This is a genomic window from Jidongwangia harbinensis (assembly GCF_020216025.1).
Taxonomy (GTDB): domain Bacteria; phylum Actinomycetota; class Actinomycetes; order Mycobacteriales; family Micromonosporaceae; genus Actinoplanes; species Actinoplanes harbinensis.
The window spans coordinates 57,672-115,342 of record NZ_JAIWNC010000023.1 but is presented as its reverse complement, the minus strand read 5'-3'; the positions used below and the strand labels follow the sequence as shown (position 1 = coordinate 115,342).

The window sequence follows — 57,671 nt, the reverse complement described above, 5'->3', positions numbered from 1 at the left end:
GCGCCCAGGTGTGCTACGCCCGGCAAGGCACCTACCTGTGGCCGGTTGTCCGCGCCAAGCACCACGCCAACCTCACGTTTGTCCTTGACGACCTGCCTGGCTGGGAAGCCGCGATGCTCACCGAGCTCGCGGCCAAGAAGCTCACCGGCGGCTGGATCCGCATCCACGACAGCGGTGACTTCTTCAGCGACCACTACCTGCGAGCCTGGCTGCGGATCTGCCGGTCGCGACCGGACCTGCACTTCTACGCCTACACCAAAGAAGTCGACCGGTTTAGGCGCCTCGTGGAACCCGATCCGCCGCCGAACTTCCTGTGGGTCTACTCCTACGGCGGCACCCAAGACAGCCAGCTCGACCCGACCGTCGACCGGGTCGCCGACGTCTTCCCCGATGACCAGGCCATCGTGGACGCCGGATTCTCGTCGCAGGACGCCTCCGACCTGCTCGCCGTCCTCGGACCCCGTCTGGTCGGCATCCCCGCCAACCGCATCCGCGCCTTCGTGAAGGCCATGGCCGGCCGCCGGTTCAGCACCTGGCAAGCGTACGAGGACAAGCAACGGGCCGCTCGACGGCGCCGCCGACCCCGCCCCGGCGGCCCGACCCACCCGAGCGCCGCATGACCGCGGCGGCTGGGTTCGACCTGTCAGCGCGGCATGCTCGGCTCGACCTGCTGATCAGCCAGGCCCACCAGCTTCTCGACGCGGCCGTCCGCGAGCACATCACCGAGCACCGCGACGGCAAGGGCCGCGGCCGGCGGCACGCCGCGACCGTGGTGTTGTTCTCCGGGGGCCACGACTCCACCGTGCTGGCCCACCTGTTCCGCAGCCGCGCCACCCACGCCGTGCACGCGAACACCGGTATCGGCATCGAAGCCACCCGGCAATTCGTCCGCGACGTGTGCGCCGCGTGGGGGCTACCGCTGATCGAGAAACACCCCCCGCCCGGCTCGACCTACCGAGAGCTGGTCCTCGCAGACGGATTCCCCGGCCCGGCGAAGCACTGGAAGATGTATCAGCGGCTCAAGGAACGCGGGCTGCAGACGGCGAAGAACGAACTGGTACGCCAGCCGCACCAGGAACGCATCGTGTTCCTCGCCGGGCGCCGCCTCGCGGAGTCGCCACGACGGACCGCACGCGCAATACCCGAGCTCGAGCGCCGCAAGTCGATCGTGTGGGTGTCACCGCTGCGCAACTGGACAGCACTCGACCTCAACACCTATCGGATGCGGTTCCCGGAGTGCCCGCGCAACCAGGTCGCCGACATGCTGCACATGTCCGGCGAGTGCCTGTGCGGCGCGTTCGCCTCCCGGGACGAACGGGAACAGCTGGCCGCGTGGCCGATCGCCGCAGAGGCCCTCGCCGACATCCGCGTACTGGAGCAGGACGCCGCAGCGGCCGGAATCCCCGAACCCCTGTGCCGCTGGGGCTGGGGCGCCGGCCGCGTCCGAACACCAACACGATCCGGTCCACTGTGCTCGTCCTGCGCGTCACAGCGGGACGTCTGACCGCGTCCCGCAAGCATGCACCCACTCACTTTGATCAATCTAGCCGCGCGGTCGCCACCGGTAGCCCAACCATTCGCAGTTCGTCCGCAGTCGAGGCCAGCGGTCTCAGCGGTATGCATACGGGCTGCGTCGCGCGGACATCTCGTCGCCTCGTGTTCGTCGGGCGATACCTCCTCTTCCAACCCCATACCTGGCCGGAGGTGCGGCTGCGGGTCGGCCGCGACCCCGGCCTGGACTCCGCCCCGCCGGGCCGACCCCAGGCCGGCCCGCCTTGGCCAACACCGCAGCAAGGAGACCTTATGCCTGCCAGCCGGCCAACCCGACTCTTCCCTGTAGGGGAAGTCTCCCGGACGGGGATCACCCCCTCGTCGCCCTCCGTCTATCGCTCATCCACCCCCTCCTACTCCGTCAACTCCTCTTCCTCTCCCACTCTCATCGATGTCTCTCATCGCCTTCGTCCTCGCGACTACGCACTCGCCTCGCTGCTGGACGACCACACCACCCTCACCACCGGCCAGCTCACCGACGTGCTGTTCACCAGCGCCATCACCTGCCGCCACCGGCTCACCGTCCTGCGCTCCTTCGGGTTCGTCGATCGATTCATCCGCCGTAGCGAGCCGGGCACTGCGAACATCGTCTGCTGGGTACCCGGCCCGCTCTCGGCCCGGCTGACCGCGCTCGCTGCCGAGCAGGCTCCGCCCACGGCCCGGGCGCTGCGGGAACGCCAGGACCGTATCTATGCCAACCCGGCGCTGGACCACCTGCTGGAGGCCAACGACTTCTTCGTCCGGCTCCTGGTCCACAGCCGAACCAGCCAGGACACGGCGCTGTCGCGGTGGTGGTCGGAGCGCGCCACCGCCGGCGCGTTCGGCCGGAGGATTCACCCCGACGGGCACGGTGTCTGGGCCGACGGCCACCACGAGACCGGGTTCTTCCTCGAACTCGACCGCGGCACTGAACCGCTCGGCCGGCTGGCCGACAAGCTCAACTCCTACCGCAGGCTGCGCGCCGAAGGCGGCCCCCCGTACGCCGTGCTGTTCGTCCTGCCCAACCGCGCCCGGGAGCAGAACCTGCACCGGCGACTGGCCGACCGGCCCGAGCCAAACCTGGTCATCGCGACCACCTCACCGGAGGCCGGCGACGATCCGGCCGAACTGGTGTGGCGGCTCGTCGGCAACGGCCGCCACCGCATCCGCCTGATCGACCTGCCCCGCGGGCACGGTCAACCCGGCCCGCTCAACCCCGGCGCACCCCGCCCCGACGACCACCCGCTGCGGCACCTGCGGTAGCAACCGAGCCGGGCGCCTGCCTGCGTGATGCCGTTGGGTCACCCAACAGCGGCACCGGATCACCCAACAGCCGCGCCGGCCCGCGCACGGCGTGGTCCAATAGCGCAGGTCAGGCCCCATTCGAAGCGCGGCGGTGAAGGGCCCGGGCTGTTGGGTGCCGGCGCTATGGTGAAGTCTTCTCATCGAGAAACCCGTTGGTACCACCCTCGGGCCCGCCGCCCACGACCACGGTCGCAACCGCCCACCGCCACCCGGCCGGTCGGCCTGCACCGCTCGTGCGCCGCCAACCCACCCCGCACTACCCAAGCACCACCACGCACCACCCGGGCGCCCCCTCTGCGGGCGTCGCACCTTCCGCGCACACCATGCGCCTTCGCTGCTGCTGTTCATCACGGCCTGCGAAACCTCTCCGTACCACCGCCCCACCCGGGCTTCGCCTCGACGCGAGTCGTCGGGCACGGCGTTTCTTTGCGCCCACCGCGTATCCACTTTGGAGGAACAACTGTGTCTGACGTTCGCACCGTGACTGTCTGCCTGTCCAAGACGGCCGGCACCCACCAGGTCCCCGCCGCGGTCTCCGCTCTGCTGGCCGCCCACGGCATCACCGACGCCGGCCTCGCCCGGCATTTCCGGACCGCGACCCAGCCTCTGCACGCCCGGCTGCTGACGCGGTCGACCACCATCAATCTCTTGCAACCTGACAATGGCACCGCCGCCGGCGGCCCGGTCAGGCTGCTGGATCTCGACGCGATGCGCGACGACCTGGCCGAGCGGTACTGGAACCGGTACATGCTCTGGCAGCAGATTGTCGCCGGATCACCCGAGGCGAAGCCGTGGTGGCACTTTTACGACCGATACGCCGCCGACCCGGACAAGTACAGCTGGGATGCTGCCCGGCACGCGTTCGTCAGCCAGCCGCGGATCGCGCGGATGATGACCTTCAACGCGCACCCCGGACGGCCGACCGAGCTGCCCACCGATCACCTCGACGCGTTCGAGGCCGGCCCGTACGTCTACTCCACGTACGGCCTGTTGCAAGCGGTTCCCGCCGACACGATGCTGACCGCCGACGGGCGGCTCCTGCGGCCGATCGGCCTGCGCTACGCCGATCAACTGGATTACCTGCGTACGGCCAATGACCACCTCAACACCTTGTCCGGTGACGACGTGCTGGTCGCCGTCACTACTAGCTAGCCCTCCTGCACGCCCTGGCTGCGGCCGGTCGTCCTCGTGCCGGCCGGCCGATCGGCGTGCCCTCCGCGATCCCGCCCACGAGGAGGTAGATCGTCATGTGTTGTTTCTGGCCGAACGCTCCCGGATTCGTCGCCGTCCTGCTCAGCCTGATGTCCGCCGGCCTGGTCTTCTGGCTGCCACTGCTGGCCATCGCCGTGCTTCCCGACGTCCCCTCGGCGACAGCCCTGTTCGTCGAGGCCGCCGGCTGGATGCTCACCTTCGCGGTCGTTCTCGGCTTCTGGGGTGCCACCCGGATGCGCGCCCAGATCGACGACCTCCGCGCCCTGATCGACGGGCTTCAGCAGCGCCTGGCGGTGGCACTCACCGATCCGGTGACCGGCTTGCCGGTATGCCGCGTCGCCGAAGACGCCATCGCCGCCGCCGGCCCAGACATCGCCCTCACCGTCGCGCTGGCCGACGTCGACCGACTCCACACGATCAACCACGGACCCGGCGGGCACGCCGTCGGCGACCGCTACCTGGCCGAGGTCGGGCTCCGACTGCGGCACGCCGCCCAGTCGGGCGACCTCGTCGCCCGACTGGGCGGCGACGAGTTCGTCCTCATCACCCGCCGCACCCCGCAACAGCTTGCCGACAGCCTGACCGCAGCCCTCGCTGTCCCGGCCGCGGTGGCCGGCATTGTCCGGCCGGTCGAGGTCAGCGTCGGCATCTGCCAGCTGCCCGGCGGCGACCCGCACCAGCTGCTCAGCTGCTCAGCTGCTCCAGCCTGGCGATGTTCACCGCCAAGGACCAGCGCAGCCACATTGAGTTCTACGACCCCGTCCGCGACGGCCTGCCGTTGCTGCTCGGAGTCCGCCCGGCCTATCGCCGCCGCGACCGCCGACCGGGCGAGTAACCCGGCCACACCACATCTCCCCGAGCGTCCCGCGCTCGCCGCACTAGACCGGCGGCGAGCCCTTCGGCGCGCCCTCGATGCCCTACGAAAGGGCCGATCACCGGCCGAAACGCTGACCCCAGCTTCTCGGACACGCGGACGCCCTGCCCGTTGATCGACTTCGACACCTGAAAGGACAGTGACTTTTCGATGACGCAACCTGCTTCCTTCTTCCGCGTCGCGTTCTACCTGCGAGCCGATTCCATGGCGCTGGCCGTCGAGCAGACCGCGTTTCTGCAGCAGACGGCAGACGGTGTGCCGATCTGGCGCGTCGTCGCCGCGTTCTGCGACATCAACCACGGCGCTGCCCGGCCCGGCCGCGCCGGCGCCGTCGGTGCCGCCCAGTCCGACGTCTTCGACCTGCTGCTTGTCGCGTCGTTGGACCGGCTGACCCGCAGCACCGACGAGCTGCACGACGTCATCGGCCAGTTCACCACCGCGGACGTGGTCGTGTGCACCCTCGGCCTCCGGTCCACGTGCCCGCCGCAGCAGACGGGCGACGGCCCGGATCTGCTCACCGTTACCGGTGACCGCGCCGGGTCGGCCGGGCAGCAGATGCGGGCCCTCAGTGCCGCGCATCGGTCGCTGCCGGAACTCACCAGACGGCCCGCGTCGGCGGACGGGGAGCGGTGATGGGATACCGGCTTGCAAGGCCCCTGTTCCTCGGCGCTGAACGGCTGCCCTCGGTGCAGATCGGCGACTCGGTTACCGGCGGCGTCGTGTCCTGCGATCTGAGCTTCGTGGGCCGCGAGCACTCGCTGTGGCGGCTGCGCATCACCGCGCGCTACCGAGCGATTTACGACGACCGGGAAGCGATCCGCCAGCCGGTACGCGACTACGGCCGAGGCCGGCAGGCAGCTGAGGTGCTGGCCAGCGCTCTGTCGTTCCTGCGCGCCGACGCCGAGGCATACCGGGCCGCGATGGGCCAGCACCCACCGCTGGACGGGTGGGTGTTCAACGCGGCGGTGGCCGAGTGGGCGTACATGAACGACACCGACATCGACGCCATGACCGAACTGCTGGCAGGTGCACGATGACCGACAACGGGGCTGACGAGGTCGTGGACTACTTCCGGGTGTACCGGACCGAGCCGGAGACGGTCTTCGAGGTTCCGGCGATCGCCGGTGGGCAGCCGTCGCTGACGATCGGCATCGCCGCGCTCGGTGGAGGCACCGTCGGGCTGGCGTACGCCGACAACGGCTGGATCTACGCCGTGCACCTCGGCGGCGAACTGGTCGCCTCCGGTAGCGACCTGCGCTCGGGCGGGTTCGGCCGTACCCACCAGCAGATGGCCGCGGGTTTGGCGTCCTGCCTGGCCGACGGCGAGACACCCGCACCTGGTTTGCACGAGCAGGCTGACCGGCTGTCGCTGTGGACCACCGACATCGAGGACGGGGACGATGAGTGACGGCAGCATGATCGTGATCGATGACAGGTTTCCCGGCTGGCGGGCCCGGATCGTCGTCGACGAGGACGCTAGTCAGCCGTGGGGTGACGCGCTCGCACCGGCCCTGCTGATCCAACGCCGTCAGGCGGTCTGGGCCGGTGAGGTGTACCAGCCCAAGCACGCCGACCGGGTCCTGGCCGCCTGGCGCCGCTTCGGCACCGACGAGCTGTTCGAGCGGTACCTGCGCCTGGTACACGGCACCACCGCGATCCGCCATGTCACCGGCCAGGACCTCACGGTGGTCATCTTCGACACCGCCAATTTCCGCGCCCACGCCGGAATCACCGACGTGTGCGACCTGACCGGCGAGCACGACGAGTGGCGGGCCTGGCTCGACGGCGACGTCTACGGCGTCATCGTCGAACAGCACACCGCCGCCGACGGCTGGACCGGCCACGACTCGCTGTTCGGTCTGTACGGCAATGCGTACGCCGAACAGCAGGCTGCCGCCATGCTCACCACCGCGACCGCTGCGCTGACGCCGGCGACCTAACCGCGCCACGGACTGCCGGGCAGCGCTGCCCGGTCGCACCACCACAAGCTCCACCAGTTCCACCTAATCCGGCCGATGCCCGGCCAAGAACCACCCAGCTGCGGGCACGGCCGATGCGCCGTGCCCGCTCCCATCCCGAGAGGGAGCCCAGCGCATGGCAGAGACCTTCGCCGAGTACATGGCCAAGTACGGCCGCCCCGACAGCGACTACCCGGTCATCGACCTCGACACCACCGACCTGCAACGCCACACCCTGATCGTCACTTTCGCCGACGGCAGGAAGAAGGCCATCGTGCAGGTGTTCGGCCTGGCCGCCGGCGAGGACAACGAGCACCTGTGCCTCGATGTGCACGCGTTCGTCGACGACCAGGTGGCCCGCTCCAGCGTGTTCGGTCTCGAGAACGGCACCCGCTACGAAAGCTTCGATGCCACCGCGCCCGGCCGCTCGCACGGCTGGCCCGCGGTGCGCGGCGTCACCGCGCTCATCGGTGTGCAGACCGACGCCGACCCGCAGTCCTGACCCCTCCCCACCAGGGCGTGGGCAGGCTGCCGGGTCGCGGTGAGCCTACCCACGCCTCCCGATTCCAGGAGGCACACCTCATGGCCGAACCGGTCACCCTGCACAACCTCTACTACCTGATCGACACCGATGCGTGGCTGCACCAGCGCACCGGCGCCCACGATCGGCAAGCCAGCAGCCAGGTGCAGGACTTCGTCGGTTGCGACGTGTTCGACGACTACGCGCCGCGGATGGGCACCACCGCCCGGCTGCAGCTGTGGTGCGCCGCGCACGGCTGGCACGTCGCCGAAGGCGCACCGATCGAACACGACGACGCGTGCCTGAGCAAGCCCGTCACGATCGTGCTGGCCGCCACGACTGGCTTTCCTCGCGGCGCTGTGGCCCTAATCAGCGTCGACGGCGGCGCCCCGCAGGTGTACGCCGACGTCACCACGGACGAGGGCTATTGGCTGAGCAGCTCCACGATTCAGATCGGCTGCCCCGGCGATCACGTCTGGACTTGGGACGGCGACCGCGACCTGCTCGCGGCGGACGGTACCGAGCACCGCGTCACGGCCCTGTTCGGTCCCAGCCGCAGCGTCATCAGCCGGTGCCGCGAGTGCGAGGCGTTCGACGATGGCGCCGCCGAAGACATGTGCCTGTGCCCGGGCTTCGCCGTCTACTGCCCGACCTGCGGCCAACGCTGTCAGGTCGAGCTTCCCGAGATACCCACCTTCGAGGAGACCCACTGATGATCCGACTGTTGTTCCCGCTAGCCGACGTCCTGTACGTGGCCGAGCACGCCATCGCCGCGTTGGATCGTCATCTGCCGACGCACCGAGCACATGCCCGACTGGGCCGCCGGCATCGCCTGGTACGTAACCTGGCGGACCTGGTGGGCCGACGGACGGTGGCACGCCGAGAACGGCGACTACGGCCCGCACCGCGGGCTGACCTGGCCCCAGGCCCAGCAGTCGCTGCTGCGCCGGCTCAACGTGCCGGCGCCACCGCGGACGGTTAATCCCGACGTATACCTGCGCGGCGATGACGACGGCGACTGGCTCGTCTGCCTGGTCTGCCACGAGCCGATCACCATGCTCGCCGGCGACGACAAACTCGGCTCCCTGATGGCTGAGGTCACCGGCACCATCGAGGCCGACAGCGGAACCCTGACCGACGACGAATGGGAGCTCAACAGCTACCAGCTCGACCGCTACGAACAGCGGCGAACTGAACGCCGCCTTCCTCGACCACAGCTTCGCCGCCGCCGGCGTCGAGCTCTACAGCAACGACGAGAACCACGACGCCGGCGCTGACAGCGACTCCACCGGCGACACCGCCGTTCAGTAGCACCTGCGGCGTCAGCCGTAACCGCTAGAAGCCAAGACCCCTCAAGGGCATCGTCGACTTCGGTCGCCCTTGACGGGCGATAGGCCGGCGAGGCCATCCACAGTGGATGGAGAGCGAATCGCATGACCGTCACCACACCTTCCGCGGGCCAACGGTCCGCCACGTCCGATCCCGGCGCCCTGTTCGCCCTTATCGAGACGGAAACGAGCTCCGTGTTCGCCGTGATGGAATGGGCAGAAGCCGAGATCGCCGCGGCCGCCCGCCACCACCCTGGCCAGACCGATGTGCTCTACCACGCCTTCAGCGTGCTGACGCCGCGGCACGTCGGGCCGGGCACGGGTACCGAGTTCGTCTACCGAGGCCACGTCCGGGAACTGCTGGACCGGGTGGCCGCCGGGGCGGACCTGCGCCCGGCCACCGCGGCCGAGATCTGCCTGGCGCTGTCGAAGGTCAGCCAGCTGGCCCCCATGCACGGCGCGGGCGCGGGCTTGTACTTCCGCATGTGGCTGGCCGCGTTCCCCGGCCACCCGGTCACCGCCGAGATGGCCGACAACCAGAGCCACTACGAGCACTTGCACGGCCCGCAGATCGATGAGCTGGAGGAAACCATGCGGCACAAGGTTGCCGACCAGCATCGGCAGCTCGGCGACATCGAGTGCCAGGGCCGCCACCACGGCAAGGACGTCTCCTGCCGGTTCGCCAGCAGCTGAGACCGACGACCGTGACGGCCTGGCCAGACCCTGACGCGCCAGACCCCGCGTCACATGATCAACGCGGGCCACCTACCGCGACAGGACAGCATCTGACGCCGGCACGCTCCGGCTTTCGCGACCCTGACGCGGCGACGCCACGCGCGCTGCCAACGCTGGCGCGCGACGAGACCGCGTCTGACACGAGGACGACGCCATGTCCATCCACCCGCAACGCATGCCCTACGGGCAACTGACGCCGCTGATCCTGGCGCACCTGCGGACCTACCCGCATCTGGCGTTCACGCCGTGGGAACTGGCCAAGGTGCTGGGCCACTCGCACGGCACCATCCGGCGCATTCTGCTGCGTCTGGCCGAGGCCGGCGAGGTCAACCAAACCAGCGACGACCCGGCCCGTTTCCAGCACTGCAACTGATCCCGCACCACCCGCGGGACGCACAGCCGAACCCGATTCGGCCCCGCGTCCCGCATGGGGCGCTGGGCCCTGCACACCTTGCAGGAGGACCCCGTGTCCCACAACGCCAACGCCCGCCGCACCCCGACCGGAGGTGCCGCATGGGCCCAATGACCTCCGCCCGCAGCGACCAGGCTCTCGGCCGCGCCGCCGAGCACGCCGCCTGGGCGTTCTACGCCGTCGCCGCGCTGGGCTCGTCGATCGGCCAGGTCTGGGTCGGCGTCGAGACGCCGCCGTGGTCCGACACCATGCCGCTGTGGCTGCGCGCCATCCTGGCGCTGCCGTTCGCCGTCGTCATTGACCTCGGCGGCGTCGTCTGCTCAGGCTTCGCCGACACCCGCCAACGCCTCGGCGAGAACGCCTACGGCTGGCGCATCCTGTCGGCGGGCTCGGTCACCCTGGCGGTCGGCATCAACGTCGTCGGCCACGCCGGCTCGCCGTATCTCGCCACGGTGTTCGGCGGGCTGGGCATCTTCGCCTACTGCGTGTGGCTGCTGCACTCCTCGGCCCGCCGCCGCGACGCGCTGCGCGTCGCCGGCAAGTTGTCGGCCACCCCGCCGGCCTACGGACTGCTGCAGTGGTGGCGAGAGCCGGCCGTCACCCGTCGCGCCAAGAGCCTGGCCGTGCAGTTCGGCTGCAGCCTGCACGAGTCCCTCGCTGAGGCCCGCGTCCAGCTGCGCACCGAAGCCCGCCGGGCCGCGCTGGCCAGCCACATCGAAGCGAAGATCCGCTCCCGGCACGACACCGACCCGGTGCTTGCCTCGATCGCCGCGACCACCACACCGGTAGACGACATCGCGGACGCCCTCATGGCCATGATCGACACCATCGGCTGGGCGGCTGCGATCGCCGCCGAGATCCAGCCACCCGACGCCGCGCAGCCGGCGCCGACCCAGGCCGCGCATCGCATCGGCGCCGGGCTGGTCGACACCAGCCGCCCACCGAGCACGGCCGTCTTGCGCCAGATCCCCACCCAGCAGTCCGTCTATGACCGCTGGCGCGAGATCTGGCAGGCCATGACCGACGACGACGGCGCATCGAATCAGGACATCGCCGCCCGGTTCGACGTGTCCTCACGCACCGTCCAGCGCATCCGTGATGCCGGCCTCGCCGGGCTACTCGACTCGCCCGAAACGCCAGTCGCCCGCATCGCCGCTCTCGCCTCCAGCAACGGCCACACGCCACTGCCGGCACCGTCCTGAGAACCGCCGTGGCGCGGGCGATCGGCAGTACGCCGCCGCCCGTGCCACGGCCTGCCCGGGATGGTTGCCGGCTTGTGTCCGGGACCCATCCAGAAGGGCAGACCTATGCACACCAACGCCTCCCGGAGCCGATCATGACCGGCCGCGTGCTCGCCATCATCACCGCCTGCGTGCTGGGCGTCGCGTTCGTCTGCGTGGCCGCCATCGCCGGCATCGGCGGCTTCGCATCCCCGTGCATGATGCTGCCGGCGCTGCCCGGTTCGACCAGCGGCTACGACGCCGATCAGATGCACAACGCCGCCATCATCGTCGGAGTCGGCGCCCGCCGCGGCATTGCCCCGCGCGGGCAGGTCATCGCTGTGGCCACCGCGATGCAGGAATCGAACCTGCGCAACCTCGGCAATCTTGGCAAGGACAACGACCACGACAGCCTCGGACTGTTCCAGCAGCGCCCCAGTGCGGGATGGGGGAGACCGGCGCGGATCATGAACCCCGAGTACGCCGCGGGCAGGTTCTACGACAAGCTGCTCACCGTCGCCAACTGGCAGACCCTGCCGCTGACAGTGGCCGCTCAGGCCGTGCAGATCAGTGCCTACCCTGACGCGTACGCCAAGCATGAGCCGGACGCGACCGCGATCGTCACCGCTGTAGTTTCCGGGGATCCGCGAGCAATTCCAGTCGATCGTGAGCAATGCGTGAGCATTTGCGCTGAGGTCGTGGCTTCGCCGGACGGCTCTGGTGGGTCCTGTGTCGAGGCTAGCGCAGTGTTCGACCGGGCGCGGTCGTGGTTGACCGCATGGCGGGGCGGACCGGTGCCTTATCTGTCGAGTAATGTTCCCGGCGATCTTTTCCATGGGTATCGGCGGGACTGTTCGGGTTACGTGTCGATGGCGCTGGGTCTGCGAGGGCCGGGGCTGAGCACGGTTGAGCTGGCGCAGCGGTCGATGATGATCGGGAAGTCAGATCTACGGCCGGGTGATCTGATGATCAATCCGGACACCGACTTGCGTGGCCATGTAGTGTTGTTCGCGGGCTGGGTCGACGCGTCGATAGGCAGCTATTACGGCTATGAACAGTCCGGTGGCGGCGGTACGCATTTCAGGAAAATTCCGTATCCGTATTTCGGCTCGTACCGCATGTCGCCGTACCGGTTGGGGGACTGATGTTCCGGAAATCGGTTACGGGTATGGGATTGTGTCGCCGGGTTCACTCGGTGGTTTGGGCGCGTACGACGTCGTCCCAGGTCTGGTGCAGTGGCGGCCAGTTGGAGCCAGGTGCCAGGGCGTCTGGCGGCAGGCGGCGGTCGACGACGGCGAGGCGTACTCCAAGGTGGTCGGTGCCGAACTGGGCGAGCCAGCCGGCGCAGGCGAGGTCTGCGTTGCTGCTGGGTGCGCCTTTGTGGCAGCCGAAAAGGATTTCACCGATGGGCGGTTCGTGCCGGGTTTCCGGATCGCGGACGGTCACGCTCAGCTCGTCCCACCGGTCGGCCGGGAATTTGGCCTTGGGGTTGTCGCAGTTATCGGCGCGTATAGGGCATTCGTCGCACGGGAAATGGCGTCGCGAAAGTTGTTTATCTTCGCTCACTCGTGCGCCTTTCTCATTCGCTTCGACGTTTCCGTGACGGCCCGCGAAGTGCTGACGTGCCGGGCAGATGTTACCCCGGCTCGTGGCTGTTGTGGCGGCGCCTTTCTGCGCGGCCGGGCCGGGCTGGCGGGGAGGGTGGTGTCGCCCGTATGTGTGGTTCTGCTGGTTGTCGCCTGATGGTGTCGGTGTGTCGTGGCTGCCGTGGGCGGGTGGTGGGATTGCCATGGGTGGATGGCTGCCGGATTGGCCTCGCAGCGGGTGCCCGGCGTGCCGGGCGGAACGGTCGCGGCCGTGTTTCGGGCGCAGGTGCAGATTCGCTCGGATTCCGGGGTTGTGGTGGTGCCGGTCGAGCAGTTGCGGCTGGCGCGTTTCGCAGGGTCAGTGCCGTGGCGGCGGTGGCGGTCGCATCGCGGGCAGCCGTATCTGCCGGGCTGCTACTGGGCGGCGACGGTCGCTGATCATGTGGTCTACGAGAGCCGGTTGGAGCTGGAGCGGCTGTTGCTGGCTTCCTGTTCGCCTCGGCGGACGGGGCGGTGACGGTGGTCAATGTGAAACCGGCGGTTCGGCTGCTGGTGCCGATGGTGGCTGAGGTTAGGCCTGGCCGCGGGTGGTGTTCGAGGCGCACGGCGGCGCCTTCGAGCATCGCGGCCTGCCGCTTCCAGTCCATCTTCCATCATGCGCAGGTAGGAGAACGGAGTGGTCACCTGGTGCAGCACCCGGCGCACGGCGGAACCACACTCCGACCCGGGATGCCTGAGCCAGTGGTGGCCCTCGCTGTTCGTGGTCGACGGGATCCGGTACGTGCACCCTGCGGCGCGGCAGGGTGACCACGCCGGTGGTGACGCGCCGGTCCATCGCGGTGACCGCTTCGCCGGCCTGCTCTGGCACGTCATCCTCGCCCCCGTATCCGGCGGCGACGACCCTGACCTGGCCTTCGTACGCCAGGCGGGTGCCGTGTTGCTGCCCGGGCCCCGTCGACCGGGTCGTCCGCCGACCTGGACGAAACGGCAGCTCATCGACGGGATCCGGTGGCGGGTCCGGGCGGGAACGCCATGGCGGGACATCCCGGACTGCTATGGATCGTGGGCGGCGGCGTATGCGTTGTTCCGACGGTGGCAGCGTGACGGGACCTGGGCATGGATCCTGACCGCGTTGCAGGCGATAACCGATGCGGCCGGCCGGATCGTGTGGGACGTGTCGGTCGACTCAACCGTGGCGCGGGCGCATCAGCATGCAGCGGTGCGCGTAAAGGGGGATCTGCAGGCTGAACCACCGGGCGGTGTGACGGTCGAGCGTGCTGATCATGCGTTGGGTCGATCGCAGGGCGGGCAGACCACGAAACTGCATCTGAGCTGCGAGCAAAGGCAGAAGCCGCTGTCGATCGTGCTGACGGGCGGGCAGCGAGGTGACAGCCCGCAGTTCATTGCGGTGATGGAGGGCATCCGGGTGCCCCGCCCGGTCGGGCGGCCACGCACCAGGCCGGACCGGGCGTTGGCCGACAAGGCGTACACGTCGCGGGTGAACCGGCGCTACCTGCGCCGACGCGGGATCAAGGCGACCATCCCCAGCAAGGCTGACCAGGACGCCAACCGGCGCAAGCTCGGGTCGAAGGGCGGCCGGCCACCGGCCTTCCCCCGCAGATCTACCAACAACGCCACGCCGTGGAATGCGGCATCAACCGACTCAAGCGCCACCGAGCTGAGTAGCAGCCACGGCGCGGCCACCCGGTATGGCTGCAGTGCCGGGCCGTGGTACCCGCGCACGATGTCGCCGTCGAGCAGCCCGCGGCCGATGAGGCCACGCCAGATCGCCTCGGCGGGGTAGTCGGGGTACCCGGGTTCGTGGAGTTCGGACTGCTCAACGAGCACGGGCAGCGCGCTGACGCCGATTTCGGCGACCATCAACGGCACGCCGAGGATGCGCATGGCGTGGGTGCGGTGCCGCCCGGCGGACACCACCCGGTAGATCGGCCCGGCCGGCCCGGGGATGTGTTCGAGGTCGGCCCATTTGTGTGTGTCGTCGGCTTGGGCGTGGAGAACGCGGCCTGCAGGGGGTCGGCGGCGTTGAGCACGTGCTGGACGATCCACGGCAACGTGTCGGGTCGGTGATGGTCGAAGTCGTTCCACCGTGTGACGCCGCCGCCTACAACTGCGTTCGCCTCGATCCAGGCGAAGGTGCGCAGCCGGCCGAGGTCCTCGCGCGGGGGCTGGCGGCTGTCCGGGTACAGGGACATCAAGTCGGGGTTCAGCACCGGGTGAGTGGGGTCCAGCTCGTGGGCGCGGTTGCGGATCTGCTGGTGGATGTGGCGGTGCTGCCACCCGGCCAGGGCCTGCGGCGTTCGACGGCGCAGCGCGTCGCGCTGCGCCGTCGACGCGGTAACGAAGTAGTGGTCGTGCCCGGACGGGGCTTATCGGCGCACGTCGCTGTCTGCCAAAGTGTTGCGGTGCGCCGTGAGTGGGACCTCGATGATCTGATCGCGTCGTGGACGGTGGTCGACGCCGACCAGGAGCAGCTGGTGAAGTTGCATCCGCCAAGCCGGCTCACCGACCACGATCTGCGCGGGTTGACCCCGGTGTTCTGGTCCAACGTGGCGCTGCACGGCAGGTTCGAACTCGACCTGGACAAACGCCTCGACTACGACCAGGGCAGCGGACCATCAGCGATACCAGTCCCGGTCCCGCATGCGCCGGCTGGCGGCGTATGAACGCGCGGGGCCGTACCGTGCTGGCGCTCGTCGCGTTGGTGCTCACCACCACGGTCTCGTTCCTGTCGGCCTGGTTTTTCGCCGAGGCGAATCTGTTGAACGGCATGGACAAGGTATTCAGCGTCATCGGTGGCACGTCCGGGATCGCGGCGCTATACCTGGCTTGGAAGTACCGAGGCCCGCTGACCGGCCATGGTGCCGGGCATGCCCCGAGCCTGTGGCCGCGAATTTCGCTGGAGGTCCCCGGCCTCGCCGACGGCGAGCAGATCCGCGGCCGCGACACCCTGATCGCTGAGCTCATCGGGTTGTTCGACCGGCACGCCACGAACACGAAGAGAGTTCGGGTCCTGCATGGCATGGGTGGCGCGGGCAAGACCACCATCGCCCGGCACGTCGGGCAGATCCTCGAAGCCGAAGGTGTAGTTGTCTGGTTCGTCTCCGCCGCCGGCCCAACAGAGCTCAACGCCGGTATGCGGCAGGTCGCCGAAAGGCTTAACGCGACGGCTTACGAGCTGGCCGAGGGCTGGAATCGGGGACCCGACGTGCTCTGGCGTCTCATCGCGGCGTACTCAAAATCGTGGCTGCTGATCGTCGACAACGCCGACGACCCCACCATGCTGGTCCCCGAGGGACAGACCGTCAGCCAGAAGCAGGGCTGGATCCGCCCTGTCAACATCTCACACGGCGCGATCATCGTGACCAGCCGGGACAGCGACAGCGACGAGTGGGGGACGTGGTGCGAGCTACAGCACGTCGGCATGCTGTCGACCTCGGACAGCGCGCAGGTCCTGCTCGACCTCGCCGGCACCACCCCCGGGACTCACGAGGAGGCCCGCGCACTCGCAGACAGGCTCGGCGGACTCCCGCTTGCTCTTCGCCTCGCCGGCCACTATTTAGGTCAGACCAAGGACGAGGATCTGCTGCCCGGTCAGGTCAAGACCTTCGCCGGCTTCCACGCCGCGCTCGACTCCGCTGGCACCTACGCCGTGTTCCCCGACACACGACATCACCTGGCCGACAGGCAGGCGCGCGAAGTCATCGCCCAGACCTGGGAACTGTCGCTCACCTACCTCGAACGCGGCAGAAGCCTTCCTGATGCGCGGAACCTCCTACGCTTGCTGTCGGTGTTCGCCGACGCGCCCATCCCTTTTCAAAATCTCCTCGACGCTGCTGTCATGGCAGGATCCGAGCTCTTCCCCGGGCTGAACCCCAGACGTCTCGACGAGAGCCGCGATGGTCTGATCAGGCTCGGCCTACTCGACGTCAACCCTGCTGAACCCGAAACGCAGACACCGCCGACATGGCGCCTGCACCCGTTGGTCCGCGATGCGAGCCTGTACCACCTCACCAGGACCGGGCAGACCCGGGCCGCCCTAGCACTCGCAGCCCGCCTGCTCGAACGCGCGGTGAAAGAACATGAGAACCAGTTCGATACCGCGAACTGGCCCTTCTACCGTCTCATCTCACCGCATCCGATCCAGGTGCTGGCTCGCGCCGCAGAATCACCCGGTCCGGAAGACCGGGAGACGATCGCCGTTGTAGCGGAAATAGCGAGCGAGGTCAGCCGCTACGTGGCGGCCCTCGGTCAGCATCCCGCAGCGGTCGAGCAAGCCGAGATGATCCGATCCATTGCGACCCGGACTCTCAGCGATAGCCACCCGGCTGTGATCGTCACCGCCAGCGCTGACCTGGCGTCTTTTACCGGAGGAGCTGGCGATATCGTCTCCGCTCGAGATCAGTACGCTGCACTGATTCCCATCGCAGAACACGTCCTCGGCCCCGAACACCCAGAGACTCTGCTCTATCGGTCGAACTTGGCGTGGTTCACCGGCGAAGCCGGCGACGTCGTAGCGGCACGCGACTCCCTCATCGCGCTGCTCCGTACCGCCGAACGGGTGTTGAAGAAGACCGACTATGAGCTGATCGGCATAAGAAGCACCCACGCGAGATTCGTCGGCGAGGCAGGTGACGCCGCAGGAGCCCGTGACCTGCACCTTGCCCTAGTCCCGCTAAGGCGGGAGGTCTTCGGAAGGAAGAGCCACACCACTCTGGTACACGAGGCCCAAACGATCCGTTGGACCGGCAAGGCCGGCGACCCAGCGAGCGCACACAACCAGCTCAGCAGCCTAATATCGATCATGCGAGATGCGCTCGGCCCTTCGCACCGCGAGACCCTCCAGGTTCGATCCGATCTCGCCTACTGGACCGGCCGGATCGGTGACCCGGTCGCCGCCCGCGATCAGTTGACTGAGCTCGTACCGCGATTCGGCGAGGTTCTCGGTCCCGAACACCCAGAGACGGTGAAGACCCGTGTGCACCTGGCCTACTGGACTGGATGGGCGGGGAACCCGGCAGCAGCCCGTGACCAGCTCGCCGAACTGTTGCCCGTCCTGCAACGCGTCTTCGGCGTCGGTCATCGCGCCACCCTGATTGCCAGGTCCGATCTAGCCAGATGGATCGGACGCTCCGGCGACCCGGCGGGAGCCCGTGATCAGCTCGCCGATCTGCTACCCGTCCTACAACGCGTATTCGGTGCGGAAAGCTTGGAAACGCTCAAGGCCCGCGGCAACCTGGCCTACTGGGCAGAACGGGCATGAGGAGATCAAGACGCGCTCCTCCATCGCAGACGACCGTTTCCGATAGACCTGGACCGGATCCGTCGCCGCCTGTCGATTTTCGAGGGCGTCTGCACGGGATGTCCGTACTTCTCTGCGCGTCTGGATGGAGGCGGGCTCCCATGCTGTACCGGCGAGATCCCGCCCGGGACGGTCTAAGGCGTGTTTCATAAGCGCCTGGACACCCAGGTCTACTCCGATGCGTACGTGCTGGTTTGGGCCGACGGTGACCTGGACCTGGTCAAAAACTGCGCCGGCGATCAGGTGTCGCCCGTAAAATGCAGGCCCGTCCACTCCGCCGCGGCAACACGGCGCATTTGGCGAATGCCCGGTCCGCTGACGGCGCCGGAAGGCCGGTGACTACCCACCGCGACGGTGGCGCTGATCCGGTCGATCAGGTAGATCCAGTTCACGGCGAGATTGCCGGCCTCGGTGAGGCTGAATTTCAGCGGCTGGTGGCGTTCATCCGTTGGGCTGCGATCAACACCATAATCCGCCGCCTCGACCGGCGGCTGCCGTGCATGCCCCGTCGGGCAGCAACATGCACCGCGGCGACCCGCCAAAACGACAGACCCGACGCCCACCGAACCCGCCTCAATCGGTGGCGAGAAGTGCCGATGCCGCCAAAGTGATAGCGATCTTGCGCACCAGGAACCTTAACCTCTCGCTCACAAGTCGGACGTTTAAGCGAGTATGGCATGTGCGAGCAATTCTCGCCGAGTCGAGAAATCCTTTCCGCAACGTGTCGCATCGCAAATTGCTGCTGGCATGCGAGAAAGTTTTACATCATTCGAGTGAAAGGCCTTGACATTACGCCAGGCGTCGGTGCTGAATGGCGGCAAAGCAAGGCACGGCGGGTTCAGCGGGCTTGGGACCTCGGGGTGTTGGCGCACGGGCCCCGACACCCCTGGTGCACGGCGCCAACGACTCATAAGCCTTTCTCGTTTGCTGTGATGTTGACCGATTCGATTGTCCGATGAGGAGTTCTCGATGGCCACGGTCCTGCTTCGGGTGCCGATCGAAGAAGATGGTGAGGTTGAGATCGAGATCGAGGTCGAATCGCGAGATGTGGGCGCGGACGATGTCGAGCTTACGTCTAGTGATGGTCGTCGTACTTTCCGTGCTGCCCATTCGCTTTCGACGTCGATTAATCGCTTGCTGCCCGCTGTTGGAACGATCATTTCGAAGGTGCGTGAGCATGAGAATTCGCCTGACCGAGTGGCCGTGGAGATCGGCGTGAAACTGGGCGGAGAGACCGGAGTAATTCTCACCAAAGGCACCGCCGAGGCGACCTTGAAGGTGACCATGAATTGGGATCGTCCGGGCGATGACACCTGAGCATTCCGTTGCACGGGTGCTCGGGAGAGATCAGAAGCCGGTAGGCCTTGCCTTCGTGGTCGGAGAGCGGCAATTGCTGACGGCCGCGCATGTAGTCAACGCCGCGCTGGGGCGACCGCAGCGCACAACTGAGGAACCAGACCGGGACGCCTATCTCCTGATCGAGTTCCCGTTCGGCGGTGTCGGCGAGGAAATGCCGGTCTGCCGGGCGGCAGTCGCGGCATGGGGCCCGGCGGGAGGGGCCGACCTCCTCACGCACGACTGCGCCGGCCTCGTCCTGAAGCAGCCCAAGCCCGTCGGCACGCCGCCACTGGCCCTCGTTCTCGACGATCCGCCACCGCGAGCGGCCGTACAGATGTGGGGCCCGTCGCCTGACCGACATGCTCCGGGGCATGTCGGTGGCGAACTGATGGGAGACATCGACAAGGGTCGGATCCAGGTCGATCAAGTGATCAGAGGCGCGTTCGCGGTCGGTGCCGGGTTCAGCGGAGGACCGGTCTGGCTGATCGGCACGGGTGAGGTGGCAGGCATCCTGCACGCGGCCGGTGGGGACGGAACCGATGTCTATGTGGTCCGTGCCGATGTCGCCGTCGACATGTGGCCGGACCAGCTCTATCGCCCGCCAGCGTCGCCGTATCCAGGTCTGCGTTCCTTCGAGGTGGGTGATGCCGAACGCTTCTTCGGCCGGGAAACCTTCGTCGGCACTCTGCTCGCCGACGCGGAAAAACGACCGCTGCTGGCGATCATGGGTGCCTCCGGCAGCGGAAAGTCGTCGGTGCTGGCCGCCGGCCTCGTCGCCGGGCTCCGACGGACGGCCTCTCAGGTCGAGCTGTTCGTCCGCCCAGGTGACCGGGTCGTGACGGCGATCGCGGCCGCGATGGGCCGGGTATCGGGTCACGCTGACACTGACCGCTGGCGGAGGAGCCTGGCCACCTTGGGCTTAGCAGGCGCGTTGGCGGAACTCGCTGTGCTCACCGGACACGAGCGCGCTGTGCTGGTTGTGGACCAGCTCGAGCAAGCTTTGTCGCACCGCCACGATGAACGGGAGCTCGAACTTTTCATCGGCATGATCGGTGATCTTGTTGAGGCAGAGCGCGACCAGGCCGCAGTGATCGCGCTCGGGGTACGCGACGACTTCTATGGCCGTTTCGTCACCTTGGAAACCCGACTCGGCGGCTACCTGCAGCGGAACGCGCGTCCGTTGCGGCAGATGAATGAGACGGAACTGCGATCCGCGATCGTAGGCCCGGCCGAGCTTGCGAACTCCCGGAAGAAGATCCGGCTCGACGATCGGCTGGTCGCTCAGATCGTCAAGGACTTCGCCGGCCAGGCCGGCGACTTGCCACTGGTCCAGTTCACGCTGCGTCAGCTATGGGCCCAGCGAAACGAGGAGCTCACGCTCGAATCGTACGTTGACATGGGTGGTCTGCGACGCGGTCTGATTCTGCATGCTGACGAGTGCCTCGCCCGGCTCACCGAAGACGAGCGGCTACGCGCGAAGCACGTCTTCTGCAGATTCACCCGCACCGACCTGGCTGGTGTCGGCCGGCCGGTGCTGCGCACCGAGCTGTCAGAGGCGGACTGGGCCGTGGTGAACAAGCTGGCCGATGCCTCCTGCCGGCTGGTCACGTTGCTCCGGGACTCCGCCACCGGTGCGGAGGCGGCCGAGATCGCGCACGAGATCCTGCTGCGCGAGTGGCCGTGCTTGGTGGCCTGGCGTGCCGACGACGCTGGGTTCCTCACCTGGCTGGACCACACCGAGCTTCGTAAGCGCGACTGGACCGAGCATGGCGACGACTTCCTGCTTCGGGGCGCCGTCCTGCAGCAGGCGGTCGTGATGGTCGCCGAACGTCCGTCCGAGACATGGCATCTGGCGGAGCTCGTCGTGCGCAGCACCGCGGCCGAGCAGCGCCGAATCGAGGCGGAAGGAGCCTCTCTACGCAGGCGGAACCGGGTGCGGCGGCTGGTCGTCATGACGCTGGTCGGCCTGCTGGTGCTGGCCACCGGTACGGCAGGGATTGCCATCCGGGAGTCCCGCCGAGCCGCCGAGCAGCAGCAGGTTGCAACGGCGCGCGGACTCGTGTTCGAGTCGGCCTTGCTTCGTGAGCCCGAGCCGGCAACCGCGCTTCGGCTCGCCGCGGCCGCTTACGCGATCACCCCGACCCGCGAGACCCGCGTCGGTCTGCTCGACACGGTGATCGACAATCGTTTCGCGGCGGCCCTTCCCGGGATCACCTCAGAGGCAGACGCAATCGCGTTCGTGCCTGATCGCCCAGTAGTGCTGGTCGGAACCGAGGATGCGACGGCCACCTTTTGGGACCTGACCGACCCGAGCCGGCCACACCCGCTGAGCACCTTCACCTCGGCCCAGCGCATCTGGTCGGCCGAATTCAGCGCCAACCATAAGATAATGCTGCTCGGTATGAACGACCGCACCGAGGTGTGGCGGCTGGACGGGCCACGGTATCGGGCCACCAGGGTTGCCCGGCTGGCTGGTTCGGCGGGACGGGCGATTCTTGACAGCTCCGGCACGGTCGCTCTGACGGCCGGTGACTCGGTCAATGATCTCCAACTGTGGAATCTGACCGATGCTCGGCACCCCCGCCGGGCCGGTCGCCTGAGGTCACCGGGTGTGCAGTCGCCAAACTACGGCCTGAGCGACGACGGCAAGCTCGCGGTTGTACAGGCTGGCGGTTTCAACGTCTGGGAGGTCACCGATCTGCAGCGGCCTCGACGGCTCGGGCGGCTCGACGAGCCCGACCCGTTCGATATGACGCTGACGGTCGCTCGGAACGGGAAGATGGTGACCGCAGGGAGCGGCGTGGTCTATGACCTGAGCAACCCCGGTAAACCGCAGCGGTACGGCGAGCTGAAGACGACCTACGAAACTCAGGACCTGGGCGGTGCGTCCGTAGCGGTGACACCCAGCGGCGACACTGCGGTGATGGCCAGCCCGGGGCAGCCCAACAGTCTTTGGGACCTTCGCGATCCCCAACATCCGAGCCGTACCGCGACGTTCGGCCGTTCTGATTCCGGCGCGGCGGTGAGCACCGACGGCCGGCTGGCGGCGACCAGCGACGGGAGCCGCGTCACGATCTGGGATCTTCGCCCGCCCGCCGCGATACCTCAGGCGGCACGAATCCCGGGTAGTTCCGACGGCGGCATCAACGAGGTGGTGCCGATCGGACCGGACCGGAAGCTGCTCCTCGCCGGGGGCCGGAGAAAAGGCGAAGCCTTGTTGTGGAACTTGACCGATCCTCGAGCACCGCGACGGGTAGGCCGGCTAAGCGTTGCACCGCAGGACATCGACAGTTTCGCGGCGGCCGCGACACAAAGTATCGTGCTAACCGGATCGCGCGGCCAAGCGACAGTGTGGGAGGTTACTAATCCGGCCCGCCCCGTGCGTCTAGGCGCCTTCGGTACAGGCATGGACGGGCCAACTTACGTCAGCGTGAGCGACGACGCACGGATGGCGGTCATCACGGCCGTCGATGCGAGCGCTTCCGAAGAGGGTAATTTCGTTGCCAGCATCACGATCTGGGATCTGAGCAATCCGGCCCGACCCGCACGGCTATCCGAACTCCAGACAGACGGTAGCCCGCTCGCGATCGCCATGGTCAGCCCGGACGCGCGGCTTGCCGCCTCCACCATGTACAACGCAGAAGCGGAATCGGATGCGGCGGTGTTCTGGGACATCAGCGAACCGACCCGCCCGCGCCGGCTGACAGGTGCACTGTCCGACGCCGCAATGCCGTTCGTTTTCGATCGCACGGGTACGAGACTGTTCACCGGCGGAAAGGAAACGAGCTATCTCTGGGACGTGCGGGATCTCGGCGATGTGCGCCGGATCGGTGCCGTGCCAAGCACGGACCCCGGGGTTGGGTCGGCGTCGTTCAGTGCTGACGGCCGCGTGCTCCTAACCGGAGGAGAAGACCAGAACGTGACCGTCTGGGATCTGTACCACCCCGAAGATCCGAAGCGACTGGCGATCCTGCGAGGGCATACAAACGCCGTTTCTTCGGTGTTCTTCGGACCCGGCGAGAAAACCGTCGTGTCCGGTAGCCCGAGCTTCGAGGTGTTCACCTGGGACGTTGGCGAGATCATGGCCCTAGCTGCCGATCCGCGCGCGAAGGCGTGTGCGATGGCGGGCCGAGGACTCGACAGGTCCGAATGGGCACACTACATTCCTGGCCTTCCGTACCGCCAGACCTGCTAGTCCAGTCGTCACGCGCCGGCGGCCGCCCTGCGCAATGCGCGTCGGCGCTCCACCTGCCGGCGTCTCCAGTCCCGCCGGTCCACCGAATCCGGATCACACCCGGCCGCTAGATCTAGACACTTTTCGGGTTGGGGGGTCCTGTTGGGCGGCGCTCTGGACAGATGTCAGGCTGACATCAACGGTGATGGCGAGCGCCCTCGGCCTCATCGCCGTCCGCACCTCGCCGTCGGCTGCCACCGCGGACCGCGCGCCGGCGGCGACGACTACGGATCGGCCGAGCCCGACCGCGAAGCCGTCCGCCAGCGAACCCTTCGACGCACATATCCGGCCGGCTGACGCACTGGCCCACGATCCCATGGCAGCACGAACCCGGGTGCTGGAAGTCGTGATCGGCCACAGCCCTTACCGAGAACAGCTTTACCTGCAGGCCACGCGGTCGAGGCCATTGGTTTCTCCCCGGAGCGCGGAGTCAGCAAGCAGTCCTCCGGCGGTTGTGGTGGGGCCGCGAGGCGCTTCCACAACGCGGTGGGGAGGGGGTTGAGCAACAAGGCAGCAAATGGTTGACCGAAGGTCTGCGTGAGTCGCCCGACGTTCTTGGACGCGGCTTGTCGCACGAGGCGCAGTTGCGCCTGTCCGCCAGCGGAGTCGCCGGTCATCTCGAGCGCGATGGTCAGACCGAGTTGGGAACGCAGCGGTTGCGGATGTGCCGGGCCGAGGATGGCCCGCTGGCCTCGTACGAGTCCCCCGGCGGCCGTCAGACGGTGCAGGGAATGCGTGTCAGTCGGTCGAATGTCCATCACGTCGCAGTCCACCCTCGACGAACGCTGTCGGTCATTGGGACGGCGTGATGTCGTTCGCTGCCCGATCAGGCGTTGACGTCATGGGGCCTTGACGCACATCGATGCGCTTGGTAGTCACTCAGTTACGTGCGTGCCGTCGGGTGGTGCGTCGACTGACACGGGGGATCACGTTGACAAGGTCCTTGCGCGTCCGCCTGCTCTCTGTCGGAGCGGGGGCGGTCGCCGCAGTGGTTGTTGCTTCGAGCGCGCCGGCGTTTGCCGTCGCGGGTGGACAGGCGGCACCGGCCGAACGGTATTCGTTCGTCGCCAAGTTGGACGTCGGCGACGGCGTGCAGGCGTGCAGTGGTGCCCTGGTCGCGGCTGAGTGGGTGCTGACGGCGGCTGCGTGCCTGGAGACCGGTGCCGGTGCCGCTGCTGCCGGCCGCCCGGTGGTGCCGGTGACCGCGTCGCTGGGTCGGGGCGACTTGCCGAGCGCGGGCGGTCAGGTGCGGTCGGTGGTGCAGGTGGTGCCGCACGCGACGCGGGGCGTGCTGTTGGCGCGGCTGGCGGCGCCGGTGCGCGGCGTCACACCGGTGGCCCTGGCGAGTGCGCCGGCCGCGGTGGACTCGACGGTCCGTGTGGCCGGTTACGGGCGTACCCAGCAGGACTGGCTGCCCGCGGCGGCGCACAGCGCCGAGTTCACGGTCCGAGAGGTGTCCGAGGCGGAGTTGACCGTCGGTGGCGACGCCGTCGGTGTGTGCCGCGGTGACGCCGGTGGGCCGGCGTTACAGGAGGCCGCGGACGGGCCGCTGCTGACCGGCGTCATCAACACGTCGTGGCCGGGTGGGTGTCTGGATGAGACGGAGCCGGAGCGGGAAGCGACCGCGATCCGGGTGGACGACCTCGGCGACTGGGTCCGGCAGAGCGTCGTGACGGGCGAGCCGGTGGGCCGGTGGGACATGAGCGAGATGTCGGGAACCACTCTGGGCGACAGTACGGTGGCCGGGCCCGCGCACCCGGCGTCGGTGTCCGGGGCGGCGTTGGGGCAGAGCGGGCGCATTCCCGGTGGTGAGACTGCGGTGCGGTTCGACGGTGTCAACGACGGTGCGGCGACGGTAGACCCGGTGGTCGACACGGCCGGTGACTACACCGTGTCGGCCTGGGTGCGGCCGACGGTGCTGAGTGCGGTGAATTCCAATGTTGTGTCCGTCGATGGCGCCCGCACGAGCATGTTCGGGCTGGGTAAGAACACCGCCAACAAGTGGGTCTTCTGGACGCACTCGGCCGATACGGACGGCGGTGGTGCCTTGGCGCAGGCCGCGGCGGCCACGGGCCCGAAGGTCGGCGTCTGGACGCACCTCGCCGGCGTGTTCACCGTGGCGGACCGCAGCTTGGCGCTCTACGTCGACGGCGCGCTCGCCGCGACGGCCACCATGTCGGTCGCGCCGTGGACCGCGGGCGGGGCGTTTGCGATCGGCCGCGGCCGGTGGGTGGGTGCGAACGCCTACTTCTGGGCCGGTGACATTGCCGAGGTGAAGGCCTGGAACAGGGCGTTGACTCGCGGCCAGATGCCGTCGATGGCCAATGCCGCGACCGGTCGGTGGGCGATGCAGGATCGGGCACCGGACTCCTCCGGCTACGACCGGCACCTCACCTCGGTCGGCCGGGTGCTGTACACCGACGGGCGCCTGCGCCGGGCTGCCTCGTTTGGCGGCGTCGATCAGGTCCTGACCGGCCCGGCCGCGGTACGCACCGATCAGTCGTACTCGGTGTCCGCGTGGGTGCGGGCCGACCGGCTGACCGCCACCAACACTAACGCCGTGTCGCAGGACGGCACCCGGACGAGCATGTTTGGACTTGGCAAGAACACCGCCAACCGATGGACCTTCTGGCTGCATACTGCCGATTCCGACTCCGGCGGGTCGTTGGTGCAGATCGTCGCCGCGATCGGCCCGGTCGTCGGCGTCTGGGCGCACCTGACCGGGGTGTACGACGCGGCGGGCCAGCGCATCATCTTGTACGTCAACGGCGAGGCTGCCGGAGCGGCGAGCGTGGCGACGGTGTGGCCGGCTACCAGCCGGTTCGTCATCGGCGGCGGCCGGTGGAAGGGCGCGGACGATTACCGGTGGTCGGGCAGCGTTGATGAGGTACACACCGTGCAAGGCGTCCTGACCTCCGTCGAGGTACGCGACCTGTACCAGCGCCAGGTCGCCGCTGCGGCGGTGCCTGTGCGCCAGGTCGCTTCCGAACCCGCCCCCGTATTCGCGCTAGAGGACTTCTCGTATCCCGGTGAGGCGAAGTTCCTGGCCACGCTTGGGATTCGGTTGATCGCCGGCGACGGCCGCATTCGCATGGTCGACTGCGCCACACCGGTCGAGGGGGACATCGGATTGCTGCGGGTGAGCACCACCGCATTGGTGGGAGTGAACGGCAGAGGGAGGTTTTGCTTCCGGGTGTCCGCCCCGACTGGGGTTCTGGAGCTGGAAGTGCCGGCCGTTTACGAGATTCGTGGTGATGGGCTGCGTTCCGGTGCCGGGCACCGTGTGACGGCGGACCTGGAGTCCGAGGACGGCAGGAAGTTGTCAGTGGTCGTCGATCCGGACGGCAGTACGCCGGTCGGAGAGGGTGAGGAGGACTCGTCGACGACGTTGTTGCGGCTGCGGGCGACGGGATGAGGTTCGGGATGCGGGGGATGACGATGGCGCGCAGGGTGTTCCGGGTACGCGGTATGGCGCTCGCTGCCGCCGCGGCCGTGGCGATCAACTTGGTCTGGGTTCCTCCGGCGGCTCAGGCGGCGGACCCGGTCGCACCGGTCGACCGCGACGCGGTCGTGCGGATGTGGAAGAACGGGGGAACGCTGCTTGCCCCGGCCGCCGAACGGGCCTTGCTCGGCTCCGACGACGACGTGCGGGCGTTCCTGGACCGGGCGGAGACGCTGCAGGCGGTGGACGACCGGCTGACGGTGACCCGCATGCTGGCCAGGGGTGGCCCTGCGGTGCGGTCTGCCGCGCAGAGGGCGCTCGACAGCGACGATGTGCGCGGTTTCCTCACGACGGGGTGGCAGGAGGCCACTCGCACGGACGCACGTGTGCGGGTCAATCAACTCCTTGCGGCCGGTGGCCCGACTGTGCGCGTGGCGGCGCAGAAGGCGCTCGACGCGGACACCGCCATCCTGCCGGACCCCGACCCGGACGACCTTGCCGACATCGAGGGAATTAACGATGTCGATGTCGAACCCGCGGGGCCGCTGGACACCTTCCTGGCGTCGGGATGGCGCACGCCGTTCGAAACCGATCAGCGGCTCAAGGTCGTGCAGATCCTGGCCAAGGCTCCTGAAAACTCCAACGTCCGGCGCTTGGCGCAGCGGGCACTCGACGCGGACGACACCGATGCCCTGACGTACTTCCTCGACACTCAGCACGCTGTCGCGGCTGCCCGCGACGACGAGGCGACCACCATTTCCGACTTGGTCAGCGTCGCGCAGCGAGCCAGCGCGGACGCTGCAGTGTTTACCCGAACCGCCAAGGAGAAGGCGGCTCAGGCGGCGACGTCCGCGGCGGCCTCCAAGGGAGCCGCCCAAGACGCGCTGGCGGCCATGGAGGCCGCCAAGGGCAACGCCGAAAAGGCCGCCGACGCGGCTGCCCGAGCCGCCGACGCCGCGAGTAAGGCCGCGGACGCGGCTGCACAGGCGATTGACGCCGCGCACGAGGCCGTGGCCGCGTCCCGGGCGGCCGCGGCGGCGGCCTCGCGAGCGGCGGCTACCGCCGCGATGACCCGCAATGCCGCCAACCGGGCCTACAAAGCGGCCGCGGACGCGGCCGTCAACGAGGACAAGAGCGCGGCTGCCCGGGCTCTGGCGGAGAACGCGCGGGTCACCGCGAAACTGTCGCAGGACGCCGCCTACGCCGTGGGCCGCACCGAAGAGGCCGCCCGCGAGGCGATCAACGCCGCTCGGGCGTCGACCGCCGCGAGCATCGACTCCGCCAACGCCGTCAACGCCGCCCAGCAAGCCCTCGCGTTGGCCCGGGCCACCGGCGCCAACGTACGCGAGGCTGAGGCAGCGGCGCACCGAGCCCGTAACCGGGCCGCGCGTGCGAACCGGGCCGCGGCCGCATCCTTGCGATTCGCGGAGGCGGCGTTGCAGGGCGCCGGTAACGCCCGCGTCGCTGCGGAAGCCGCGGCGGTCGACGCCAACGCCGCTGCGGCGGCCGCCCTGCAAGCGGCCGACCACGCTGGTGACGCCACGCGCGCCGCGCAGGCCTCGACCGACGCCGCCGCTGCCGCGTCGAAGGCAGCCGAACAGGCGGTGACCGCCGCCAACAACGCCTACAAGGTGTACGAGGTCGCACGTGCCGCCGAGGCCGATCGACTGGCCGTGGCAGCCGAGGAGGGAGCTGAGGCCGCCCGCACCGAACTGGCCGCCTACGAGGCCTATCAGGCCCGCGCCGAGTGGGACGCGCAGGAAGCCACGAAACGCAGCGCCGAGACCAACCGGCTCATCGCCGAGGTGCGCAACCCGGTAACGGACCCCGCCGTGGCCGTGCTCAGCGCCCGTAAGGTGGCGCTCACTCTCAGCCAGACCGCCGGCCCCGCCACTCAGCAGGAGGCCCTCGCCGCGCTCGGCGGCACGGACGACGACGTTGTGGAGTTCATCCGTGTCGGCGTCGACGTGGCCGCGGCCCGTGACGATCGGGCCACCGTGACCACACTGCTGCAGACCGGCACACCGGGTATGCAACTGGCCGCCAAGGCCGCCCTCGACTCCTCCGATGCCGAGGTCGCACGGTTCCTGCGCGAGCAGGACTATCCCCAGCGGTCCACCGACGACCGCCTCTCGGTCGTCCGGATTCTCAGCAAGGCGCAGGAGGCGGACAACGTCGCCACCGCGCGGCAGGCGCAGGAGGCCCTCGACGGTTCCGACGAGGACCTCCGTGCGTTCCTGTCCACCGGCCAGTTCCATGCGGCTTACCACGACGACCGGATCAAGGCCAACCGGATGCTGGCCGACCCGGAAAGTGGCCCGGAACTCAAAGCGGCCGCGCAGAACGCGTTGGACGGCGCCCCCGGCTCTTTGCACACCTTCGTCACCACCGGCTGGTACACCGCCGCGCAGAACGACGCCGACGCTGACGTCCACAACCAGGAGATGCTCGCGCTGCTCGCCCGCGGGCTCAGCGCGGCGACGACCGCCACCCAACACGCCGAGCAGGCCCAGGCCGTGGCTGCCCGCGCACGCGGCTGGGCCGAGCAGGCCCAACAGTGGGCGGACAAGGCCGTCAGATCCGCGGAGAACGCCGTCCGGTACGCCAACCAGGCCGACGAAGCCGCACGTAAGGCCGAGAACTCCGCGATCGAGGCTGTCAGTTCCGCGCGTACCGCGGCGCGGGCCGCCGACGTGGCGAACAAGGCAGCGGCCGACGCGAACCAGTCCGCCGCCGCCGCCCGCGACTCTTACGAACAGGCCAAACGCGACGCCGGCCGGGCCGTCAGCGCCGCGAAACGAGCCCAGGCATCGGCATTGGCCGCCGGCAGAAACGCCGCGGAAGCTCGCGCCGCCTACCGAGCCGCCGAGAAAATCACCAGCGACATGATCGCCTCCGAACGGCGACAGGCACTGGATCAGCAGTTCATCGACTGCTACAAGGGCTCCTGGCACACCCCGGATCTGTTGAAGAACTGCCGCAAGGTCTTCGACCCCGCGGACATCAAACTCGCCCGGGCCACGCTGAACAAGCAGTTCTGCAACAAGTTCGCCCAGATTGACAGCACCTACTACCGCAGCTGCGTCGCCGACACGTTCAACCCGAACTTCATGACGAACCGGTCCTGGGACCTCCTCGTCGCCGGCGGGCTCCTCTTCAGCGCCTGGTTGACCGTGTCGGCCGCGACCGGCCTCGCCGTCGAACTACTCGCCCTCGGCGCCGCCTGCGCCGCGCTGTGCGCCACCGCCCTGTCCATCGCCGGCGGCGCCGAAGTCAGCATGGGCATCGGCGGCCTCTACGGAGCATGGGTCGAAGGCTCCCTCATCGGCTCCGCCGCCGGCGGCGTCAGCGGCGGCACGGCTGGTATGGGACTACTCAAGGGGACCCTCAACCGCATCCGTATCCCCGCCGTCATCGAGCGGGTCATCGTCCCCCGCAAGGCCATCGACGCCAACCTCGCCCGCAGCGTGGTGAACCGACCGTGCACCGGCCCTGCCGGTGCACTCACCGCCGCCACAGGCATGAGCCGGTCGGCTATGACACCCAACCCGGCCGGGTGCGAAATCGGGCGATGGGTCGACTATTTCGACACCGCCGACGACCTCGTCCGGGCCGTACACCACCGACGCCTCACCGACCCAAGCGGTCTCGCGAAGGGTGGCAACTACGCAGCAGCTGAACTGTCCAATGGCAGAATCATTACGGCAAGGTCTGACAACGACGAGCACGCCGAGATATATCTGATCCAGATGGCCGAAGGGGTTCGCATCCTGCGCCTGTATTCGGAGCGCGCTCCCTGCGCCACGAGCGGTTGCCAGAAAGCAATCGAGAGGCTCGGATACCCCGTAGAGGTGACTTGGTCCTTCGAATGGAACCACGCCGACGTTGCGAGGCGAAACGCAATTAGGAAAGAAACAACCGCCGCCCTCAAGAAGGCGATCCGACAACTTATGCTGCTACGGTAGGATCTCACCGTGCCTGTGACAGATAGTGAGTTTGATAATGCCGGAGGCGGGTTGTCCTTCGAACTCGTCAGCGTGCCGGCGGAACCGGACGTACCACCGTGGCTGGCTGAACGACTCCGCCAGCCTGGAGTACCACGAAACCTCATCCGCAAGAGGTATCTGGCCGGCGAAACCGCGCGACGGATCGGCGGCGGCAGCGACCTGGTCTCCTTCGGCGGTCCTGCACTGGCACCTATCCGGATGTGTGTGGATCTCGAAACTGGAAGTGTGGTAACCGCCTTCGTCCCCGATGGTCGCAGAGGAGCACACGTCAACGCGACGCTGGACCACTTCTCCGAATGCATCCGAGCTGTTCAAACCATGTTCCCGTTCTATTCGCCCCCTGATTTTGAAGACTGGGACGAGGCCGCCGACCGGGTCCGGTTGGCGATCTCGACCATCGACGAAACGGCTTTCGGAATCGGGGAGGAAACGTATTGGGAAGCTTTCTTCTACGACGTCCAGATGGGTACCTTCGACCCCGAAATGTCTGATCAAGGGGAATAATAAGGCACTCGTTCGGACGTGCTATCGAAGAGCTTGACTAACCGTCGAGATGACGAGGACGTTGCCATAGAGCGACCGCAACAGAGCGGAACAGGCTCGACCCGATCGCCCTAGCTACCGCGGACAGCGCCCATGCCTGCTGGTACTGGTCGGTGATCGAGCGGGGTCACCGTCTCGGCCCCGTCGGGATCGCCGGCGGCGCCACTCGCCCTAGTTGCCGCACACAGCGCCTGCGCCTGCCGGTCCGGGTCGGTGATCGAGCGGGCCATGGCTTCGGCTCGGTTGTCCACCGTGATCAACGACAGGCCAGGCCATTGAACTTGGGGAACTGCGGGCACTCATCTGCTTTCTGACGTACGGCCTGACCAGTGTGGAGCGGCGCGTCTCGAACCGGGCGGCGAGGTCTCCTGCGCCTCGCCCTGGGCGACGGTCAGGACCGCCGGCTCTACCGGCCGCGCGGCGGCGTTCACCCTGGTCGGGTCATCGACGCGCAGGGGCCGCTCCACCGGCGTGGCCGCCCACGTCCACACCACCTTCTGACCCGCACGCCCGGACCGGGTCCGTCATTGACCGGGACGCCCACCGGCACGATCCAGGGCCCGCGGGTTCGTCTACGATGCGCCGGTGATTCTCCGCCGGTTGCTGATCTTCGTGGTGCTCCTGCAGATTCTTCCGCTCGCCGCGTGCTCGGAGCCCAGCAGTCCCGCACCCGCCGTCACGAAACCCTTCGACGCCATGGCCGCGCTCGCCGCGTCGACGAGCGGCATCGACACCGGCTCGTACCGGTTCGTCGTGAACGCGAAGGACGTGATTACGAGGGGCCTGCTGCACGCGCCGAGCGGCACTGCGGACCTCACCTCGCTCGAGACGACGAAGGACGCCCGGGCCTGGCACCGGGCTCGGATCGTCGGCGGCAAGCGATACCTCAAGACGGAACTCCAGGGCGGCAAGTGGGACGACCTGCTCGGGAGGTTGGAGGAGCTGGAGGAAGCCCTCGGCCCCACCCGGAAGAAGCAGGCCGCGGCGGTCCGGGAGGTGCACGACTTCGCCAGCGGCAAGTACTGGCGGCCGCCGGTGGTCGTCGCGTCCACACCCACGACCGGGCCTAACTTCACGGACCCCGACGCGGTCGGGATGAAACGTCTCCTCAGCCGCGTCCGTACCGCCCAGGGCAGCCCAGTGATCGTCCACGGCACCCTCGACGCCACCGGCCTGGCGGAGGACCCGACGATGATCGGTGCAATGGCACGCCGGTACCCGCTGTCCGGTGCCGTGCACGCGATGCCGTTCCGCGCCACCCTCGACTCCCACGACCGTATCCACACGGTGAACGTGATGGTGCCCGGCTCGGCCGAGCCGTGGACCATCGAGGCAAATGACTACGGCGGCGTGCGGGCGCAGGTGCCCCCGGCGGCCGACGAGGTCCGGAAACCCTCCGCGTTGGCGCAGAAGCTGCTGGGCGACGGTGGACTCGCCACCTGACGTCCCGCCGCCCCCACCGCATGATGCGGGCCGGTTACGGGCACGCCGACCCGAGCACCACCGACGGGACCACGCGGGCAAGCAAGGCCACGTCGACTACGTTGCGACGCTGATGCCTGGCCGGGTGGTTCGACACCAGCCCGATCGACGGGGGCTGCGCCAGCGTGCAGGCGCCCGCCGAGCAGATCGGCGCGAGCGCTTTGTTCAAGACCGGGAAGGATCTGCGGGCGAGACTCGGGCATGAGATCGTTCACTCCGGCCCTGGGCCGTTCGGCTCCGACCCGCTTCTATGACCACGTCGCGCCACGTCCCGCGACGTGATCGCCGACGTGGGCTGCGGCACCGGATCACTGGCGTTGCTGCCGGCCCGCGGTAAGCCGCTGGCCCGGATCGTCGGTTTCGACCCCGATGCCGAAGTGCTGGCGCTGGCCCGGCCCCAGAACCTCAGCTCGAGCGGGCGTGGGTGACCGGCCGGGGTGAAGCGGTGGCTGAGCTGCTGGGCCCGGCTTCGGTGGACACCGTCGTTTCGAGCCTCGAGCTCCATCAGTGCCCGCTCGCGGTCACGTGGGCGATGCTGGCATCGATGGCCCGGGCGCTGCGGCCGGGCGGGCACCTGGTCATCACCGATAGCGGCCTGCAGCGGACCAGGTTGATGCGTACGGCGTTCTGCACGGTCCAGATCCCGGATGGCCGGTTCCTACTGACATTTGCACCTCGGACTCTCCTGCGTGACGGGAGTGCTCGGTAGAGCGTTCAGGCGATCCCAGACCACTACTCGGTGGAGGGAACGGTCAGACGTCGTCGTCCCGACCGCTCGGGTCGGCCTCGAACAGCGCGTCGAGATCGACGTCGTAGCCGTCGCCGAGACCGTCGATCATCGCGGCGAAGTGCGCGAAGGCGCGGAGTCGGCCAGCGCGGTGACGCTGAGGACTTACGAGTGAGTGGGACGTGATCCGACACGTGCGCGGGAAATGGCCCGGCAGGTGAGCGCGGTGCTGCGCGCAGAGGCAGCCTTCCTGCGGTGCAGACAGTAGATCAGGGGTCGGTCGAGGTGGAGAACGCGAACGTTATCTAGGTTCGTTAAGCCCTCGGTTGCTGGGTGAGCAACGCCGAGCTGTAGGGGCCATTGCCGGTGCACCTTGCGCGCGGGTAAGGCTGGACGGGGGTGGTCTTGTGGTTGCAGAACTGTCGTACCGGCCTCGTAAGGTCTGGCTATGGCAAGTATCGGTTTGACGCCGGGCGATATCAGGACTCGTGAGCAGGTCAAACAGGCGTTCGGCGGTGGTATCCAGGGCGGGATCATCCCCGTCTGACACGACACCGAATGTGTTTATCTACTCCGATCCTGCTGAAGCAGCTCGGTACGGCTACCACTGGGATGGCCCAGCCACAGACGAGAACGATGAGCCGGTCTTCCTCTACACCGGCACCGGTAACTACGGTGATCAACTCATCACCGGGCTTAACGGCTCCGTCTTGCGCCATCGCGAACAGGGTCGGAGCCTGCACCTATTCGTCTTCCACAGCGATCCCGGCAAGGGCGGCAAGCTGCATACCTACATCGGTGAGTTCGAAGTCGACCCTGATCTGCCGTACGTGCGCGAGGACGGCGTGGACCGCAACCAGGAGATGCGGTCTGCGGTCGTGTTCCGTCTTCGCGCGGTGGGAGCGGCCCTCACCGACTCAACGGGGCAGGTTGAACACGCGGCCGACGTCTCCGCGGGCGCCAGTGCGCTGGTGCCGGTCGAGAAGGTAGAAGCCGCATCGTTCGAACGTGATCCGACCCAAGGTGGCACCGCCGAACGCCGGGAAGCGGAATTGTCCGAGCGCTACCGCACGCATCTCGCCAGCCTTGGCCATGTCGTCAAGCGTGGCCGGCTTCGACCGCCCGGTACGTTGCGACCTCTGCTCACGGACCTGTTTGACGTCACTGCCGGTGAGCTATACGAAGCGAAGGGGACCGCTACCCGCAACGCCGTCCGGCTCGCGATTGGGCAGTTGTACGACTACCAACGCCACCTCCCGTCCAAGACGGCAAGCCTTGCGGTGCTTCTACCGGAACGCCCCGCCGACGACCTCGTCGACCTGCTGCACGCGTGCAAGATCGCCTGTGTATATGAGAACGGCAAAGGCGTCTTCGTTCGCGAGTGAATATGGTGACGACGGCATCGTCGCCAGTACAGCCATCCCAAGCGACTCAGCGGGGGAGACGAGCTAGGTATCGGCGGTGCGGTTACGCAGTGCCAGAACTGCTCGGAAGGCCCGCGGCACGGACCCATGCTGGTGGTCCACGCGCGAGTTCGCCCGTTCGGTCATTTGTCCTTGCAGCCGCTGTGTCTGCCCACCGGGTTCCGCCTACAGGCGTGACGATTCTTCCCACAGGTCTACGACGGGGGACACATGTCGAACAGTCAACAACGCTGCGGCCGGCGAACAGCCCTGGTGATGGCCGCCGCGGCCGTCCTCGCAGCGGCCAACGTAACGCCGGTCACGCCGGCCGCGGCGGCTACGCCGCCATCGCAGTGGGCGCAGGCCGGATACGGGCCCGGCCACACCTACTACAACCCGCAGGAATCGGTGATCAACACCAGCACGATCAAGAAGCTGAAGCTTCGGTGGTCTGTCACCGCGGAGGATGGTGAGCCGGGGTGCAGTGCAAGCCCGGGTTCAACCCGAGTGGTCGATGGACGAATGTTCATGATCAGCGGAGCCGGGGTGGCGGCGTTTGACGTCAAGACCGGTGCCCGTCTGTGGAGTAACACCTCCTTCAGCTATATCAGCGCGGAGCTTGTCGTTGTCGGCGGTCTTCTTCTGGTGACCGACACGAACTGTTACTCCAACAGCAACTACGACGGGTACGTCACTGCCCTGGACGTGCGGACCGGGACGCAGCGCTGGCGCCACAGCGGAAGCTGGATGGTCGACACGGTCGTCGCTGATGCCGGCGTGGTGATTACCTCGGGATACTGCGGCACCTGTGACGGCTTTGAACACGGTGTCATCGGTATCCGCGCTTCCGACGGCGTGCAGGTGTGGAGCTATGACAACACGGTTCTCGCTGGGCCGGTTTCCGCGAGCGGCCGTGTCTTGCTGAGGCCGACTGACTGGCGGTCTGACTTCGTCGCGTCCGCCAAGACGGGCGCGTTGCTGTATACCCTCGGGTCGGGTTGGACGCCGAGCGCTGCCAGTCCCGCAGGAGATCGGTGGTATCTGACCAGCTCGCTTGGCCTGAGCGCGCTCGACGCGAAGAACGGCAAGGTGCTCTGGACGGTCAAGAGAGAGACGGGTGACCTGGCCGCCGACGCGAACCGGGTCTACGTGGCTTCAGCCGGGCGGGTCAACGCATACCAGGCCAAGACCGGGAAGTTGGCCTGGACACGCGCTGTCGTCGACCCCGAGGGTCTTGTTCGTGCCGGCGGTCTGCTGTACGTCACATCCGATAACGGCAGTCTCTCGATCCTGTCGCCGTCCAGCGGCAAGACCGCTGCCTCCGGCATCCCATACGGACCCGTCTACGGCGTGATAGTCGCCGGCGGCAGGCTCTACACAAGGGCTGCGTCCACCGTCGCGGCCTTCACCCCGTAGTGACGCAGAGCCTGTCCGAGGCCGACTGGCGCAGCGGGACGTCATGGCCATGGTCACCCGGCGCAGCTTCTCCCGGCCCTTCGCCGTGCGGGTGCTCCCTTGATCCGCTGGTCGTTTCCCATGCCGTCGCAGGTCAGCGGCGTCCGCCCTCCTGCCAGAGGGCGGCACGCTGGAGGGAACGAGGTGAGCACTCTGCGGCGGCAGGAACGGTCGCGGCTCGAAGGCGACGGGATCATTAAGCGGGCGGTAGGCCCTCGACGGCATCGTCGCCGTATCGTGCGTATGGCTAGAAGCCTAGAGTCCGAAGTGCTGACAGCCTCGCCCGCGCTGATTGGATTCTTCAGTGCGGTCCAGGTGCCAACTACCGGCACAGCAAGCTCCCACGGCAACGACCGTGCGGTGGCCCGGCTCGCCCGAACCGAGCCGGGGCCTTCCTCTGGCTGGTCTTACGTGGTTTCAGCTGGCGTCGGTGTGGGTCATGAGCGCCATTGCTGGTGTGGTCGCAGGATTGTTGAGTGAGTGGGGTAGCGGTCCTAGTGACGGCATTGTTGACGGTGAGGCATCGGCCGCTGTTGGCTATGCGGAGTTGGGTTGGGCCTGCCCCGTTTTGACGGACATCCAAGATCAGGAGACCTGGGGTCTCCGGGAGGATGTCCAGCATTATGGAGAGCGTGGGAAAGAAGCGATCGAGGCCGCGGCGGGCGTTCACGCCCGAGTTCAAGGCCGAGATCGTCGAGTTGTGTCAGCGCGGCAATCGCACCGTCGGGCAAGTGGCCAGGGATTTCGACCTGACCGAGACTGCGGTGCGGGCTTGGGTCAAGCAGGCCGAGCTGGATGCCGGGACCCGCTCGGACGGGCTGGCATCGGATGAGCGGGTGGAACTGGCCCGGCTGCGGGCGGAGAACCGGCGGCTGCAGCAGGACGTCGACATCCTCAAACGGGCCACGGCTTTCTTCGCGAGGGAGACCCGGTGAACGTGTACCCGTTCATCGAGGCGGAGCAGGCCGGAAAGCACAACGTCAAGCGCGCGTGCGAGCTGTTGAAGGTCTCCCGGTCCGCCTACTACCAGCACGCCCGCGGCGAGCAGAGCACCCGGGACCGCATCGACGCGCAGCTGCCCGAGCAGATCATTGCGGTGCACGCCGCGTCGAACGGCACGTACGGTGCCCCGCGCATCCATGCCGAGCTCGCCGACGCCGGGCTGCGGCACGGCCGCAAACGCATCGCCCGGCGGATGCGCGAGATGTGGGGTTCGCCGGTGGCGTAGGCGAAGATCCCGGCCAGCAGGCCGGCGATCAGGCCTGCGAGCAGGCCGCGCAGCAGGCCGGGGTCTCAAAACCGACCTGGTCGACGCCGCCCTGAGCGACGCCCTCGCCCGGCGGCGTCCCGCCGACGGTCTCACTTTTCATTCCGACCGCGGGCAGCACATCAGCGCCCAGCACGCCCGCCTCGCCCAGCGGCACGGCGTACGCCTGAGCGTGGGCCGGCGCGGACAGTGCTGGGACAACGCGGTCGCTGAGTCGTTCTTCTCCACCCTGAAACCGAACTCATCCACCGGCAGGCATGGCCCACCCGCAAGGCCGCCCACCAGGCAACATTCGAGTACATCGAGGGCTGGTACAACACCCGCCGCCGGCACTCCAGCCTCGGCTACAACAGTCCAGCCGCCTACGAAGCCGGCACCAGACTCGCTCCACTGCCTGCCCTCAAGGTAGCGTGAAGATCAACTCATCGAGCCTGTCCGTCGAAACGGGTCAAGCCCAGGTGACAAGCGGGGGACCAAGACGTGCGACGGGTTGGCTGATGAGCTTCACGGTTGAGGCGCGATACCGACGAGGGCACGCACAGGCGCCTGCGTTGCTGCGCTCTCCGGACGACGTCGATGCGATGATCGACGCTCTCCTGGCGGGACCCGAGGATGAGAATCTCGCTCAACTTCATTCCTTGGAGCGCGACACCCTTCTCTCCGGTTCCCCTGATCATGAATTGCTGGTGGGCGTCGACCGGACTTTGCAGGTCGGCATTCTGACGTTCATGGACGCTGGGGGCAACTGGGTGACGGTAGGTTCGCCGGGCAGCCGCGACGACGTCGACTATTTCATCCTCGGTCATTGGACTGACCTTCCCGGACGGTCTGAGGTCCCCCTGGAACTCGTGCGGCGGGCGGTGAAGGAGTTCTGCGTTGTCCGTGGTCAGCGACCGGCCTGTGTGCGATGGGATGGGCAGCAGTAGTACTCCTGCGGCGGGCTGAGTAGTCGGGCGGTGGCGTAGTCGACGGCTCACCGGAGGCCACGTCACCGGGATTGGGGACCTGACGAAAGGTAGCCTCGTGGCTGCCCGGTCGGTGGTGAACTCGGATGCTCAGGTTCTCGCGACCCGCCGGCCGGGCGTTCCGCAGCGATGTCAACCCGAACAGCGACGCCGCCACGCCCGTCCTCGATGCGCCCACCTGTATCGGGTGTCGCCCGACGGGTAGCACCGCGGTCAGTCCCCGGGCCGGACTGCCCCGACGCTCGGGGCGGCGCCGGTCAGTGGTATTTCGCGCGGGCGGCGCACTGCTGCAACACGTAGGCTTGGAGGCTCCGGCCGCTGTCTCGGAGCTGGTAGCTGCGGTAGTTGATGGTGTCTCGGCCGCGCCTACGCTGGTCAGGCAGCAGGGCCGCCACAACATCCTGCACCGCGTGAAGGAGTTCGAGCGCGTTGCCTCGATCGGTCGCAGGAAGCTGCAGCGTGGCGCGGTGCGTGGCGCGGTAGCGTTCCTGTACCGCTAGGAGTCCGTCGCGCAGGTCCGCTGGTACCTCTTTGTCGTGGAACGCCTCGATGCTCGCTCTAATCTCCGGCTCTTCGATGACACCCGAGTCCGTGGCTACAAGCTGGGCCAGGAATCCGTCGATCGCCCGCAGTTTATCCGCGGTCGGCGTGGCCAGTACCTGCTGGATGAAGGGATCGTCCAACGCCGGGTGACCGACCCCGTGCTCTGGGACGAGGTCCTCCGGAACCCTCTTCAGCACAGCGCCGGTGAGTTCGCGTTGCGGCAGGTCGGCCGGCAGCCGGACTCCGGTTACCCGCTCCGCCAGCACCAGCCCGGCGACGTATGACTCGAAGATCTCGCCGCCGAACGGCAAATCGGCCATCTCCGCGTCCAGGAGATGCGGGTCGGCACCATACGGCGACTGCGGGTCCAGCATGTCGAAGCCGACGACGGTACGGCCACCGGTCGCATAGCTAAACGCGTTGGTTGCGTTGACGTTCCAGTACACGCTCACCGCCGCGCCGCCGACCGCGGCACGGCGCAGTACCTCGGGCCGGCTGCCTTGGTAGCCGTTGGGCTCGATGCCCAGACACCAGCCGTCCAGGTCAGCGACCAGCAGCGCTGCCGGCACCTTGCTGTAGTGGAAACCGGCCAGTGTCTCGAACAACTCCGCCTGCGGCATCGTCGCTGAAGGGTCCCCGCCGAACGCCGTGATCAGTGCGGCTTCATCGAGACCCTTGGCGTAGGTGAAGCACAACGCTTCCGAGTCCCACCCCTGCGCCGACAACAGCCGCTCGTAGTGCTCCAGCACACAGTCACCGTATCCGAGACACCGACATGACCAGCGGTTTTCCTACATCAACACAGGAGCAAGCCCGAAGGGCAAACATCGCGGGCACAATAAACGTCCAGCGCACAGGCCACTCGAATCGCGGCCTGTGAGTGCGCTGGACGATCATGGAATGACAGATGAAACGGCTGGCTCCGTTGGTTGGTGGACGTGACACCATCTGGGTAGTGCAAGACAGCAAATGGGCCCGCACATGGGCAGGCTGGCCGATCTTTCAGGTCGTTGGGAGCTGATTGAGGATGGAACCATCAGTGTGGCCTGCAGTGATCACCGGATCCGCCGCCCTGTTCGGTGTCAGCCTAGGCGCGCTTGTCACCGCTCAGGTCCAGAAAAGACAGTGGGCGCTAGGACGGCAAGTTGATGCGTGCGCCGCCATCGTGGTCGAGTCCACCCGTCTCCAGCTCGCGATACGTAGGCACTGGAAGCATCAAGTGGACGTCGATTGGGGTGCATGGAATGACGCGCTCGCGGAGATCAGCCTAGTGGCGGATGGTGCCGTAGTTGACGCAGCTGGCGAGGTCGACGCAGTGTTCTGGCAACAGACCGAGCGAATCGAACGCGGCCAAGTGATCGAGGAGGCCGACTGGTTCGCGGTGACCGCAGTCATGGAAGAGGTGCGTTTGGACTTCGTCAACTCAGCGAAGAGACACGTCATCGGCTCGACAAGGCGCCTCGCTCAGCTGCCTGTCCGCCGTCCGGCCGGATATATGCCCGGCACCGTCCAGGGACCGGCCTCCCTCGACCCACCGGTCGACCCCTGATCACGCTTCTCAGGCTGATAGGCGAGCCCAGATGCCCTCAGTGCTGGCGTGGGGTTCACTGCCTCCACTTGCTGTAAGCGCCGCAGGGACGGCGGCAGATCAGTGCCTCGAGCGCCCCCTACCTAGTTGGATACGACCTCCGTTTTCGAGACACGACTTTCTTCAATCTCCCAAACGGGAACGACCCGCATTGTGCTGCCAACTATCTCACGGTTGACGAAAGAAACCATCCCCCTTCGGTCCATTTCTCACCTGCGGCGACGTCCTTCACGGAGGTGGGAAAGGCAGCCATACACCACCGTGCGTCACTATCCACGATGAACGCCAGCACGCCCAAGAGCGGCAGATCAGCACGTTGGCCCACCTTCAGCAATCGTCCATGAAATAGCTGCGGCCGTGGGCCGATGTGCAGGGCACATGGGGCAGGGCACGGTATGATGAGGGCGGTGAGCAGTCCAAGTCCATACTTCACGGTCGAAGAGCCGACGTTCGTGGCGCGGTTCCTTCTCGACCCAGAGTCCGATACCGAAGAATCGGTGGCGAACGTCGACGCATTCGTCGACCTGCCCGACGGCTCCTGCTGGGCACTGACCATCTTGACAGTCGAGGAGGTCCGACGACTCCTATCGGTGTGGCGGGATGCCGGCGAAGTCGCGAATGGCAGCTACTTCTGGGGTGTCGACGACGTTATCGTGCCAGAGTCCGGCATCGCGGTGATGACCGCAGCGATCCGCGAGCTTGTCCGCAGCGGCGACATCACGCGCGCTGGTATCAGGTGTGAAAGCTGTCCCTGACCCACCGTGTCCGTCAACGCGCATTATCGGCGGCAGATCCGTGCACTCGCCGCCCCCTTCGGTGTTAGCGCTGCGAAAGTCGACCCAGGGCAGGGTGTCGCGCCTGCCGATACCCATGGCGTTACCGAGCGCGATGAGATCATGATCGACATGCTCACGCTTAAGGTGAACGACGCGGCCGCCCAGGTACTCGGGATGATTGGTGCTCTGCGATACACGGCCGCACCGGGCGATCTGACGACGGGCCTTCAAGAGCGCATAGACTGCGGCCTCCGACGCCGGGGCTCGGTCCTCACCTGGGCTGACTCGGTCGGAGTGGCCGAAGGCGCGCCGTCGATCTTCAACGATCTGACAGCCTGGGAATGCGCCGACACCTCGTTCCACATCGAAGACTTTGTTCAGGTAGACGTTGCCATCGTCGATGACGCTCCGGTGATTTCGGACGGTGACCAGCGGACCTTGCTGTTGCACGGCTTCGCCTTCGCACTCCAGTTCAGCCGACTGGTCTACGCGCTCAGCGCCCCCAGCCCAGTGCGCTGCATCGTCGCTGCCAACGACACGAACGCAACGTTCCGTTTCCACCAGATCAGGCAGGGCGAGTCCTGGAACAGGCCTGACCTGGACGCCTACCGGGAGGACAAGATGATCGTCCTGGACATCGAGCCCGCCACCGCGTGAGAGGGCGGTCCGTGAGGTTATGCCCGTTTCTCGGTGAGGGTGAATAGGCCGGGTTGGCTTTCGGTCAGGATTTGCCGGTTGACCAGGCGTTTCAGCTTGGCGCGGATGCCTTCGGTGTCTTTGGGTTCGGTGCCGATGCCCAGCGCGAGGCAGACGTCTTTCGCGCGCAGGGCGCCGCGGTCGGGGCTGAATACGGCGAGGATCTGCTGGTAGGGCTCGCTGATGACGGCCGGCTCGGATGCGCTCACCTCGTCTTCGAGGATCTTGGTCAGGGTCTGGCGGGTGGTCGCCAGGTCGGCCAGTTCGGCGTCGATTGCGGCGACCTCGGCGGCGAGCTTGGCCTGCTGTTGGCGCAGGTCGTCGCGTGCGGTGGACGCGGCAGCTTCGCGGGCGGCGATCAGGTCGAGAATGGTCGTGGTGTTCATGCCGGGTCCCGCCAGGACGGTGTATTGGTGCCGGTCAGCCTGCGGATGAGGTTGGCCGCCGAGGCCCACAGGGTGCGTGACGCCGACGACTGCGGGCGGCTCTCGTACTCGCGGACCAGGCGGCGGTGCAGCATCAACGTGCCGTTGACCTGCTCGACCACCCACCGCTTCGCGATCGGCACGAACCCCGGCTTGGTGTCGCTGCGCTTGACGACCTCGACGTCGACGCCGAGCACCGCACCGTGGATGCCCAGGTCGTGCTTGAACCCGGCGTCCACCCAGGCCCGGGTGACGGTCGGGGTGTGCTCGACGACCTTGTCCAGCAGGCGCACGCCGATCGCGGTGTCGGTGACCGACGCCGCGGTCACCACCACCGCGATGATCAACCCGAGCGCGTCCACGGCCAGCCCGCGTTTACGGCCTGGCACCTTCTTCCCGGCGTCCTTGCCGGTCGTCACGGCCGGAACATGGTTCGCGGCCCGGATCGACTGAGTGTCCATGATGATCGCGGACGGATCTTCGCGCCGACCCGCCTTCTCCCGCGCCTGGCAGCGCAGCAGATCATGGATCGCCTGGTCGGTGCCGTCGTCACGCCACAACGCGAAGTAGTAGTACGTCGCGGACTTCGGCGGCAGGTCATGCGGCAGATACGCCCACTGACAACCGGTCCGGTTCTGATAGAAGATCGAGTTCAGAATCTCCCGCAACGAGTAGCGGCCCGTGTGTCCCGACACCGACGGATGCTTCGCTTTCCAGGCGCCCAAAAACGGGCCCACCACCGCCCACTGCTCATCGGTGAGGTCACTGGGATACGCCTTCCGCTCGCCCATGACCAGCTCAACCCGTCCGCCTGCCAGCCGGACATCGCCGCTACTTAAAGGTTACGACATCGAGCGATGACGAACTACGGAAAGCTCACAAACCGCCCTCTCAGTCGCCTTGTTGTCGCTCGGCTCAATACCGGCGATGTCGAAGGGCTCGTTGCCCTCTACGAATCGGATGCGGTGTTGGTTCTACCCGATGGTGGGGTCGCGAACGGATCGGAGGAGATTCGCGGAACCTACTTCCAACGTTGCTGGAGGGGTGGCCATCTTTCGAACCAGGTAGCCATCGTCCGACCCTGCGTGCCGGCAGGCTGGCTCTCACGTCGACTTGAGCGGGGGTCGCGACGATAGTGTTCATGAGAGCTACTCTCGATAGTCGATCTAGGGCGGCGCAGGCGACCGAGGGCGGTCGATCATGCTGGGCTGCGGTCTCGGCGCCCAGGCCGGGCTGAATCGCGGAGAATGGCGGCAACGATCCGGAGGAATGGTGATGCGGCGGTTCGAGGGCAAGGTCGCGCTGGTCACGGCGGCGGCTCAGGGCATCGGGCAGGCCGTCGTCCGGCGGATCGCCGCCGAGGGCGGCGCGGTGGTCGTCACGGATCTGCAGCAGGACGCGGTGGCAGCGCTGGCCGACGAACTCGGCACTGAGCACGCGCTCGGGGTCAAGGTCGATGTCACCTCACGCGCCGACATCGACGCCGCGATCGCCGCGGCGGTCGGGCGGTTCGGCCGGCTCGACCTGGTGGTGAACAACGCGGGCGGCTGCATCGTCACCTCGATGCCGGAGGACACCTCGGCCGAAGACTGGCACCGTCAGCTCGACTTCACCCTGCTCAGCGCCGCCCGTTGCATCCAGGCGTCCATTCCGCACCTGGTGGCGACCCGCGGCAACGTCGTCACGATCAGCTCGGTCAACGGTATCTCCGCCTTCGGCAACGTGGAGTACGCCGCGGCGAAGGCCGGCCAGATCGCGATGTCGCAGAACTACGCCGCCCGGTACGGTCCGCTCGGTGTGCGCTTCAACGTCGTCGCCCCCGGCACCGTCCGGACATCGAACTGGGACTCCCAGCCGGGCACGCTGGAGAAGCTCAAGTCGATGTACCCGCTCGGCCGCGTCGGCGAGCCGGAAGACATTGCCGCGGCGGTCGCCTTCCTCGGTTCCGACGACGCTGCGTGGATTACTGGCCATACCCTGCCCGTCGAGGGTGGCGTGCTGACCGGCCCCAACCCGACCGGCCTGAGGCCGCCTGACGCCCTCCATCTCCGGAGTGGAGACGAGCGCTCCGTCTGACGGCAGGCAGCGGCCGACCGTGCGCGACAGCGGCGGCCAGCCTCGACATCCCCATGCCATACGGGACAGGGTCAGTGCGCCCGCCAGCTGGGTCATATGCCGGTAAGCCCCGCGCGAGGACCCGCAGCGCGTATGTCGGGCCGATGTAGCGCTCGTCAGCCGGGTCCATGCCGTGCCAGTCCTTGGCCGGGTGGCTGATCAGGTCGAGCATCGGCAGGTGGCTGTCCAGCAAGGCGTCCGCCGGCACCACGCTCAAGAGGCAGTCGTTTGGGCTGCGAACGACCGCGATTTCATCCAGCGAAACCGGTAAACGCTGCTGACCGCACTCCCGCAATGATCGGGCAGAGCAAGCCAACGCGCATTGTCGGCGGCAGATCAGTGCGTCGCTACCTGCGGAAGACGGCCCTACCACGCCAGTCTTCTGGGTCTATGGCTGGCCAGAAAAGGGACTCGGCGGCGGAATGCCGTACTGCGGCCGCGTCGTTTCTCCGTACTCGAACTCTTCCTCTTCTTCCACCTGCAGGGGCTGAGTCCCCGCCAGGAGCTTGCACAGTTGCGGCGCGGCCTGGTCCCTCTCTGCGAGAAGGGTCTTCGGACGCGGAAGCGATAACGCATCCCACAATTCCAAGTGATGCATGTCGAAGGCAACCGCAAGCGCGTCACAGAAGCGCCGGGCAGCGGCAATGGCGGCACGATACGCCGCCCAGGCGAACAAGTAGCAACCAAGCGGGACTAGTAACCAATTCTGGTGAGACCAAAGCAGCCACGTGGTGACCGGGACACACAAAAGGCCCGTGATACATAGCCGAGCTGCCGAATCAAGCTGATTCCTGGTATCTCTGACCTCGCCCTGCGCATCGGGGGTGGCAATTTTGAACAGTCTGCGCCACGCGGTTGCCGTCTCATACCCATAACGAGAGCCAGCTCGGAGCTCGCCTGCCCGAAGAACATTACCAAGGGTAGTGGGGAGCACTAGCGCGTTATCTGCAGGCAGATCGGCAAGGTCATGGAGAACTCGCTCAACATTCGGGAAGCCCGCCAGCTCCATGCGCCAGCGCTTGTATCGGGCCGCACCCAGTCGATGCGCCTGGCCGGCGGTAGGAAAGCGGTCCCAGTAGCCCTCCAGAACTTGGATAAGCGGGTAGGACAACGGGTGTAGCACCACGGAAGCAACAACAATCCCCAGCGCCACGAGGATTCCACCCGTCCACGACAGTTCGGTTATCGAGTGAACTAGCGTCGACCATGACGGTGCCTGATCCGGTGCCCCCGCAGCTACCAGTCCGCCAACTAGCGCAACGAACAGGGTATTAGGGAGTACGTTGACAAAAATGAAGCGTGAGCTGATCTGGAAGGCGACGAAATCATTCATCGGGGAAGTCGAGCGCCGCGTCGAGGCCGTCCGTATCGAAGGGCTGGTCCAGGTTCTCGCCTTCGCGGCGGATCTTTCTCATCTGTGTCGGGGTATGCCGGCATTCCGCGGTGCCGCGGCACTTCAACGTGAGATGGATCGACCACCTTACCCCCTGGCAGTAAGGACAACGGAAGGGGACAGGGTCAGATTTGATGTCTGGCCTGTATGAGGTCCCGGGATCTTCGTCGAACTCCGCGAACAATCCGAAGCCGAACCACCGCCCGATGCCCGGCATGCTCGACCCCCTCAGTGTGCGTGCCATCCGAGATTAGACGCAGCACCGCCATGACCGGAACCGTTGATGCGGCATCCGTCAACATCCATCAGCGTGTTGACCGTTGACGATGCCTGCCAGGCCGTCAGGATGGTGACATGCCTGGAGGACCGCAGCCACCGCGACGCCCGATTTCGCCGTGGCCGGTCGGTGCCGGCGCCCTGGCTGTCTTTGTCATGTTGTCGATCATCCTGGACGGAAGCTTCACTGCGCTCCAAATCATGTTCATGGCGGCACTTCTCGTCGGCGTGGCCGTCACTTGGAGCCGGACGAAGCCTCGACCCGCCCCCAACAGGTCCTCGCCTCCTGGACGTACGTTCGACGGCTCGCCGGGGACTTCGGGCGCTGGGCCTGCCGAGGTCCCACTTCCGCCAGTTGTCAAAGCCGTCGACTTGGCGGTGTACCTCGATGTCGACGTGGCCGATGTCATCGCCGAAATCCAGGCCGGGCACATGCCCGGTAACCGTCTCGGAAGGCACTGGCTTATCCGCAGAGAAGCCCTGGTCGTATGGCTAGACGGTACCCACAGCGCGAACCGCCCCAGCTAGGGGTTGGGCCACACGGCGCCAACTGACGCGCCCGGACGGCGGCAGATCAGTACGCCGTCACACGTATCGACGGACGGTGAGCGCCATTCCGATGCATATTGCAGGGTTGATGCGTTCCTCGTAACCTCAGCGTCCACGTATCGATCCGTGGTTCAAAGTAATGCGATGTCCTCAGCGAGGGCGCGAAGCAAAGGCACCGAGGATGTAGCAGGACACCAAAGGCCTGGCCGGGTCAAACCACAAGGCCCAATGGTCAGGCAGGCCGCTCTTCCGTCATGGCGCCCGGGTCCAGCCGACAATCGTCGGCCAATGGTTCCAGAGGTTCTTGGCCTTCGGGACGTTGCTCATTTTCGACGGCGGCGAGTTCAGCGGCGATTTCTGGTGCCTCGGCGGCGCCGATCCGGGTGAAGATCTCCTTCGCACGGCTTAGCAAGTCGATGGCGTCGGCGCTTCGCCCGGCTGCGAGGACGCACCGTCCCAATCCTGCCAGGGCGTGCGCTTCATCCCATTCACTACCGATCTGCCGCGAGACATCCAACGACCGCCTATGCTTCTTCCCAGCACCCACTAGGTCACCGCACACCCGCAGCAATGCCCCGTATTCGTTGAGCACCTCTACCTCACCGCCGCGGTCACCGGAGGTGGTGTAGAGGTCTAGTGCTTGCTGCAACGCGTCGGTCGCCCCTCGGTAGTCACCCGTCATCCGCCGCACAGTTCCCAGATCGATAAGGGTGTTGGCTTGTCCGAGCCGGTTGCCGAGGCGGGTGTAGAGGTCTAGGCCTTGCTGCAACGCGTCGGTCGCGGCTGGGTAGTCGCCGGTCATCCGCCGCACGGTTCCCAGATCGCTCCAGGTGTTCGCCTCTCCAGTCCTGTTGCCAAGGGTGGTGTATAGGTCCAAGGCTTGCTGCAACGCGTCGGTCGCGCCTCGGTAGTCACCGGTCATCCGCCGCACACCCCCCAGAGCGTGGAGGGCGTTGGCCTGTCCGAGCCGGTTGCCGAGGGCGGTAGAGAGGTCCAGGGCTTGCTGCAACGCGCTGGTCGCGCCTGGGTAGTCGTCGGTGAGGCGCCGCACGCCGCCCAGAACGTGCAGGGTGTTGGCTTGTCCGAGCTGGTTGCCGAGGGGAGTGTAGAGGTCCAGGGCTTGCTGCAACGCGCTGGTCGCGCCTGGGTAGTTGTCGGTGAGGCGCCGCACGCGCCCCAGATCGCTGAGGGTGTTGGCTTGTCCGAGCTGGTTGCCGAGGGCGGTGTAGAGGTCCAGGGCTTGCTGCAACGCGCTGGTCGCGCCTGGGTAGTTGTCGGTGAGGCGCCGCACGCCGCCCAGAACGTGCAGGGTGTTGGCTTGTCCGAGCTGGTTGCCGAGGGCGGTGTAGAGGTCCAGGGCTTGCTGCAACGCGCTGGTCGCGCCTGGGTAGTTGTCGGTCATCCACTGGACGACCCCCAGCGAACGGAGGGCGTTGGCCTGCTCGAGCCGGTCGCCGACTTGCCCGGCGGTCTCGGCCGCGGTCGTGTGCAGATTGATTGCATCGATCCAGGGACCGTCGGTGCGCATGATCGGGGCGAGTGCTGCGGTGAATGCGATGATCCGGGCGTGTTGCTCAGTATCGGTGACATGGTGTAGGCAGGCGTGCAGGTTGGGGCGTTCGGCGCGGCTCCAGGTCAAGGCGCTCGGGTGCTTGTCGACCGGCGGGGCGGCGAACCGATTTTGGCCAGGTAGGTCTGGGCTGGGCCAGGGCTCGTGGGCTAGGACGGTCGCAGCTCGGGTAGCGGTGTGCTGGTAGTAATCCAACAGCCGGTGGAGAGCCTGTTCGCGTTCCGTCTCGGGGACTGCGGCAACCAGGTCGCGGGTGTAGGCGCGGACGAGGTCGTGCATGCCGTACCGGCGGCGTGCGGTTTCGGTTAGCAAGTTGTCGTGCCACAGCCCATCGAGGTGGCCGGTGGCGTCCTGGAGGCTGCTATCGGTCAGCGCCGCCGCGGCGTAGGGGTCGATGCTGGTTCCTGGGTGCAAGCCGAGCAGCGTGAGGAATCGGCGGCGCTGATCGGATAGATAGTCCACCGAGATGTCGAACGCGGCGGCGACGGTGTCCTGTTCGGGCGACAGATGCAGCAGTCGGGTTTCGGTCTCGGCGATCAGGTCGGCCATGGTCCAGCACCGGTGCTGGTTATAGACCCGGGCGAGGATCGTGATCGCCATCGGCAGATGCCCGCACGTTCTGACCAGTGTCGCGACAGCGTCCATGTCGTCGATCGGGCGTTCGGCCGAGCGGACGAACATGTCCTGCGCTTCCCGGGCGGACAGCTGATCCAGAGACAGCGATGCTGTGCGCCCGGGTAGATCACCGAGGTGGCGGCGGCTGGTGATCAGAGTCAGACAGGCCGGGTTGCCAGGCAGCAGCGGCCTGACCTGGCTGCTGCTGGCGGCGTTGTCGAGGATGAGCAACAGGCTTTTAGCAGCCGTCCGGTTGCGCCAAAGCGCAGCGCGCCCGTCCAGGTCCGCGGGAAGCTCACGAACGTTTAGGCCGTCAGCGAGAAGCAGCATGGCCAGCGCCCAGCTCGGGTCGGTGGGCCTGTGCCCCGGGGTGTGGGCATGCAGGTCGAGGAACAGTCGTCCGTCCGTGAACCGGTCGGTGAGTTGGTAGGCGGCGTGCACGGCCAGCGCGGTCTTGCCGGTACCCGGCATCCCGTCGATGGCATGGATGTCGATGATCCCACCGGTTTCCGCGGCCCGCAGCACGGCAGTGGTGATGCTGTCCAACTCGTTCTGTCGTCCGGTGAACGCCGCGGTGTCAAGGGGCAGGCTGAACGATACGGACTCGGAGGCCGGGCAGACGTTTAGGTCGCCGGCGATGTTGATCTGATCCCTGCCGGCCGTGTACGCGTTGTTCCCAGCGTGGACATCGATCCGTGGCCTGTCGCCGACCGACAGGTGTGACGGCAGGGCGGGCTGGTCGGCACCGTCTGCGCCCGGCGGGTCGGGAGCAGGCGCGGCGGTCACACCGGGCCGATGTTGGTCTGGCTACCACCGATGTTCGTCTGGTCACCCAACGCGGTGTAGGCGTTGTTCCCAGCAGCGATGTGAACCTGCTGACCGTGGTCGCCGAGGAGCGTCTGCACCCGCGCCTGTTCGGCGGGCTGCAGCGCAGGGGTCAGCACTTGATCGAGGACCTCGCGGAGCGCGACAGCCAGGTCGGGATCGGTACGCAGCAGCCGGCGTAGCCGGGATCGCCATTCACCGGTGAGCGCGTCCTCGATGTCCTGGTCGCCAGCAGCGCGGGCTTCGAGGACCTCCGCCCGCAACGTGTCGAGGTCACTACCGATGTCCTCGGCGGGCTGGCCGCCGCGGGTACGCCGCCATAGTCCGGTCACCGCGTCACGGATCTGAGCCCAGCTGTCAGTAGCGACCGCCTGCACCAGCGCCGTCCCGAACGCGACCACGACCTCATCCATACCAACTCCCGCCCCTCGGTTCCCGAACCTAAACGGGAAACGATGCACAGGGGCCGAGGTCACGTCACTGCGTCGCTGACATCGAGTACGGAAGGCAACGTTAGGGTTCAAGGTCATAATGCAATGCCGAGGATGTTGAAGGGTCTGGTCATGTTGCGGCTGGCCTATCGGGTCGCTTCGGGTGATGTCGTGGGATCCGGCTAGGCGTAGAGCGTTGATGGCCAGCTGCGTAGCGAGGCAAGAACGCGGGGTCTGAACCGGGCGCGGACCGCGGAATTCATGGGCACCTGCGCGTTCCAGTTCTGCGGGGCGTACGAGCACTGGTCGCGGGACTGGCGCGGACGGCTCCAGGAGTCGGCGGTGAGCTACGGGGTGAACCTGGGCTGGGCGGATCAGCAGACCGAGTGCGCGGTGAGGGACCTGGCCGGCGATGACCCGTGGCTCGGGCCTGCACTGCGTCGCTTCATCGCGGCAAATGAGGGCCTTATGGATCGTGGCCGCGATCCGGAAAGGCCCAGGTCGCCCCATCTGGCGGCTAACCCCATCGACCGTCACGCACTCGTCGATCCCCGGAAGGGAACATCGTCGATGATCCGACAGTGGCTGACCTGTGCCTCGTGCCACTATGGCGTCTCCTCACGTACCTAACCTTGTGAGCAATTGTGGACGATCTGCCGAACCGACTTGCCATGGCCGCCGTGATCGTCGCGCTGGGCTCGCTGCTCTTCGACGCCATGAGCTTCGCGAAGGGCTGGCCATTGGCCTTCCGTAGACTCTTCGCGACGGCGCTGATCGTCGCCGCTGCGACCGTCGGCTCCCTCTTCCTAACAAGTACGCCGGTGGTGGCTAACCGCCCGCCCCAAATACAATTCACGATAATCGCCGTCGCGGCGCTAGCTGGTGCGCTCGGCGTCTATCGACTGGTCCGGCCACTCCGCGCAGCCGTCGATCACGATCTGCGGCAGATCGCCCGAGCGGCCACGGCTCTGATCGAGGGTCGGCCGCTTGCCGCCCCGCTGGCCGGAGCCGGGGGTGTCCGGCGCAAAGACGCGTTCGTGGGCGTCGACGCGGTCTACAGAAGGCACGGCCGAGAGGAGACAGTGCGCGCTGTGCGCGCCCTAGTACGGCACTCGCGCCGAGGAACTGACCCGGTCGTGCTGCTGCAGGGCCCGGCGGGCGGCGGCAAGACCACCATCATGCGGCATGTGGTGAGAATCGCCCTGCCGAGTGGCCGGCGGCTTCGCCGCGGGGCGCCGATTCCAGTCTACGTCGACCTGAGGCGTATGCTTTCGGACGCTGGCACGGTCGAGGCAAACACGATCCGCGAGTACGTGGCCGATATCCTTGGCCATGGCGACGCTCGGTTCCGCGAGTTGGTGCTGCAATACCTTACTGAACGTCATGTCGAGGTTCGCTGGGTCTTCCTCTTCGATTCGTTCGATGAGCTGCCCGCATTGCTCGCATCGAGCGACGCGCGCAGGGTTGCCAGGGCGCACCTGGACGCCATCCGGCTGTTCGTCGACAACACGCCCGAGTCGCGGACCGTCATTGCCAGCCGCGACTTTCGCGAGACTGACGTCGGCGCGCTATGGCCGTCGCTCACGGTTCGCCCGTTAAGCCTGCGCCGACAGAGCAGGTTCGTTCACGTCATGATCACCGACAGGCTGGCTCGCCGGGTCCTGCGTCGGCGGCTCGCCGTGGACGCGGGCCTGCGTACGCTCTGCGAAAACCCGCTGATGCTGCGCCTGCTATGCAATTACGTGCGGGACACCGGTTCCACCGAGTTACCCGAGTCGGTATTCGACGTCTTCGACCGGTCCATCCGCGCCCGTATCCGGGAGACGGTGGGTGACCATGAAGACGGTCAGGCGACCGTCGACCGAACCTTGTCCACCGCTCGGGAGCTCGCCTTCTGCCTTACTGCGGGCAGCGGCACCGATCGGACCTCGTGGGACGACATCCGGCGTGCCATGGCCCTACGGGATTTTCCGGCCGGGGAAACGCTCGACGCGACCGCGCTGGTGCTGAAGCTGGCAGGGCTGGGCGCCACACATGGTGCGCGGGGCGATTTCCTATTCGCGCATCGGCTCATCCAGGACTTCCTTACTGCCGGCCTAGCCATGGCCCGGCCCGGCCTGGTCGACCCGGACAACATCCTGACCGAGCCCGGATGGGAGAACATCGTGCCGTTCATGTTGCGGCACGGAGACGACGAGCTTCGCGCTGCGCTGCTCCGCAGCGCGGAGTCCACGCTAGAGAAGGCTGCGGCAACGGCGGCCGGCGTACCCGTCGAGAGCGATCTGAACAAGCCAGCCGACGAGATCAGGCGGCTGGCTTCGTTCGCTTGGCCGCAACCGACCGTGCCGCTGGTCCGCATGATCGCGGCGGGCCGGCCGACACCCGTGCCAGAGCGATTGCAGCACGTGATCGACCGTCTGGTGGTGGGGGCATTGGTCGGAGGAGCGCCCTACGATCGATCCGTCGCCCTGGACTGCCTCCCGCTGGCCTCTAGTGCCCTTGCTCGGTGGGCAGTAGGCCGGACGATGCATCAGGAAACCGTGGCGACGCTGCGGTCTAAGGCGCTCGACAAGACTGTCGCATTGCGCCTGTTGCCGGTGGAGGACGACGACATCGAACGGCCGATGTTGCTGCTGCAGGCGTGGCGGGGCAAGCGGTCCTGGAGTACGCGGGACGACGGATCCGAGGACTCGCTCGGTGGGCAGTTGGCGATTCTGACGGCTATTACGGCAGTCTCGGCAGCGGTGGTTGCCGGCACGGCGGTCGTCCAAAGGATCGCATTTCCGGCCGCTGTCCCGGTGACAAGGGCGTTGTGGTGCACCGCAGTGGCGACCATCCTCTGGCATTTCGGCTGCCGCGGTTTGGGGCCGCGCTATCCGGCGGTCGTGGCGGCGTGGGTGGTATGCGCGATCGGGGTTCTCGGCCTGCTTTACGGAACGTTTGCCATCGGCGCGGCATTCATCGTGACGGTCTACGATATCCAGAGGTTTTTCTCGTCAACTACGGCCCACAGTCAATTATGGCCCTAGCTGCTGCCTGGCCGCTGCTCGCCCTGCTGGCCGTCGCGGGCGGCGCGTGTCGCGCCTCGCAGATTTTGACGTTGCATAGGCCACTGGCGATGCTGGCGCAACGGCAGATGGGTCGTTTCGTATTCGACTCCACCCGGACGGTCTCTTCCGTCGTTATGGTCATGTTTCTCGCCGCAGTGCTCACCGCCTTAATCGACACACCTGCGAGCTTCCGTTACCTGCCGACGGCATACCAGGATATAGGGCATGCCGCACTTATCGTCCTTCTGTTCGTCTCGATGACCGTGGCCATCTTCTTTCTAGCGTATTTTGATCTATATGCCGACATGCGTTGGCGGCGCTCCTGGCGACGCGAGGTCCCGGCTATTCCCGGCAGCGCCGACCTGCTGTCTTGGATCTCGGCCCAACGCACTCAGTACGGCCTCAGAAGGCTTTTCAAGGAATTGGAGGTGATCTCCCGACACGACCACCGGTTCCTATCGCGCCTAGAAAGCGTCCTAGCCGACCTTGACCGCGCCGTAGAACACCTTGCGAGCACGCGATTCTCGTCGGCCACCTGGACCGCACACCCGTCGGTGTGGGAGAAAGCGTTCCCCTTCACCGAAGCCGCGTTCCTGGCATGGCTGCGCCTGCCAGACACCACACAGCGCAAACTCCGATGGCTTACCGCGCTTGATCGGCAGGTGCTGGTAACGTTAGCCGAGCGGGCGCGTACCCCGATCACATAGCTAGCCGTTGGTAGTGACTAAATTCGCAGGCAGGGAACCAAATTGCCTGGTCGTAGTACGGAATCTCGCGAATGACTGATCAAGCATCGAGGGTCCCTATTGGCGTCCCTCAGATCCGCATGATGCTGCAACGTTACTGGCGTTCGAGTCACTCTTCTCGGCTACTTATCAGGACGTCGCGCAGGCCTCGGGTGCTCACTCGTGACGGTCGATAAGCGATCGACGCGTAGGGACATGTCACCCCTTCTCGGGTTAGCGGCCCGCCGACGATGTCGCCACCGAGTGGAATCGCTCGCGGCCCGCCTCGGGGTGTACGAGCCCGTCCCCTTGTTGCAGGGCCTCTCTGGGTCGTGGCGGCTGCCCTAGTCACTCGTCAAGCACGACGTAGCCGTCCCACTTCTCTTGGTCCCAGTCGTAGATCGTTGTGCCGGTTGGGAAGTCGTGGACGCCTTTTCCGGGCATGGAGGCGCTGACGAGTTTGTCGGTGTGGCTCACGTGGATCATCGGGTTGTCGATGCCCTTGGCCAGTGTGTCGAAGATGACCGCAGCGGCTTCGGCTTCGATGTCGCGGCCCGGGCTCCGGTGGCCGCGGGGTCCGTGGGCTTGCCACAGGCGGATCTCGACGGTGTAGAGGTCGAGCGCTTGAAACTCGCCCCCCGGCCGGTAGGGACGTTCGGACTCGTGTGTAAGGACCGGCCCGCCGAACTGTCCGGATCCATCCGGAACAAGAGTGCCTGTGTCCACCAGGAGTTGGCTATGGTCGGCTCCTTGCTGGAATTGACCTCCGAGTAGCTCAGCGGCCAGTCGAGCCACCTCGGCGTGCGGGCGCTCAGTCCGAAGGAATACCTGCTCACGCACTGACATTCAATCGCCCCTGTGTCTATGTACAGGATCAAGGTTCCGTCTTCCTGGACCACAGTCATGCGCCACTACGGCTGGACGCCCGAACCGAGGCGTGGACAGGCTACAGCGGGACAATTCGCGCCGTTGTCGGTGCGTCGAGTGTGTCTGCGTGCCGATCTCGCAGTGCCGGGGCGTCGGCGGTCATGAGGTGGCATCGGGGTACGGGGCGCCATTGGTGCGGGCCGGGCGGAGGAGTCTGCCGGTGGGGGGTTGAGGGGAGTCGAGTAGTCCTGCCGCGCCGACGGCGCGGATCCGTTGCACGGTACGCACGCTGGTGGCCAGGTCGTCGGCGAGTTGTTTGTTGGTGGCGTCGGGGCGTTCGCTGATCTTGACCCGAAGGCGCCGCCAGCGTTGGTAGGCGGCGGGGTTGGTGGGCATCATCCGCGTGAGTTCGGCCGGCACGTCGGTGAGGTGGTCGCGCTCATCTCGATCGCTGTCCTCGCTGCATTCGTCAGCGTTGTTGTGGTGGTGGGCGTCATCGTGTGTGTGATGAGGCTGGGCGGCGGGGGCGGCTGGCGGCGTGGCCGGGCTGGGAGGCTGGATCTCGGCATTAATGAGTAGGGCCCAGCCGTGGGCGTCGATCATGTCGATGAGTTGCTGTGCGACGTGGTCGATCGGGGTGGTGGTTGCGGCGATGGCGGCGAGGATCGGATCGTGGCTGTGTCGGGCACGGATTTTGGCTTCGATGTGGGTGGCGAGCGCCGCTCGCCGTGCCTCGGCGGCGAGTTGGGTGCGGGCGGCGGTCAGCGATTCAACGAGTCCGTGTCCGTTGTCGATGGCCAATGTGCGGGCGCGCCAGGTGATCGCTGGTTCGCGTTTCCATTGCCACAGCCCGTAGGCCGGGGCGGTGTGGCGCAGCATGCCGCAGCCTCGCAGCGCGTCGCGGCGGCGGGCGGCGGAGTGCAGCAGCCAGACGCTGTAGGCGAAGATTCCCAGGCCGCCGAAGACGGTGGCGAGATACGGGGAGCTGGCGTGACCGGCGATGTTGATGCCGACGGCGAGGGCCACCGACGCGGTGGACAGCAGGCGCCATCCGTAGGCGGTCTCGCCGAGGCGGCGGCGGGTGTCGGCGAAGGCGGCGGTTACGGCGCCGCCGAGGTCGATGACGATGGCGAATGGCATGACCAGCAGCGCGCGGGCCCAGAGCGGGAGGGCGTCGGGCCACGGCGGTATTTGGACGCCGACCCAGATTTGCCCGATCGAAGAGCCTAGCGCTGCGATGACGTAGAACGTCCAGGCCGCCCGCTCAACACCAACCCGCGTGGGTGGTGCGGCGGTGCCCGGCGGCGGGCCGGCGGCCGATGTGCGCAGCATGTCAGGAGACCTTTCTGCGGTGGGCGCGGATGCTGGTCACAGAGGCGTGCCGTTTGAAAATGTCACTCGTGCGGCGGTGGATGTATCCGGCTCAGCAGTTCGCTTGCGAGGGACTCGGTGTGCTCGGACCGTTCGATGCCGTGGGAGTCGAGGGCGTTGTGCAGGGTGGTGAGCCGGTGGCGGATGGCGTCGGCGTCGCCGAGGGCGGCAGCGGCGTGCATCGTGGTGCAGGTGAGTGCCTCGGAGAGCGAGTCGAGCTGGCAGGCCTGTTCGAGTAGGACCCACGACCGGTGCGGATCGGTGTCGGCTTGCAGCGCGGCGGCGTGGGCGAGCAGCTGGACGCGGTGGCGTCGGACCACCTCGCGATCGGTGTCGATCCAGTCGTATTCGGCGCCCTCGGCCAGGGCGCCGCCGGCGGCGTCGAGGGCGGCGCTGGCGTGGGCGAGGCGCTGGTCGTCGTTGGAGGCGGTGGCGGTGGCCTCGTAGTGGTCGAGGACGGTCCACCAGTCGACGCGGACGATGGCGGGGTCGAGGTGGTAGCGGCTGCCGGTGTTGGGAATGGGCTCCAGCCGCTGTTTGCGGGGTTGTGCTGTCTCGGCGCAGGGGGAGGCGGGGGCGGCGGCTTGGCGGATGTGTTTGCGCAGGTCGGCGACAACGGTCGAGAGTCGTTCGCCGGCGCGGCGCAGGGTGGCATCGGGGAACAACGCTTCCATGATGTCGCTGAGGTCGGCACCGTGCCGGTTGACCGCGAGGTAGACCAGCAGCTCGAGCGCTTTGGTCCGGATTCCGGTTGAGGGTTGTCCGTTGTGGTCGAGGACCGCAGGCCGGCCCAGGACTCGGACCGCGACCGGGAGCCGGCCGGCTGGCGCCAGGGGTGGGATGGCCGGCGGCGCGATGTCGTCGGCGTGTCTGGTGTCTGGCTCGACGATTCCGGGTTCGGCGGGCACAGTCGCGGGCAGGTGGGGCTGCTTGGGCGGTTGGAGGCGTGCGGGGTGGTCGATGGTGCCGTGGGCCTCGTGCAGCATGCTGAGC

At 67.2% G+C, this 57,671-nt stretch carries 52 protein-coding genes and 2 pseudogenes (2 of these 54 cut by a window edge); 42 read left to right on the top strand and 12 right to left on the bottom strand.

Features of this window, described 5'->3' with window-relative positions; all coding sequences use genetic code 11:
- The 17 genes and pseudogenes from LDL48_RS26320 to LDL48_RS26245 all read left to right on the top strand — a co-directional run.
- Nucleotides 1-620 carry the 3' portion of a GP88 family protein gene (locus tag LDL48_RS26320; protein ID WP_225257902.1) on the top strand. It extends 166 nt beyond the left edge of the window, so 620 of the gene's 786 nt are visible here — the last part of the coding sequence; the start codon falls outside the window, past its left edge; it ends in the stop codon at nucleotides 618-620.
- Nucleotides 617-1,504 (top strand): phosphoadenosine phosphosulfate reductase domain-containing protein, encoded by an 888-nt coding sequence (locus LDL48_RS26315; RefSeq protein WP_225257901.1) that lies wholly within the window; start codon nucleotides 617-619, stop codon nucleotides 1,502-1,504. The genes LDL48_RS26320 and LDL48_RS26315 overlap by 4 nt, the downstream gene beginning before the upstream one ends.
- Nucleotides 1,505-1,617: 113 nt before the next feature.
- The gene (locus LDL48_RS26310) at nucleotides 1,618-2,793 is read left to right on the top strand and encodes a replication-relaxation family protein (protein ID WP_308016498.1); all 1,176 of its coding nucleotides are present in this window, start codon (nucleotides 1,618-1,620) and stop codon (nucleotides 2,791-2,793) included.
- A 504-nt stretch (nucleotides 2,794-3,297) separates the two neighbouring features.
- Complete coding sequence (locus LDL48_RS26305; RefSeq protein ID WP_225257899.1) at nucleotides 3,298-3,987, top strand: hypothetical protein; 690 nt, start codon at nucleotides 3,298-3,300, stop codon at nucleotides 3,985-3,987.
- A gap of 95 nt (nucleotides 3,988-4,082) precedes the next feature.
- Nucleotides 4,083-4,676: pseudogene (locus LDL48_RS45145) on the top strand (GGDEF domain-containing protein); the annotation flags it as partial.
- An 83-nt stretch (nucleotides 4,677-4,759) separates the two neighbouring features.
- The gene (locus tag LDL48_RS43710; RefSeq protein ID WP_255629021.1) at nucleotides 4,760-4,882 is read left to right on the top strand and encodes a hypothetical protein; all 123 of its coding nucleotides are present in this window, start codon (nucleotides 4,760-4,762) and stop codon (nucleotides 4,880-4,882) included.
- A gap of 189 nt (nucleotides 4,883-5,071) precedes the next feature.
- On the top strand, nucleotides 5,072-5,554 hold the full coding sequence (locus LDL48_RS26295; RefSeq protein ID WP_225257898.1) for a recombinase family protein: 483 nt from the start codon (nucleotides 5,072-5,074) through the stop codon (nucleotides 5,552-5,554).
- Nucleotides 5,554-5,958, top strand: coding sequence for a hypothetical protein (locus LDL48_RS26290; protein ID WP_225257897.1), 405 nt, complete (start codon nucleotides 5,554-5,556; stop codon nucleotides 5,956-5,958). The genes LDL48_RS26295 and LDL48_RS26290 overlap by 1 nt, the downstream gene beginning before the upstream one ends.
- Nucleotides 5,955-6,329 (top strand): hypothetical protein, encoded by a 375-nt coding sequence (locus LDL48_RS26285; protein ID WP_225257896.1) that lies wholly within the window; start codon nucleotides 5,955-5,957, stop codon nucleotides 6,327-6,329. The genes LDL48_RS26290 and LDL48_RS26285 overlap by 4 nt, the downstream gene beginning before the upstream one ends.
- Nucleotides 6,322-6,861 (top strand): hypothetical protein, encoded by a 540-nt coding sequence (locus LDL48_RS26280; protein ID WP_225257895.1) that lies wholly within the window; start codon nucleotides 6,322-6,324, stop codon nucleotides 6,859-6,861. Before LDL48_RS26285 ends, LDL48_RS26280 begins: the two co-directional genes overlap by 8 nt.
- 154 nt (nucleotides 6,862-7,015) lie before the next feature.
- Nucleotides 7,016-7,381 (top strand): hypothetical protein, encoded by a 366-nt coding sequence (locus LDL48_RS26275; protein WP_225257894.1) that lies wholly within the window; start codon nucleotides 7,016-7,018, stop codon nucleotides 7,379-7,381.
- 80 nt (nucleotides 7,382-7,461) lie between these two features.
- On the top strand, nucleotides 7,462-8,112 hold the full coding sequence (locus LDL48_RS26270; protein WP_225257893.1) for a hypothetical protein: 651 nt from the start codon (nucleotides 7,462-7,464) through the stop codon (nucleotides 8,110-8,112).
- A 93-nt stretch (nucleotides 8,113-8,205) separates the two neighbouring features.
- Nucleotides 8,206-8,676: a hypothetical protein gene (locus tag LDL48_RS26265; protein ID WP_225257892.1), complete on the top strand. Its 471-nt coding sequence runs from the start codon at nucleotides 8,206-8,208 to the stop codon at nucleotides 8,674-8,676.
- Nucleotides 8,677-8,934: 258 nt separating this feature from the next.
- Complete coding sequence (locus LDL48_RS26260) at nucleotides 8,935-9,420, top strand: hypothetical protein (RefSeq protein WP_225257891.1); 486 nt, start codon at nucleotides 8,935-8,937, stop codon at nucleotides 9,418-9,420.
- A gap of 196 nt (nucleotides 9,421-9,616) precedes the next feature.
- Nucleotides 9,617-9,835 (top strand): winged helix-turn-helix domain-containing protein, encoded by a 219-nt coding sequence (locus LDL48_RS26255; protein WP_225257890.1) that lies wholly within the window; start codon nucleotides 9,617-9,619, stop codon nucleotides 9,833-9,835.
- Between the two features lie 140 nt (nucleotides 9,836-9,975).
- The gene (locus LDL48_RS26250) at nucleotides 9,976-11,076 is read left to right on the top strand and encodes a hypothetical protein (RefSeq protein ID WP_225257889.1); all 1,101 of its coding nucleotides are present in this window, start codon (nucleotides 9,976-9,978) and stop codon (nucleotides 11,074-11,076) included.
- A gap of 134 nt (nucleotides 11,077-11,210) precedes the next feature.
- Nucleotides 11,211-12,239, top strand: coding sequence for an NlpC/P60 family protein (locus LDL48_RS26245; RefSeq protein WP_225257888.1), 1,029 nt, complete (start codon nucleotides 11,211-11,213; stop codon nucleotides 12,237-12,239).
- 43 nt (nucleotides 12,240-12,282) lie between these two features.
- Here the strand turns inward: LDL48_RS26245 and LDL48_RS44665 are convergent, their stop codons facing one another.
- Entirely contained in the window at nucleotides 12,283-12,660 is a 378-nt protein-coding gene (locus LDL48_RS44665) for a DUF6283 family protein (RefSeq protein WP_225257887.1), read from the bottom strand.
- Nucleotides 12,661-12,891: 231 nt separating this feature from the next.
- Here LDL48_RS44665 and LDL48_RS26235 point away from each other — a divergent pair, with 231 nt between their 5' ends.
- The 5 genes and pseudogenes from LDL48_RS26235 (at nucleotide 12,892) to LDL48_RS26215 (ending at nucleotide 17,961) form a co-directional block, all read left to right on the top strand.
- A complete protein-coding gene (locus LDL48_RS26235) occupies nucleotides 12,892-13,197 on the top strand; it encodes a hypothetical protein (RefSeq protein WP_225257886.1) in 306 nt (101 codons plus the stop codon).
- Between the two features lie 390 nt (nucleotides 13,198-13,587).
- A pseudogene (locus tag LDL48_RS26230) lies at nucleotides 13,588-14,357 on the top strand (IS5 family transposase); the annotation flags it as partial.
- Nucleotides 14,358-14,408: 51 nt separating this feature from the next.
- Entirely contained in the window at nucleotides 14,409-14,768 is a 360-nt protein-coding gene (locus tag LDL48_RS26225; RefSeq protein WP_225257885.1) for a hypothetical protein, read from the top strand.
- Complete coding sequence (locus LDL48_RS26220) at nucleotides 14,765-15,364, top strand: hypothetical protein (RefSeq protein ID WP_225257884.1); 600 nt, start codon at nucleotides 14,765-14,767, stop codon at nucleotides 15,362-15,364. The genes LDL48_RS26225 and LDL48_RS26220 overlap by 4 nt, the downstream gene beginning before the upstream one ends.
- 17 nt (nucleotides 15,365-15,381) lie before the next feature.
- A complete protein-coding gene (locus LDL48_RS26215) occupies nucleotides 15,382-17,961 on the top strand; it encodes an AAA family ATPase (RefSeq protein ID WP_225257883.1) in 2,580 nt (859 codons plus the stop codon).
- A 278-nt stretch (nucleotides 17,962-18,239) separates the two neighbouring features.
- Here the strand turns inward: LDL48_RS26215 and LDL48_RS26210 are convergent, their stop codons facing one another.
- Nucleotides 18,240-18,563, bottom strand: a complete 324-nt coding sequence (locus tag LDL48_RS26210) for a hypothetical protein (protein ID WP_225257882.1) — start codon at nucleotides 18,561-18,563, stop codon at nucleotides 18,240-18,242.
- A gap of 406 nt (nucleotides 18,564-18,969) precedes the next feature.
- On the opposite strand from LDL48_RS26210, the gene LDL48_RS26205 reads away from it, so the two are divergent.
- The 12 genes from LDL48_RS26205 to LDL48_RS26155 all read left to right on the top strand — a co-directional run bounded on the left by LDL48_RS26205 (nucleotide 18,970) and on the right by LDL48_RS26155 (nucleotide 37,859).
- Nucleotides 18,970-19,317, top strand: coding sequence for a CU044_2847 family protein (locus tag LDL48_RS26205; RefSeq protein ID WP_225257881.1), 348 nt, complete (start codon nucleotides 18,970-18,972; stop codon nucleotides 19,315-19,317).
- On the top strand, nucleotides 19,307-23,533 hold the full coding sequence (locus LDL48_RS26200) for an nSTAND1 domain-containing NTPase (RefSeq protein WP_225257880.1): 4,227 nt from the start codon (nucleotides 19,307-19,309) through the stop codon (nucleotides 23,531-23,533). Before LDL48_RS26205 ends, LDL48_RS26200 begins: the two co-directional genes overlap by 11 nt.
- 982 nt (nucleotides 23,534-24,515) lie before the next feature.
- Nucleotides 24,516-26,987, top strand: coding sequence for a LamG-like jellyroll fold domain-containing protein (locus tag LDL48_RS26195; RefSeq protein WP_225257879.1), 2,472 nt, complete (start codon nucleotides 24,516-24,518; stop codon nucleotides 26,985-26,987).
- Nucleotides 26,988-27,004: 17 nt separating this feature from the next.
- Complete coding sequence (locus tag LDL48_RS26190) at nucleotides 27,005-30,979, top strand: hypothetical protein (protein WP_225257878.1); 3,975 nt, start codon at nucleotides 27,005-27,007, stop codon at nucleotides 30,977-30,979.
- A gap of 9 nt (nucleotides 30,980-30,988) precedes the next feature.
- Nucleotides 30,989-31,525: an SUKH-4 family immunity protein gene (locus LDL48_RS44660; protein ID WP_225257877.1), complete on the top strand. Its 537-nt coding sequence runs from the start codon at nucleotides 30,989-30,991 to the stop codon at nucleotides 31,523-31,525.
- Between the two features lie 624 nt (nucleotides 31,526-32,149).
- Nucleotides 32,150-33,007 carry a hypothetical protein gene (locus LDL48_RS26180; RefSeq protein WP_225257876.1) on the top strand — a complete coding sequence of 286 codons (858 nt, stop codon included), beginning with the start codon at nucleotides 32,150-32,152 and terminating at the stop codon, nucleotides 33,005-33,007.
- Nucleotides 33,008-33,324: 317 nt separating this feature from the next.
- Nucleotides 33,325-33,474: a methyltransferase domain-containing protein gene (locus LDL48_RS43695; RefSeq protein WP_308016494.1), complete on the top strand. Its 150-nt coding sequence runs from the start codon at nucleotides 33,325-33,327 to the stop codon at nucleotides 33,472-33,474.
- The gene (locus tag LDL48_RS43690) at nucleotides 33,471-33,755 is read left to right on the top strand and encodes a class I SAM-dependent methyltransferase (RefSeq protein ID WP_372472200.1); all 285 of its coding nucleotides are present in this window, start codon (nucleotides 33,471-33,473) and stop codon (nucleotides 33,753-33,755) included. The genes LDL48_RS43695 and LDL48_RS43690 overlap by 4 nt, the downstream gene beginning before the upstream one ends.
- Nucleotides 33,756-34,333: 578 nt before the next feature.
- Entirely contained in the window at nucleotides 34,334-35,158 is an 825-nt protein-coding gene (locus LDL48_RS26170) for an SRA domain-containing endonuclease (protein WP_225257875.1), read from the top strand.
- Nucleotides 35,159-35,407: 249 nt separating this feature from the next.
- Nucleotides 35,408-36,592: a PQQ-binding-like beta-propeller repeat protein gene (locus tag LDL48_RS26165; protein ID WP_225257874.1), complete on the top strand. Its 1,185-nt coding sequence runs from the start codon at nucleotides 35,408-35,410 to the stop codon at nucleotides 36,590-36,592.
- Nucleotides 36,593-37,263: 671 nt separating this feature from the next.
- The gene (locus tag LDL48_RS26160; protein WP_225257873.1) at nucleotides 37,264-37,566 is read left to right on the top strand and encodes a transposase; all 303 of its coding nucleotides are present in this window, start codon (nucleotides 37,264-37,266) and stop codon (nucleotides 37,564-37,566) included.
- On the top strand, nucleotides 37,563-37,859 hold the full coding sequence (locus tag LDL48_RS26155; RefSeq protein ID WP_225257872.1) for an IS3 family transposase: 297 nt from the start codon (nucleotides 37,563-37,565) through the stop codon (nucleotides 37,857-37,859). The genes LDL48_RS26160 and LDL48_RS26155 overlap by 4 nt, the downstream gene beginning before the upstream one ends.
- 28 nt (nucleotides 37,860-37,887) lie before the next feature.
- Here LDL48_RS26155 and LDL48_RS26150 read toward each other — a convergent pair whose 3' ends face one another.
- Nucleotides 37,888-38,055: a hypothetical protein gene (locus tag LDL48_RS26150; RefSeq protein WP_225257871.1), complete on the bottom strand. Its 168-nt coding sequence runs from the start codon at nucleotides 38,053-38,055 to the stop codon at nucleotides 37,888-37,890.
- A gap of 86 nt (nucleotides 38,056-38,141) precedes the next feature.
- Between LDL48_RS26150 and LDL48_RS45140 the strand changes: the two genes are divergently transcribed.
- Nucleotides 38,142-38,312: an IS3 family transposase gene (locus tag LDL48_RS45140; protein ID WP_225257966.1), complete on the top strand. Its 171-nt coding sequence runs from the start codon at nucleotides 38,142-38,144 to the stop codon at nucleotides 38,310-38,312.
- A gap of 83 nt (nucleotides 38,313-38,395) precedes the next feature.
- Nucleotides 38,396-38,824: an Imm1 family immunity protein gene (locus LDL48_RS26140; protein ID WP_225257870.1), complete on the top strand. Its 429-nt coding sequence runs from the start codon at nucleotides 38,396-38,398 to the stop codon at nucleotides 38,822-38,824.
- Between the two features lie 296 nt (nucleotides 38,825-39,120).
- On the opposite strand, the gene LDL48_RS26135 is transcribed toward LDL48_RS26140, so the two are convergent.
- The gene (locus tag LDL48_RS26135; protein WP_225257869.1) at nucleotides 39,121-40,155 is read right to left on the bottom strand and encodes a DUF6461 domain-containing protein; all 1,035 of its coding nucleotides are present in this window, start codon (nucleotides 40,153-40,155) and stop codon (nucleotides 39,121-39,123) included.
- Between the two features lie 302 nt (nucleotides 40,156-40,457).
- Between LDL48_RS26135 and LDL48_RS26130 the strand changes: the two genes are divergently transcribed.
- The 3 genes from LDL48_RS26130 to LDL48_RS26120 all read left to right on the top strand — a co-directional run bounded on the left by LDL48_RS26130 (nucleotide 40,458) and on the right by LDL48_RS26120 (nucleotide 42,427).
- Nucleotides 40,458-40,955 carry a hypothetical protein gene (locus tag LDL48_RS26130; RefSeq protein ID WP_225257868.1) on the top strand — a complete coding sequence of 166 codons (498 nt, stop codon included), beginning with the start codon at nucleotides 40,458-40,460 and terminating at the stop codon, nucleotides 40,953-40,955.
- A gap of 446 nt (nucleotides 40,956-41,401) precedes the next feature.
- Complete coding sequence (locus LDL48_RS26125) at nucleotides 41,402-41,749, top strand: hypothetical protein (RefSeq protein WP_225257867.1); 348 nt, start codon at nucleotides 41,402-41,404, stop codon at nucleotides 41,747-41,749.
- A gap of 6 nt (nucleotides 41,750-41,755) precedes the next feature.
- Entirely contained in the window at nucleotides 41,756-42,427 is a 672-nt protein-coding gene (locus tag LDL48_RS26120) for a PM0498 family protein (RefSeq protein ID WP_225257866.1), read from the top strand.
- Nucleotides 42,428-42,444: 17 nt separating this feature from the next.
- Here the strand turns inward: LDL48_RS26120 and LDL48_RS26115 are convergent, their stop codons facing one another.
- Together LDL48_RS26115 and LDL48_RS26110 are read right to left on the bottom strand one after the other, a co-directional pair.
- On the bottom strand, nucleotides 42,445-42,852 hold the full coding sequence (locus LDL48_RS26115; RefSeq protein WP_225257865.1) for a hypothetical protein: 408 nt from the start codon (nucleotides 42,850-42,852) through the stop codon (nucleotides 42,445-42,447).
- Nucleotides 42,849-43,682 (bottom strand): IS5 family transposase, encoded by an 834-nt coding sequence (locus LDL48_RS26110; RefSeq protein WP_225257864.1) that lies wholly within the window; start codon nucleotides 43,680-43,682, stop codon nucleotides 42,849-42,851. Before LDL48_RS26110 ends, LDL48_RS26115 begins: the two co-directional genes overlap by 4 nt.
- A 484-nt stretch (nucleotides 43,683-44,166) precedes the next feature.
- On the opposite strand from LDL48_RS26110, the gene LDL48_RS26105 reads away from it, so the two are divergent.
- Entirely contained in the window at nucleotides 44,167-44,967 is an 801-nt protein-coding gene (locus LDL48_RS26105) for an SDR family NAD(P)-dependent oxidoreductase (RefSeq protein WP_225257863.1), read from the top strand.
- Nucleotides 44,968-45,394: 427 nt separating this feature from the next.
- Here the strand turns inward: LDL48_RS26105 and LDL48_RS26100 are convergent, their stop codons facing one another.
- The 3 genes from LDL48_RS26100 to LDL48_RS26090 all read right to left on the bottom strand — a co-directional run bounded on the left by LDL48_RS26100 (nucleotide 45,395) and on the right by LDL48_RS26090 (nucleotide 50,647).
- Nucleotides 45,395-46,339, bottom strand: a complete 945-nt coding sequence (locus LDL48_RS26100; RefSeq protein WP_225257862.1) for a hypothetical protein — start codon at nucleotides 46,337-46,339, stop codon at nucleotides 45,395-45,397.
- Nucleotides 46,340-47,456: 1,117 nt separating this feature from the next.
- Nucleotides 47,457-50,195, bottom strand: coding sequence for an ATP-binding protein (locus LDL48_RS44655; protein ID WP_225257861.1), 2,739 nt, complete (start codon nucleotides 50,193-50,195; stop codon nucleotides 47,457-47,459).
- On the bottom strand, nucleotides 50,192-50,647 hold the full coding sequence (locus LDL48_RS26090; RefSeq protein WP_225257860.1) for a hypothetical protein: 456 nt from the start codon (nucleotides 50,645-50,647) through the stop codon (nucleotides 50,192-50,194). Before LDL48_RS26090 ends, LDL48_RS44655 begins: the two co-directional genes overlap by 4 nt.
- A 662-nt stretch (nucleotides 50,648-51,309) precedes the next feature.
- Here LDL48_RS26090 and LDL48_RS26085 point away from each other — a divergent pair.
- Together LDL48_RS26085 and LDL48_RS26080 are read left to right on the top strand one after the other, a co-directional pair.
- Nucleotides 51,310-53,694: an NACHT domain-containing protein gene (locus LDL48_RS26085; protein ID WP_225257859.1), complete on the top strand. Its 2,385-nt coding sequence runs from the start codon at nucleotides 51,310-51,312 to the stop codon at nucleotides 53,692-53,694.
- Nucleotides 53,685-54,422 carry a hypothetical protein gene (locus tag LDL48_RS26080; protein WP_225257858.1) on the top strand — a complete coding sequence of 246 codons (738 nt, stop codon included), beginning with the start codon at nucleotides 53,685-53,687 and terminating at the stop codon, nucleotides 54,420-54,422. The genes LDL48_RS26085 and LDL48_RS26080 overlap by 10 nt, the downstream gene beginning before the upstream one ends.
- A gap of 366 nt (nucleotides 54,423-54,788) precedes the next feature.
- On the opposite strand, the gene LDL48_RS26075 is transcribed toward LDL48_RS26080, so the two are convergent.
- The 3 genes from LDL48_RS26075 to LDL48_RS26065 all read right to left on the bottom strand — a co-directional run.
- Nucleotides 54,789-55,166 carry a hypothetical protein gene (locus tag LDL48_RS26075; protein WP_225257857.1) on the bottom strand — a complete coding sequence of 126 codons (378 nt, stop codon included), beginning with the start codon at nucleotides 55,164-55,166 and terminating at the stop codon, nucleotides 54,789-54,791.
- Between the two features lie 300 nt (nucleotides 55,167-55,466).
- Nucleotides 55,467-56,639 (bottom strand): hypothetical protein, encoded by a 1,173-nt coding sequence (locus LDL48_RS26070; RefSeq protein ID WP_225257856.1) that lies wholly within the window; start codon nucleotides 56,637-56,639, stop codon nucleotides 55,467-55,469.
- A gap of 62 nt (nucleotides 56,640-56,701) precedes the next feature.
- Nucleotides 56,702-57,671 carry the end of a LysM peptidoglycan-binding domain-containing protein gene (locus tag LDL48_RS26065; RefSeq protein WP_225257855.1) on the bottom strand. It continues 1,826 nt past the right edge of the window, so 970 of the gene's 2,796 nt are visible here — the last part of the coding sequence; the start codon falls outside the window, past its right edge — the gene reads right to left on this strand; it ends in the stop codon at nucleotides 56,702-56,704.

Bases quoted from the DNA above. Each gene is read 5' to 3' on its own strand.
- LDL48_RS26265 (WP_225257892.1), top strand. From the start codon at position 8,206: ATGCCCGACTGGGCCGCCGGCATCGCCTGGTACGTAACCTGGCGGACC.
- LDL48_RS26100 (WP_225257862.1), bottom strand. From the start codon at position 46,339: ATGAATGATTTCGTCGCCTTCCAGATCAGCTCACGCTTCATTTTTGTC.
- LDL48_RS26280 (WP_225257895.1), top strand. From the start codon at position 6,322: ATGAGTGACGGCAGCATGATCGTGATCGATGACAGGTTTCCCGGCTGG.
- LDL48_RS26310 (WP_308016498.1), top strand. From the start codon at position 1,618: ATGCATACGGGCTGCGTCGCGCGGACATCTCGTCGCCTCGTGTTCGTC.
- LDL48_RS26255 (WP_225257890.1), top strand. From the start codon at position 9,617: ATGTCCATCCACCCGCAACGCATGCCCTACGGGCAACTGACGCCGCTG.
- LDL48_RS26235 (WP_225257886.1), top strand. From the start codon at position 12,892: ATGGCTGCCGGATTGGCCTCGCAGCGGGTGCCCGGCGTGCCGGGCGGA.
- LDL48_RS26290 (WP_225257897.1), top strand. From the start codon at position 5,554: ATGGGATACCGGCTTGCAAGGCCCCTGTTCCTCGGCGCTGAACGGCTG.
- LDL48_RS26110 (WP_225257864.1), bottom strand. From the start codon at position 43,682: ATGGGCGAGCGGAAGGCGTATCCCAGTGACCTCACCGATGAGCAGTGG.
- LDL48_RS26165 (WP_225257874.1), top strand. From the start codon at position 35,408: ATGTCGAACAGTCAACAACGCTGCGGCCGGCGAACAGCCCTGGTGATG.
- LDL48_RS26105 (WP_225257863.1), top strand. From the start codon at position 44,167: ATGCGGCGGTTCGAGGGCAAGGTCGCGCTGGTCACGGCGGCGGCTCAG.
- LDL48_RS26245 (WP_225257888.1), top strand. From the start codon at position 11,211: ATGACCGGCCGCGTGCTCGCCATCATCACCGCCTGCGTGCTGGGCGTC.
- LDL48_RS26285 (WP_225257896.1), top strand. From the start codon at position 5,955: ATGACCGACAACGGGGCTGACGAGGTCGTGGACTACTTCCGGGTGTAC.
- LDL48_RS26275 (WP_225257894.1), top strand. From the start codon at position 7,016: ATGGCAGAGACCTTCGCCGAGTACATGGCCAAGTACGGCCGCCCCGAC.
- LDL48_RS26140 (WP_225257870.1), top strand. From the start codon at position 38,396: ATGAGCTTCACGGTTGAGGCGCGATACCGACGAGGGCACGCACAGGCG.
- LDL48_RS26260 (WP_225257891.1), top strand. From the start codon at position 8,935: ATGGAATGGGCAGAAGCCGAGATCGCCGCGGCCGCCCGCCACCACCCT.
- LDL48_RS26205 (WP_225257881.1), top strand. From the start codon at position 18,970: ATGGCCACGGTCCTGCTTCGGGTGCCGATCGAAGAAGATGGTGAGGTT.
- LDL48_RS26190 (WP_225257878.1), top strand. From the start codon at position 27,005: ATGACGATGGCGCGCAGGGTGTTCCGGGTACGCGGTATGGCGCTCGCT.
- LDL48_RS26315 (WP_225257901.1), top strand. From the start codon at position 617: ATGACCGCGGCGGCTGGGTTCGACCTGTCAGCGCGGCATGCTCGGCTC.
- LDL48_RS26070 (WP_225257856.1), bottom strand. From the start codon at position 56,639: ATGCTGCGCACATCGGCCGCCGGCCCGCCGCCGGGCACCGCCGCACCA.
- LDL48_RS26115 (WP_225257865.1), bottom strand. From the start codon at position 42,852: ATGAACACCACGACCATTCTCGACCTGATCGCCGCCCGCGAAGCTGCC.
- LDL48_RS26250 (WP_225257889.1), top strand. From the start codon at position 9,976: ATGGGCCCAATGACCTCCGCCCGCAGCGACCAGGCTCTCGGCCGCGCC.
- LDL48_RS26090 (WP_225257860.1), bottom strand. From the start codon at position 50,647: ATGGATGAGGTCGTGGTCGCGTTCGGGACGGCGCTGGTGCAGGCGGTC.
- LDL48_RS26080 (WP_225257858.1), top strand. From the start codon at position 53,685: ATGGCCCTAGCTGCTGCCTGGCCGCTGCTCGCCCTGCTGGCCGTCGCG.
- LDL48_RS43710 (WP_255629021.1), top strand. From the start codon at position 4,760: ATGTTCACCGCCAAGGACCAGCGCAGCCACATTGAGTTCTACGACCCC.
- LDL48_RS26270 (WP_225257893.1), top strand. From the start codon at position 7,462: ATGGCCGAACCGGTCACCCTGCACAACCTCTACTACCTGATCGACACC.
- LDL48_RS26200 (WP_225257880.1), top strand. From the start codon at position 19,307: ATGACACCTGAGCATTCCGTTGCACGGGTGCTCGGGAGAGATCAGAAG.
- LDL48_RS26295 (WP_225257898.1), top strand. From the start codon at position 5,072: ATGACGCAACCTGCTTCCTTCTTCCGCGTCGCGTTCTACCTGCGAGCC.